The 55195-nt window shown below is 71.4% G+C and carries 55 protein-coding genes and 2 riboswitches (1 of these 57 cut by a window edge); of the genes, 18 read left to right on the top strand and 37 right to left on the bottom strand.

All coding sequences use genetic code 11. From position 1 onward, the window contains the following. The 5 genes from metF to ABT296_RS13815 form a co-directional block, all read right to left on the bottom strand. Window positions 1–745, bottom strand: the 5' portion of a protein-coding gene (gene metF, locus ABT296_RS13835; RefSeq protein WP_351926688.1) for a methylenetetrahydrofolate reductase [NAD(P)H]. The gene continues 179 nt to the left of window position 1, outside the view; the window shows 745 of its 924 coding nt (coding positions 1–745); it begins with the start codon at window positions 743–745; the stop codon falls past the left edge of the window. Between the two features lie 123 nt (window positions 746–868). After that, complete coding sequence (gene thiE, locus ABT296_RS13830) at window positions 869–1516, bottom strand: thiamine phosphate synthase (RefSeq protein ID WP_351926686.1); 648 nt, start codon at window positions 1514–1516, stop codon at window positions 869–871. A gap of 73 nt (window positions 1517–1589) precedes the next feature. Further along, complete coding sequence (locus ABT296_RS13825; RefSeq protein ID WP_351926684.1) at window positions 1590–1955, bottom strand: Rv2175c family DNA-binding protein; 366 nt, start codon at window positions 1953–1955, stop codon at window positions 1590–1592. Between the two features lie 59 nt (window positions 1956–2014). After that, complete coding sequence (locus ABT296_RS13820) at window positions 2015–3238, bottom strand: NAD(P)/FAD-dependent oxidoreductase (RefSeq protein ID WP_351926682.1); 1224 nt, start codon at window positions 3236–3238, stop codon at window positions 2015–2017. 32 nt (window positions 3239–3270) lie between these two features. Continuing rightward, window positions 3271–3621, bottom strand: coding sequence for an avidin-fold protein (locus tag ABT296_RS13815; RefSeq protein ID WP_351926680.1), 351 nt, complete (start codon window positions 3619–3621; stop codon window positions 3271–3273). A 52-nt stretch (window positions 3622–3673) separates the two neighbouring features. Further along, window positions 3674–3785, top strand: a riboswitch (TPP riboswitch). Between ABT296_RS13815 and thiO the strand changes: the two genes are divergently transcribed. The 5 genes from thiO (at window position 3783) to ABT296_RS13790 (ending at window position 8853) form a co-directional block, all read left to right on the top strand. Beyond that, window positions 3783–4940 (top strand): glycine oxidase ThiO, encoded by a 1158-nt coding sequence (gene thiO, locus ABT296_RS13810; RefSeq protein ID WP_351926678.1) that lies wholly within the window; start codon window positions 3783–3785, stop codon window positions 4938–4940. (Overlaps the previous riboswitch by 3 nt.) After that, a complete protein-coding gene (gene thiS / locus ABT296_RS13805) occupies window positions 4937–5137 on the top strand; it encodes a sulfur carrier protein ThiS (RefSeq protein ID WP_351926676.1) in 201 nt (66 codons plus the stop codon). Before thiO ends, thiS begins: the two co-directional genes overlap by 4 nt. Before the next feature lie 3 nt (window positions 5138–5140). Then, complete coding sequence (locus ABT296_RS13800; protein ID WP_351926674.1) at window positions 5141–5935, top strand: thiazole synthase; 795 nt, start codon at window positions 5141–5143, stop codon at window positions 5933–5935. Window positions 5936–6031: 96 nt separating this feature from the next. Continuing rightward, window positions 6032–7972 carry a Stk1 family PASTA domain-containing Ser/Thr kinase gene (pknB, locus tag ABT296_RS13795; protein ID WP_351926672.1) on the top strand — a complete coding sequence of 647 codons (1941 nt, stop codon included), beginning with the start codon at window positions 6032–6034 and terminating at the stop codon, window positions 7970–7972. Then, the gene (locus ABT296_RS13790) at window positions 7969–8853 is read left to right on the top strand and encodes a deoxyribonuclease IV (RefSeq protein WP_351926670.1); all 885 of its coding nucleotides are present in this window, start codon (window positions 7969–7971) and stop codon (window positions 8851–8853) included. Before pknB ends, ABT296_RS13790 begins: the two co-directional genes overlap by 4 nt. An 11-nt stretch (window positions 8854–8864) precedes the next feature. Here ABT296_RS13790 and ABT296_RS13785 read toward each other — a convergent pair whose 3' ends face one another. Then, a complete protein-coding gene (locus ABT296_RS13785; RefSeq protein ID WP_351926668.1) occupies window positions 8865–9497 on the bottom strand; it encodes a sulfite oxidase-like oxidoreductase in 633 nt (210 codons plus the stop codon). A gap of 179 nt (window positions 9498–9676) precedes the next feature. On the opposite strand from ABT296_RS13785, the gene bfr reads away from it, so the two are divergent. Then, a complete protein-coding gene (gene bfr, locus ABT296_RS13780) occupies window positions 9677–10153 on the top strand; it encodes a bacterioferritin (RefSeq protein ID WP_351926666.1) in 477 nt (158 codons plus the stop codon). 19 nt (window positions 10154–10172) lie between these two features. Here the strand turns inward: bfr and ABT296_RS13775 are convergent, their stop codons facing one another. Together ABT296_RS13775 and ABT296_RS13770 are read right to left on the bottom strand one after the other, a co-directional pair. After that, the gene (locus ABT296_RS13775; RefSeq protein ID WP_351926664.1) at window positions 10173–10415 is read right to left on the bottom strand and encodes a (2Fe-2S)-binding protein; all 243 of its coding nucleotides are present in this window, start codon (window positions 10413–10415) and stop codon (window positions 10173–10175) included. Window positions 10416–10566: 151 nt separating this feature from the next. Next, window positions 10567–11919 carry a class II 3-deoxy-7-phosphoheptulonate synthase gene (locus ABT296_RS13770; protein ID WP_351926662.1) on the bottom strand — a complete coding sequence of 451 codons (1353 nt, stop codon included), beginning with the start codon at window positions 11917–11919 and terminating at the stop codon, window positions 10567–10569. Window positions 11920–12021: 102 nt separating this feature from the next. Between ABT296_RS13770 and ABT296_RS13765 the strand changes: the two genes are divergently transcribed. Together ABT296_RS13765 and ABT296_RS13760 are read left to right on the top strand one after the other, a co-directional pair. Beyond that, window positions 12022–12084, top strand: a complete 63-nt coding sequence (locus ABT296_RS13765; protein ID WP_107474434.1) for a trp operon leader peptide — start codon at window positions 12022–12024, stop codon at window positions 12082–12084. 93 nt (window positions 12085–12177) lie between these two features. Then, a complete protein-coding gene (locus tag ABT296_RS13760) occupies window positions 12178–14058 on the top strand; it encodes an anthranilate synthase family protein (protein ID WP_351926660.1) in 1881 nt (626 codons plus the stop codon). Here the strand turns inward: ABT296_RS13760 and ABT296_RS13755 are convergent. The 5 genes from ABT296_RS13755 to ABT296_RS13735 form a co-directional block, all read right to left on the bottom strand. Next, window positions 14010–15005 carry a 2-hydroxyacid dehydrogenase gene (locus ABT296_RS13755; RefSeq protein WP_351926658.1) on the bottom strand — a complete coding sequence of 332 codons (996 nt, stop codon included), beginning with the start codon at window positions 15003–15005 and terminating at the stop codon, window positions 14010–14012. The two genes, ABT296_RS13760 and ABT296_RS13755, sit on opposite strands and share 49 nt — an antisense overlap. Before the next feature lie 61 nt (window positions 15006–15066). Further along, the gene (locus ABT296_RS13750) at window positions 15067–16095 is read right to left on the bottom strand and encodes a 6-phosphofructokinase (RefSeq protein ID WP_351926656.1); all 1029 of its coding nucleotides are present in this window, start codon (window positions 16093–16095) and stop codon (window positions 15067–15069) included. 120 nt (window positions 16096–16215) lie between these two features. Continuing rightward, complete coding sequence (locus ABT296_RS13745) at window positions 16216–16899, bottom strand: response regulator (protein ID WP_351926654.1); 684 nt, start codon at window positions 16897–16899, stop codon at window positions 16216–16218. Beyond that, a complete protein-coding gene (gene macS, locus ABT296_RS13740) occupies window positions 16896–18104 on the bottom strand; it encodes a MacS family sensor histidine kinase (RefSeq protein WP_351926652.1) in 1209 nt (402 codons plus the stop codon). Before macS ends, ABT296_RS13745 begins: the two co-directional genes overlap by 4 nt. 31 nt (window positions 18105–18135) lie before the next feature. Then, window positions 18136–18897: a lysophospholipid acyltransferase family protein gene (locus tag ABT296_RS13735; RefSeq protein ID WP_351927032.1), complete on the bottom strand. Its 762-nt coding sequence runs from the start codon at window positions 18895–18897 to the stop codon at window positions 18136–18138. 149 nt (window positions 18898–19046) lie between these two features. Here ABT296_RS13735 and ABT296_RS13730 point away from each other — a divergent pair, with 149 nt between their 5' ends. Beyond that, on the top strand, window positions 19047–19826 hold the full coding sequence (locus ABT296_RS13730) for an alpha/beta hydrolase (RefSeq protein ID WP_351927030.1): 780 nt from the start codon (window positions 19047–19049) through the stop codon (window positions 19824–19826). Beyond that, window positions 19819–20388: a hypothetical protein gene (locus tag ABT296_RS13725; protein ID WP_351926650.1), complete on the top strand. Its 570-nt coding sequence runs from the start codon at window positions 19819–19821 to the stop codon at window positions 20386–20388. Before ABT296_RS13730 ends, ABT296_RS13725 begins: the two co-directional genes overlap by 8 nt. 21 nt (window positions 20389–20409) lie before the next feature. Here ABT296_RS13725 and ABT296_RS13720 read toward each other — a convergent pair whose 3' ends face one another. The 6 genes from ABT296_RS13720 to ABT296_RS13695 all read right to left on the bottom strand — a co-directional run bounded on the left by ABT296_RS13720 (window position 20410) and on the right by ABT296_RS13695 (window position 25313). Next, window positions 20410–21132: an endonuclease/exonuclease/phosphatase family protein gene (locus tag ABT296_RS13720; protein WP_351926647.1), complete on the bottom strand. Its 723-nt coding sequence runs from the start codon at window positions 21130–21132 to the stop codon at window positions 20410–20412. 66 nt (window positions 21133–21198) lie between these two features. Further along, window positions 21199–22152, bottom strand: a complete 954-nt coding sequence (locus ABT296_RS13715; RefSeq protein ID WP_351926645.1) for an ROK family glucokinase — start codon at window positions 22150–22152, stop codon at window positions 21199–21201. A 53-nt stretch (window positions 22153–22205) separates the two neighbouring features. Then, window positions 22206–22694: a DUF5304 domain-containing protein gene (locus ABT296_RS13710; protein ID WP_351926643.1), complete on the bottom strand. Its 489-nt coding sequence runs from the start codon at window positions 22692–22694 to the stop codon at window positions 22206–22208. A 57-nt stretch (window positions 22695–22751) separates the two neighbouring features. Next, window positions 22752–23930: an ArsA family ATPase gene (locus tag ABT296_RS13705; protein ID WP_351926641.1), complete on the bottom strand. Its 1179-nt coding sequence runs from the start codon at window positions 23928–23930 to the stop codon at window positions 22752–22754. Window positions 23931–23975: 45 nt separating this feature from the next. Beyond that, window positions 23976–24419 carry an SRPBCC family protein gene (locus tag ABT296_RS13700; protein ID WP_351926639.1) on the bottom strand — a complete coding sequence of 148 codons (444 nt, stop codon included), beginning with the start codon at window positions 24417–24419 and terminating at the stop codon, window positions 23976–23978. Between the two features lie 78 nt (window positions 24420–24497). Next, window positions 24498–25313: a metallophosphoesterase family protein gene (locus ABT296_RS13695; protein ID WP_351926637.1), complete on the bottom strand. Its 816-nt coding sequence runs from the start codon at window positions 25311–25313 to the stop codon at window positions 24498–24500. A gap of 312 nt (window positions 25314–25625) precedes the next feature. On the opposite strand from ABT296_RS13695, the gene ABT296_RS13690 reads away from it, so the two are divergent. Continuing rightward, window positions 25626–27422: an AMP-dependent synthetase/ligase gene (locus tag ABT296_RS13690; RefSeq protein ID WP_351926635.1), complete on the top strand. Its 1797-nt coding sequence runs from the start codon at window positions 25626–25628 to the stop codon at window positions 27420–27422. An 18-nt stretch (window positions 27423–27440) separates the two neighbouring features. Here ABT296_RS13690 and ABT296_RS13685 read toward each other — a convergent pair whose 3' ends face one another. Both ABT296_RS13685 and ABT296_RS13680 read right to left on the bottom strand, forming a co-directional pair. Then, a complete protein-coding gene (locus ABT296_RS13685) occupies window positions 27441–29072 on the bottom strand; it encodes a GMC oxidoreductase (protein WP_502977242.1) in 1632 nt (543 codons plus the stop codon). A 50-nt stretch (window positions 29073–29122) separates the two neighbouring features. Continuing rightward, a complete protein-coding gene (locus ABT296_RS13680) occupies window positions 29123–30265 on the bottom strand; it encodes a glycosyltransferase family 4 protein (protein ID WP_351926633.1) in 1143 nt (380 codons plus the stop codon). Window positions 30266–30393: 128 nt separating this feature from the next. Between ABT296_RS13680 and ABT296_RS13675 the strand changes: the two genes are divergently transcribed. Next, on the top strand, window positions 30394–31629 hold the full coding sequence (locus tag ABT296_RS13675; protein ID WP_351926631.1) for a glycosyltransferase 87 family protein: 1236 nt from the start codon (window positions 30394–30396) through the stop codon (window positions 31627–31629). A 29-nt stretch (window positions 31630–31658) separates the two neighbouring features. Here the strand turns inward: ABT296_RS13675 and ABT296_RS13670 are convergent, their stop codons facing one another. The 5 genes from ABT296_RS13670 to ABT296_RS13650 form a co-directional block, all read right to left on the bottom strand. Further along, the gene (locus ABT296_RS13670; protein ID WP_351926629.1) at window positions 31659–32852 is read right to left on the bottom strand and encodes a hypothetical protein; all 1194 of its coding nucleotides are present in this window, start codon (window positions 32850–32852) and stop codon (window positions 31659–31661) included. 43 nt (window positions 32853–32895) lie between these two features. After that, complete coding sequence (locus tag ABT296_RS13665; protein WP_351926627.1) at window positions 32896–33909, bottom strand: C40 family peptidase; 1014 nt, start codon at window positions 33907–33909, stop codon at window positions 32896–32898. 227 nt (window positions 33910–34136) lie between these two features. Next, a complete protein-coding gene (locus tag ABT296_RS13660; RefSeq protein WP_351926625.1) occupies window positions 34137–35171 on the bottom strand; it encodes an NlpC/P60 family protein in 1035 nt (344 codons plus the stop codon). Window positions 35172–35381: 210 nt separating this feature from the next. After that, a complete protein-coding gene (locus ABT296_RS13655) occupies window positions 35382–36725 on the bottom strand; it encodes an NYN domain-containing protein (protein ID WP_351926623.1) in 1344 nt (447 codons plus the stop codon). A gap of 70 nt (window positions 36726–36795) precedes the next feature. After that, window positions 36796–37035, bottom strand: a complete 240-nt coding sequence (locus ABT296_RS13650) for a hypothetical protein (RefSeq protein WP_351926621.1) — start codon at window positions 37033–37035, stop codon at window positions 36796–36798. 155 nt (window positions 37036–37190) lie between these two features. Here ABT296_RS13650 and ABT296_RS13645 point away from each other — a divergent pair, with 155 nt between their 5' ends. Beyond that, window positions 37191–37928: a rhomboid family intramembrane serine protease gene (locus tag ABT296_RS13645; RefSeq protein WP_351926619.1), complete on the top strand. Its 738-nt coding sequence runs from the start codon at window positions 37191–37193 to the stop codon at window positions 37926–37928. Beyond that, window positions 37925–38206, top strand: a complete 282-nt coding sequence (locus ABT296_RS13640; protein WP_186284416.1) for an Lrp/AsnC ligand binding domain-containing protein — start codon at window positions 37925–37927, stop codon at window positions 38204–38206. The genes ABT296_RS13645 and ABT296_RS13640 overlap by 4 nt, the downstream gene beginning before the upstream one ends. A 21-nt stretch (window positions 38207–38227) precedes the next feature. On the opposite strand, the gene ABT296_RS13635 is transcribed toward ABT296_RS13640, so the two are convergent. The 6 genes from ABT296_RS13635 to ctaE all read right to left on the bottom strand — a co-directional run bounded on the left by ABT296_RS13635 (window position 38228) and on the right by ctaE (window position 45309). Continuing rightward, window positions 38228–39589, bottom strand: a complete 1362-nt coding sequence (locus tag ABT296_RS13635) for an aminotransferase class V-fold PLP-dependent enzyme (RefSeq protein WP_351926616.1) — start codon at window positions 39587–39589, stop codon at window positions 38228–38230. Between the two features lie 132 nt (window positions 39590–39721). Further along, window positions 39722–39838, bottom strand: a riboswitch (SAM riboswitch). A 74-nt stretch (window positions 39839–39912) separates the two neighbouring features. Further along, window positions 39913–40977: an anthranilate phosphoribosyltransferase gene (gene trpD / locus ABT296_RS13630; RefSeq protein ID WP_351926614.1), complete on the bottom strand. Its 1065-nt coding sequence runs from the start codon at window positions 40975–40977 to the stop codon at window positions 39913–39915. A gap of 121 nt (window positions 40978–41098) precedes the next feature. Continuing rightward, window positions 41099–42736: a cytochrome bc1 complex cytochrome b subunit gene (gene qcrB, locus ABT296_RS13625; protein WP_351926612.1), complete on the bottom strand. Its 1638-nt coding sequence runs from the start codon at window positions 42734–42736 to the stop codon at window positions 41099–41101. Further along, entirely contained in the window at window positions 42733–43788 is a 1056-nt protein-coding gene (qcrA, locus tag ABT296_RS13620) for a cytochrome bc1 complex Rieske iron-sulfur subunit (RefSeq protein WP_351926610.1), read from the bottom strand. Before qcrA ends, qcrB begins: the two co-directional genes overlap by 4 nt. Continuing rightward, the gene (gene qcrC / locus ABT296_RS13615; RefSeq protein ID WP_351926608.1) at window positions 43785–44597 is read right to left on the bottom strand and encodes a cytochrome bc1 complex diheme cytochrome c subunit; all 813 of its coding nucleotides are present in this window, start codon (window positions 44595–44597) and stop codon (window positions 43785–43787) included. The genes qcrA and qcrC overlap by 4 nt, the downstream gene beginning before the upstream one ends. A gap of 91 nt (window positions 44598–44688) precedes the next feature. Next, window positions 44689–45309 carry an aa3-type cytochrome oxidase subunit III gene (ctaE, locus tag ABT296_RS13610; protein ID WP_269658852.1) on the bottom strand — a complete coding sequence of 207 codons (621 nt, stop codon included), beginning with the start codon at window positions 45307–45309 and terminating at the stop codon, window positions 44689–44691. 146 nt (window positions 45310–45455) lie between these two features. Here ctaE and ABT296_RS13605 point away from each other — a divergent pair, with 146 nt between their 5' ends. Further along, entirely contained in the window at window positions 45456–45857 is a 402-nt protein-coding gene (locus ABT296_RS13605; RefSeq protein ID WP_351926605.1) for a response regulator, read from the top strand. Between the two features lie 12 nt (window positions 45858–45869). Here the strand turns inward: ABT296_RS13605 and ABT296_RS13600 are convergent, their stop codons facing one another. The 4 genes from ABT296_RS13600 to ctaC all read right to left on the bottom strand — a co-directional run bounded on the left by ABT296_RS13600 (window position 45870) and on the right by ctaC (window position 50345). Then, entirely contained in the window at window positions 45870–47132 is a 1263-nt protein-coding gene (locus ABT296_RS13600) for a L,D-transpeptidase (protein WP_351926603.1), read from the bottom strand. Between the two features lie 131 nt (window positions 47133–47263). Further along, entirely contained in the window at window positions 47264–47662 is a 399-nt protein-coding gene (locus ABT296_RS13595) for a cytochrome c oxidase subunit 4 (protein ID WP_351926601.1), read from the bottom strand. Further along, complete coding sequence (gene ctaD, locus ABT296_RS13590) at window positions 47659–49389, bottom strand: aa3-type cytochrome oxidase subunit I (protein ID WP_351926599.1); 1731 nt, start codon at window positions 49387–49389, stop codon at window positions 47659–47661. Before ctaD ends, ABT296_RS13595 begins: the two co-directional genes overlap by 4 nt. Then, a complete protein-coding gene (gene ctaC / locus ABT296_RS13585) occupies window positions 49386–50345 on the bottom strand; it encodes an aa3-type cytochrome oxidase subunit II (protein WP_351926597.1) in 960 nt (319 codons plus the stop codon). Before ctaC ends, ctaD begins: the two co-directional genes overlap by 4 nt. Window positions 50346–50608: 263 nt before the next feature. Between ctaC and ABT296_RS13580 the strand changes: the two genes are divergently transcribed. Beyond that, on the top strand, window positions 50609–51985 hold the full coding sequence (locus tag ABT296_RS13580; protein WP_351926595.1) for a cysteine desulfurase/sulfurtransferase TusA family protein: 1377 nt from the start codon (window positions 50609–50611) through the stop codon (window positions 51983–51985). A gap of 15 nt (window positions 51986–52000) precedes the next feature. Here the strand turns inward: ABT296_RS13580 and ABT296_RS13575 are convergent, their stop codons facing one another. Continuing rightward, window positions 52001–52975 (bottom strand): carbohydrate kinase family protein, encoded by a 975-nt coding sequence (locus tag ABT296_RS13575; protein WP_351926593.1) that lies wholly within the window; start codon window positions 52973–52975, stop codon window positions 52001–52003. A 133-nt stretch (window positions 52976–53108) separates the two neighbouring features. On the opposite strand from ABT296_RS13575, the gene ABT296_RS13570 reads away from it, so the two are divergent. Further along, entirely contained in the window at window positions 53109–53318 is a 210-nt protein-coding gene (locus ABT296_RS13570) for a hypothetical protein (protein ID WP_351926591.1), read from the top strand. Between the two features lie 93 nt (window positions 53319–53411). After that, window positions 53412–55112 (top strand): hypothetical protein, encoded by a 1701-nt coding sequence (locus ABT296_RS13565; RefSeq protein ID WP_351926589.1) that lies wholly within the window; start codon window positions 53412–53414, stop codon window positions 55110–55112. Window positions 55113–55195: the final 83 nt, after the last annotated feature.

Here is a 55195-nt window from a genome sequence, read left to right as displayed (position 1 = left end):
GGATCCGCTCTTTCAGGGCCGCGGGGAAGTCGGCGTTGGTGAGCGACGGGATGCGCTCCAGGGTCCGCACACTGCCGATCGGCATGATCTCGGGGATGATCGGCGTCTCGCAGCCGGCGGCCGCCACCCGGTCGCGCAGCCGCAGGTAGTCCTCGGGCCGGAAGAACATCTGGGTGATGGCGTAGTCCGCGCCGGCCCGGCACTTGTCGACGAAGTGCCGCACGTCGGCGTCCCAGTCGGCGGAGCGCGGGTGCATCGCGGGGAAGGCCGCGACGCCCACGCAGAAGTCGCCGGAGGTCTTGATCAGTTCGACCAGTTCGGCGGCGTAGGCGAGGCCCTGGGGATGCCGCACCCAGTCGCCCATGGGGTCGCCGGGCGGGTCGCCGCGCAGGGCGAGCATGTTGCGGATACCGGCGTCGGCGTACTGGCCGATGATGTTGCGCAGGTCCGCCACCGAGTGGTCGACCGCGGTGAGGTGGGCGATCGGAGTGAGCGTGGTGTCGGAGGCGATGGCCTCGGTCGCCTTGACCGTGCCCGCCCGGGTGGTGCCGCCCGCGCCGTAGGTCACGGAGACGAAGTCGGGCGCCACCGCCTCGACGCGGCGCAGCGCGTTCCACAGGTTCCGCTCGCCCTTCGGGGTCTTCGGGGCGTAGAACTCGAAGGAGTACGTCGTCTTCCCGGTCGCGAGCATCTCGCGCACGGTACGAGCGTGGTCCGACCTGGTGGATGCGGTGCCGAGGGCCATACGGGCAGGTTAGCCACGGGGCGTCGGTCCCCCAACCGGATGGCTGGTATTTGCCCGGATTGTCGGGTTGTTGTCCAGCCCTTGGGACGCCGGGCGCCCCTCGGGCCTCACCGCGGCCGTCGGCTACGCCTGCCGCAGCCGCTTGGCGAACTCCGCGGCGGCGGCACCCGGGTCGTCCGCCTCGGTGATCGCCCGTACGACGACGACCCGGCGGGCGCCCGCGTCGAGCACCTCGTCGAGGTTGCCCAGGTCGATGCCGCCGATGGCGAACCAGGGCCGGTCGGTGCCGAGCCCGGCGGTGTGCCGGACCAGGTCGAGGCCGGGGGCGTGCCGGCCGGGCTTGGTGGGCGTGGGCCAGCAGGGGCCGGTGCAGAAGTAGTCGACGCCCTCCTGGACGGCGGCCGCCTCGGCCTCGGCGGCCGCGTGGGTGGAGCGTCCGATCAGCACGTCGTCGCCGAGGACCGCCCGCGCGGCCGGCACCGGGAGGTCGCCCTGGCCCAGGTGGAGCACCTGGGCTCCGGCGGCGTGGGCGACGTCCGCGCGGTCGTTCACCGCGAGGAGCTTTCCGTGGCGGGCGCAGGCGTCGGCGAGGACCGCCAGGTGCTCCAGCTCCTCGGCGGCCTCCATGCCCTTGTCGCGCAGCTGCACGATGTCGACACCGCCGGCGAGGGCCGCGTCCAGGAAGGCGGGGAGGTCCCCCCGGTCCCTGCGGGCGTCCGTGCAGAGGTAGAGCCGGGCGTCGGCGAGCCGGGCGCGCGCGGTGTCGGACATACGTGTTCCCCCCGGGGTCGGTGGTGCACGGGCCGCGGGTGTCCGCGGCCCGTGCACCGGGACTGCTGTCGGTTCAGACGGCGAGCGCCTGGGCGCGGCGCTTCACCTCCGTGCCGCGATTCTCGCTCAGGGCCTGCGCGGGGGTGCCGGGCAGGCTCTCGTCGGGGGTGAAGAGCCACTCCAGCATCTCTTCGTCGGTGAAGCCGTCGTCCCGCAGGAGCGTCAGGGTGCCGGTGAGGCCCTTGACGACCTTGTCCCCGTCGATGAAGGCGGCGGGGACGTGCAGCGCGCGGTTCTCACCACGGCGTACGGCGATGAGCTGGCCGTCCTTGACCAGCTGCCGCACACGCGTCACCTCGACGTCGAACTGCTCGGCGATGTCGGGGAGGGTGAGCCAGGCGGGGACGAGAGCATCGATCTTTGCGTCAATCTCGGTCACGGGAACAAGCCTGCCATCCCGCACTGACATCAGGAAGCCGGGCCGGGCCGGCCCGGGTGTCACACCCGGGCGGTGGCCGCCTTCAGGGGCCGGGCCGGGTCCACCAGCAGACCGGGGTCCATCCGGGTGCCGGCCTCGATCAGCCGCCGCCCCTGGGCCAGGTCTCGGGGCCGGCCCACCGCCAGCAGCGCGACCAGCCGGCCCTCACGCAGCCAGCAGACCGTCCAGGCCGGGCCGGAGGGGTCGCCCCGCCACACGGTGCTGTCGGCCGAGGCGTGGTGACCGGCGTACTGGACGAACCGGCCGAACTGCTCGGACCAGAAGTAGGGCACCGGGTCGTAGGCGACGGGGGCCTCGCCGATGATGTCGGCGGCGACCGTGCGCGGGCCCTGGAGGGCGTTGTCCCAGTGGTGGACCAGGAGGCGCTCGCCGTAGCGGCCGGAGGGGAAGGAGGCGCAGTCGCCGACCGCCCAGACGTCCGGGAGCGAGGTCCGCAGCCGCTCGTCGGCCACCACCTCGCCGTGTCCGCCCAGCTCGATCCCGGACCCGGCGAGCCAGCCGGTGGCGGGGCGGGCGCCGATGCCGACCACGACGGCGCCCGCGGGCACCCGGGATCCGTCGTCGAGGACGACCTCGCCGGGCTCGACGTGCGCCACGCGCGCGCCGGTGCGCAGTTCGGCGCCGCTGTCGGCGTACCAGGCGGTCATCGGCGCGGCCACCTCGGCGGGCAGCGCGCCCGCCAGCGGCCGGTCCGCGGCCTCCACGACCGTGACCGAACAGCCCGCCTCGCGCGCGGCGGTGGCGAACTCGGCGCCGATCCAGCCCGCGCCGACGACCACGATGTCGTGCTGCCGGGCGAGCACCGGCCGCAGCCGCTCGGCGTCGTCCAGGGTGCGCAGCAGATGCACGCCCGGGACGCCCTCGGCACCCGGCAGGCGAATCGGTTCGGCGCCGGTGGCGAGGACCAGTACGTCGTAGCCGACGGGCCCCTGTCCGGTGTCGAGTTCGTGGTCGTCGGGGCGCAGGCCCAGCACCTCGTGGCCGAGGCTCAGCGTGATGCCGAGCGCCTCGAAGTCCACGTCGAAGGCGGAGCCCTCGGCCTTGCCGAGCAGCACGGCCTTGGACAGGGGCGGCCGGTCGTAGGGCTGGTGCGGTTCGGCGCCGATCAGGGTCACCGTGCCCGTGAAGCCCTGTTCGCGCAGCGCGACCGCGGTCTGCACCCCGGCCATGCCCGCGCCGGCCACCACCACCCGCCGCTGCGACGTCGTCGTCTGCTCGCTCACTCGATCACCTTAGACAACTGACAATCCGTCAGTCAGCCGTCGTGCCGCGTGACCTGCTCCACAACGCTGGTCCCGCTGCCCGCCCGCGACTCCCACTCCCAGCTCTCCTCCAGCCGCACCCGCCCGTCAGGCAGCTCCACCACCGTCGACACGCAGTGCCCGGACGCGGTGGACCCGTCCCGCCGCAGCTGCACGTACCGGAAGTCCAGCCGGTCACCCTCCCGGGTACCCACCAGATGCCCGCGTACGACATCCCCGCCCGCGTATTCGGCCCAGATCTCGCCGTCCTTCTCGTGGTACGCGAAGCGGGTCAGCGTGCCCACCTGACCTGGGGCCTGGTCGGCGACGGGGGCGAGGACGAGGCCGTCGAGCGAGCGGGGCATGGCGGAAGGCTCCCTTACAGCGGATCACTACCAGCGGTTAGGGTGGCCAACGTAAAGCACACGCGGGAGCCCGGACGCACCGGGCTGAGAGGGAGGCTGGCGGCCTCCGACCGTACGAACCTGATCCGGGTCATGCCGGCGAAGGGAGGGGCTGGACACCCATGTCGCCCACGCGTACGTCCGACGTCCTCGTCCTGGGGGGCGGAATCATCGGCCTGGTCACGGCGTGGCGGGCCGCCCAACGCGGCTTCGCCACGGCCGTGGTGGACCCCGAGCCGGGCGGCGGCGCCGCCCAGGTGGCGGCCGGCATGCTGGCCGCCGTCACCGAACTGCACTACGGCGAGCAGACGCTGCTCGGCCTGAACCTCGCCTCGGCGCGCCGGTACCCCGAGTTCAGGGCCGAACTGACCGACCTCACCGGCCAGGACCTCGGGTACCGCCGGTGCGGCACGCTCGCCGTCGCGCTGGACGCCGACGACCGCGCGCATCTGCGCGAACTGCACGCGCTGCAAAGGGAGTCGGGGCTCGACTCCGAGTGGCTGTCCGGGCGGGACTGCCGGCGTCTGGAGCCGATGCTCGCGCCGGGCGTGCGCGGCGGGCTCCGGGTGGACGGCGACCACCAGATCGACCCGCGCCGCCTCGCGCGGGCGCTGGTGACCGCCTGCGAGCGGGCGGGCGTGGTCTTCCACCGGGCGTGGGCGGCCGGCCTGACCGTCACCGGCGGCCGGGCCGCCGGCTGCACGACCGAGGACGGCACCCCGCTCCCCGCCGGCCAGGTGGTCCTCGCCACCGGCAGCCTCAGCGGGCGCCTGGCGGGCGTGCCCGAGGACGTGCTCCCTCCCGTACGGCCCGTGAAGGGGCAGGTGCTGCGGCTGACCGTGCCCCGGCGGCACGCGCCGTTCCTGAGCCGGACCGTACGCGCGGTGGTGCGCGGCAGCCAGGTCTACCTGGTGCCCCGCGAGAACGGCGAACTGGTCGTCGGCGCGACCAGCGAGGAGCTCGGCTGGGACACCACGGTGACCGCGGGCGGCGTGTACGAGCTGCTGCGCGACGCGCACGAACTGGTGCCCGGCATCACCGAGCTGCCGCTCACCGAGACCCGGGCCGGCCTGCGCCCCGGCACCCCCGACAACGCGCCGCTGCTCGGCCCGACCGCCCTCGACGGCCTGCACCTGGCCACCGGGCACTACCGCAACGGCGTCCTGCTCACCCCGGTCACCGGCGACGCGCTCGCACACGCCCTGACCACCGGCGAGCTGCCGGACGAGGCCCGTCCGTTCAGCCCCCGGCGGTTCGCACTCCAGGAGCAGCCCGTATGAACATCTCGGTCAACGGCGAGCGGCGGCGGATCGAGCCGGGCACCGCGCTCGACACGCTGGTGCGCTCGCTCACCGCGGCGCCCACCGGGGTGGCCGCCGCGCTCAACGAGACCGTCGTCCCGCGCGACCGCTGGTCCTCGACGTCCCTGTGCGAGGGGGACCGCGTCGAGGTCCTCACCGCCGTCCAAGGAGGCTGACCCATGGCCGACGATCCCTTCGTCCTCGGCGGTACGGCGTTCTCGTCCCGGCTGATCATGGGCACCGGCGGGGCGCCCAGCCTGGACGTGCTGGAGCGGGCGCTGACGGCGTCCGGCACCGAGCTGACCACGGTCGCGATGCGCCGGGTGGACGCCTCGGTGCGCGGTTCGGTGCTGTCGGTGCTGGAGCGGCTCGGCATCCGCGTGCTGCCGAACACGGCGGGCTGCTACACCGCCGGCGAGGCCGTGCTCACCGCCCGACTGGCCCGCGAGGCCCTCGGCACCTCCCTGGTCAAGCTGGAGGTCATCGCCGACGAGCGGACCCTGCTGCCGGACCCGATCGAGCTGCTGGACGCGGCGGAGACCCTGGTGGACGACGGCTTCACGGTGCTGCCGTACACCAACGACGACCCGGTGCTGGCGCGGAAGCTGGAGGACGTCGGCTGCGCGGCGATCATGCCGCTGGGCTCGCCGATCGGCTCCGGGCTCGGCATCCGCAACCCGCACAACTTCCAGCTGATCGTGGAGCACGCGCGCGTGCCGGTGATCCTGGACGCGGGGGCCGGTACGGCCTCGGACGCGGCGCTGGCGATGGAGCTGGGGTGCGCGGGTGTGATGCTCGCCTCGGCCGTCACCCGAGCCAAGGAGCCGGTGCTGATGGCCGACGCGATGCGGCACGCGGTGGAGGCGGGGCGGCTGGCGCACCGCGCGGGCCGCATCCCGCGCCGCCACTTCGCCGAGGCGTCCTCCCCCGTGGCCGGGACGGCCGTGTTCGACCCGGAGCGTCCCGCATTCTGAACGTGCGCGTGCGTTGCGTCACAGGACGGCTTCAGTACCGCCCCTGTTCCGGCCTGAGCGGCGGGCCTGTCGGTCCCGGCTCGTAGACTCGCCTGCGTGGATACGACCCTTCAGGACCCGCTGGTCGGGCAGGTGCTCGACGGCCGCTACCGCGTCGAGGCGCGGATCGCCGTCGGTGGGATGGCCACGGTCTACCGGGCCGTGGACACCCGGCTCGACCGTGTCCTCGCGCTGAAGGTGATGCACCCCGGGCTCGCGGCCGACGCCACGTTCGTCGACCGGTTCATCCGGGAGGCCAAGTCCGTCGCCCGCCTCGCGCACCCGAACGTGGTGCAGGTCTTCGACCAGGGCACCGACGGGTCGTACGTGTACCTCGCGATGGAGTACATCGCCGGCTGCACCCTGCGGGACGTGCTGCGCGAGCGCGGGGCGCTCCAGCCGCGGGCCGCCCTGGACATCCTGGAGCCGGTGCTCGCCGCGCTCGGCGCCGCGCACCGGGCCGGGTTCATCCACCGGGACATGAAGCCGGAGAACGTGCTCATAGGGGACGACGGCCGGGTCAAGGTCGCCGACTTCGGGCTGGTCCGCTCGGTGGACTCGGTCACCAGCACCACCGGTGCCGTCCTCGGCACGGTCTCCTACCTGGCACCCGAGCAGATCGAGCAGCCCGGCATCGCCGACGCCCGGGTCGACGTGTACGCGTGCGGTGTCGTCCTGTACGAGATGCTCACCGGGGAGAAGCCGCACGACGGGGACTCCCCCGCGATAGTGCTCTACAAGCACCTGCACGAAAACGTCCCGCCGCCCTCCGCGGCCGTGCCCGGACTGGCGTACGAGCTGGACGCGCTGGTCGCCTCGGCCACCGCCCGCACCCCGGAGGTCCGCCCGCACGACGCGGTCGCCCTGCTCGCCGAGGCCCGCCGCACGCGGGCCGCGCTCACCGAGGAGCAGCTGGACGCGCTGCCCCCGCAGGCGCTGTCCGACGAGCACGACAACGCCGACGACCGCACCAGCGTCATCCCGCGTTCGCTGACCGTGCCGCGCCCACTGCCGGTCGACGAGGAGGCCGGGCAGGACCCCTTCAACCGGACCAGCCGCCTGGCGAGCCCGCCCCCGCCGCCGCGCGCGCCCCGTACGGGCTCGGCGGCCCGGCGGCGCGGCCCGCTGGCGCTGGTGGCCGCCGTGCTGCTCGTCCTCGGGGTCGGCGCGGGCGTGTGGTACATCAACTCCGGGCAGTTCACCCGGGTCCCGGCGCTGCTGACGCAGACGGAGGCGAAGGCCGAGGACCGGCTGGAGCAGGCCGGTCTGGAGGTCGGCAAGGTGGAGCGCGCCTACAGCGACACCGTCGAGCGGGGGAAGGTCATCAGCACCGACCCGGAGGCCGGCAGCCGCATCCGGGACAACGACGCCGTGAACCTGGTGGTCTCCAAGGGTCCCGAGGTGGTGGCCGTCCCGGAGCTGGAGGGCTACCGCCTGGACAAGGCGAAGGAGCTGCTGTCGAAGGCGGGTCTGGAGCCGGGCATGGTGACCCGGGAGTTCAGCGACTCCGTGGCCCGGGGCTCGGTGGTCTCCACGACCCCCGAGGCCGGCACCGAGCGACGCTCGGGCTCCGCCGTCGCCCTGATCGTCAGCAAGGGCCGCCCGGTCGACGTCCCCGACGTCACGGGCGAGAGCCTCGAGGACGCCAGGGCCGAGCTGACGGAGGCCGGGCTGAAGGTGCGGGTCGCCGAGGAGCAGGTCACCTCCGCCGACTTCGACAAGGGCGCGGTCGCCCTGCAGAGCCCGGAGGCCGACAGCGAGGTCGTCGTCGGTGACACGGTGACGCTGACGCTGTCCAAGGGCCCGGAGATGGTCGAGGTCCCGGACGTGGTCGGCGACTCGGTCGGCGACGCCACGGCCGCGCTGGAGGCGGCGGGCTTCGAGGTCGACGAGGACCGCGGGCTGCTCGGGCTGTTCGGCGACACCGTGCGCGACCAGTCCGTGGCGGGCGGCGACACCGCGCCCAAGGGCTCCACGATCACCATCGAGATCCGGTGACCGGGGCACCCGAGGCCGCCGGACGGCTGCGCAACCCCGTCGGCGGCCATGTCCCGGTGGCCGGCGGACTGAACTCGGTGGGTCTGTCCTACGCCCGCGAGCTGAAGGCGGAGACCGTGCAGGTCTTCGTCGCCAACCCGCGCGGCTGGGCCACCCCGGGCGGCAACCCGCGCCAGGACGAGGAGTTCCGCGCGGCCTGCGCGGAGGGCTCGATACCGGCGTACGTGCACGCCCCCTATCTGATCAACTTCGGTTCGCACACCGAGGCGACCGCGGAGAGGTCGGTGGAGTCGCTGCGCCACTCGCTGCGGCGCGGCCGGGAGATCGGCGCGCTGGGCGTGGTCGTGCACACGGGCAGCGCGACCGGCGGCCGGGCCCGCTCGGTGGCGCTGAAGCAGGTGCGGGAGTACCTGCTGCCGCTGCTGGACGAGCTGACCCACGACGAGGACCCGTTCCTGCTGCTGGAGTCCACCGCGGGCCAGGGCTCCTCGCTCTGCTCGCGCACCTGGGACTTCGGGCCGTACTTCGAGGCCCTGGACGCCCACCCGAAGCTGGGCGTCTGCCTCGACACCTGCCACATCTTCGCCGCCGGCCACGACCTGACCGGCCCGGACGGCATGCACCAGACCCTGGACCTGCTGGTGGACACGGTGGGTGAGGGGCGGCTGAAGCTGATCCACGCCAACGACTCCAAGGACGTGGTCGGCGCCCACAAGGACCGGCACGAGAACATCGGCTCCGGCCACATCGGCGAGGACCCGTTCCGGGCGCTGATGACGCACCCCGCCACCGAGGGCGTACCGCTGATCATCGAGACGCCCGGCGGCAGGGAGGGGCATGCCGCGGACGTGGAGCGGCTGAAGAAGCTCAGGGACGGCTGAGCGCCGGCGGGTCAGAGTTCGGGGCCGTCGCCCGGGAGTTCCTGGTAGGAGTAGCGCTGTTCCTTCCAGGGGTCGCCGATGTTGTGGTACCCGCGCTCCTCCCAGAAGCCGCGCCGGTCGGCGGTCATGTACTCCACGCCCCGGACCCACTTGGGGCCCTTCCAGGCGTAGAGGTGGGGCACGACCAGGCGGAGCGGGAAGCCGTGCTCCGCGGTGAGCAGCTCGCCGTCCTTGTGGGTGGCGAAGATGGTGCGCTCGGCGGCGAAGTCGGCGAGCCGGAGGTTGGAGCTGAAGCCGTACTCGGCCCACACCATCACATGGGTGACGGTCTCGGCGGGCGGGGCGAGTTCCAGGACGGTCCGGGCGGGAATCCCGCCCCACTCGGCACCGAGCATGCTGAACTTCGTGACGCAGTGCAGATCGGCCACCACGCTGGTGTACGGCAGGGCCGCGAACTCCTCGTGGTTCCAGCAGTGCTTCTCACCGTCGGCGGTGGCGCCGAAGACCCTGAACTCCCAGCGCTCGGGGCGGAACTTGGGGACCGGTCCGTAGTGGGTGACCGGCCAGCCGCGCTGGAGTCGCTGACCCGGCGGAAGCTCCGTCTGTTCCGCTCCTCCTGATGCGCTCTCCACCGGCTGACCCATGTCTCCATCCTGACAGACCCGAGGCAGTGCACTTGACCAGCGTTATCCCATATCCGAACGAATTGGACTAAGCATGTACTAACTTACTAAGTGGAGACTTACTGGACGATCTTCGAGACCGGTGCAAGGATGCGGCCGAACCCGCCTGTTCCCCCGTATCCCTGGAAGGAGCCTCTGCGATGCAGGGCGACCCCGAGGTCATCGAATTCCTCAACGAGCAGCTCACCGGCGAGCTGACGGCGATCAACCAGTACTGGCTGCACTACCGGATCCAGGACAACAAGGGCTGGACCAAGCTCGCCAAGTACACGCGTGAAGAATCCATCGACGAGATGAAGCACGCGGACAAGCTCACCGAGCGCATCCTGATGCTGGACGGTCTGCCCAACTACCAGCGGCTCTTCCACGTCCGGGTCGGCCAGACCGTCACCGAGATGTTCCAGGCGGACCGGCAGGTGGAGGTGGAGGCGATCGACCGCCTCAAGCGCGGTATCGAGGTGATGCGGAACAAGGGCGACATCACGTCCGCGAACATCTTCGAGGAGATCCTGGAGGACGAGGAGCACCACATCGACTACCTCGACACCCAGCTGGAACTCATCGAGTCGCTCGGCGAGGCGCTCTACCTCGCGCAGCAGATCGAGCAGCCGAGCTAGCGCCCGTCACGTCCGGCACTCAGGCGGCTTCTTCGAGCTTCTCCAGCTCGGTGAGGACCGGGCGGCCCTGGTCGGCCAGCTCGCGGCGGGGGCACGCGCCCCGGCCCAGCAGCGCCTGGATCTTGCGCACACACGAACCGCAGTCGGTGCCCGCCTTGCTGGCCGAGGCTATCTGGCGAGGGGTGCAGGCGCCGTCCTCGGCGTGCTTCCTCACCTGCTGCTCGGTGATGCCGAAGCAACTGCAGACGTACACGCGGTTCACCTCCCGCCGGGATCGATTGGTGGTGCCCGTCCCGATTGATCGGTGAGGCTAACCTAACCTTACCCGGCACACAGGAGTCATAAAAGTGGCGTGGGGCGCGGATCGTATGTGATCCGCGCCCCACGCCGCTGCCGTGCGAGAACCGAAGCGGCTACTGGTCCCGGTACATCTCGGCGACCAGGAAGGCCAGGTCAAGGGACTGGCTGCGGTTCAGGCGGGGGTCGCAGGCCGTCTCGTAGCGCTGGTGCAGGTCGTCGACGAAGATCTCGTCGCCGCCGCCCACGCACTCGGTGACATCGTCACCGGTGAGCTCGACATGGATGCCGCCCGGGTGCGTGCCGAGGGACTTGTGGACCTCGAAGAAGCCCTTGACCTCGTCGAGCACGTCGTCGAAGCGCCGGGTCTTGTGACCGGAGGCCGCCTCGAAGGTGTTGCCGTGCATCGGGTCGGTCACCCAGGCCACGGTGGCGCCGGAGGCGGTGACCTTCTCGATCAGCTCGGGCAGCTTGTCGCGGACCTTGTCGGCGCCCATGCGGACGATGAAGGTCAGCCGGCCCGGCTCGCGGTCCGGGTCCAGGCGCTCGATGTACTGCAGCGCCTCCTCGGCCGTCGTGGTCGGGCCGAGCTTGATGCCGATCGGGTTGCGGATCTTCGAGGCGAACTCGATGTGCGCGCCGTCCAGCTGCCGGGTGCGCTCACCGATCCACACCATGTGGCCGGAGACGTCGTAGAGCCGGCCCGTGCGGGAGTCGACGCGGGTGAGCGCGGACTCGTAGTCGAGCAGCAGCGCCTCGTGCGAGGCGAAGAACTCGACGGTCTTGAACTCCTCCGGGTCGGCCCCGCAGGCGTGCATGAAGTTCAGCGCGTTGTCGATCTCGCGGGCGAGCTGCTCGTAGCGCTGGCCGGACGGCGAGGACTTCACGAAGTCCTGGTTCCAGGCGTGCACCTGGCGCAGGTCGGCGTAGCCGCCGGTGGTGAAGGCGCGCACCAGGTTGAGCGTGGAGGCGGAGGCGTTGTACATCCGCTTCAGCCGCTCGGGGTCCGGGACGCGGGACTCCTCGGTGAAGTCGAAGCCGTTGACGGAGTCGCCCCGGTAGGTGGGCAGCGTCACGCCGTCGCGGGTCTCGGTCGGCTTGGAGCGCGGCTTGGAGTACTGGCCGGCGATCCGGCCGACCTTCACGACCGGCACCGAGGCGGCGTACGTCAGCACGGCGCCCATCTGCAGGAGGGTCTTGAGCTTGTTGCGGATGTGGTCGGCGGACACGGCGTCGAAGGCCTCGGCGCAGTCGCCGCCCTGGAGGAGGAACGCCTCTCCCTTGGCGACGGCCGCCATCCGGGCGCGCAGCTGGTCGCACTCGCCCGCGAAGACGAGCGGCGGATACGACTCGAGGTCCGCGATCACTGCGCGCAGAGCCTCGGTGTCGGGGTACTCGGGCTGCTGCGCCGCGGGCAGGTCTCGCCAGGTGTTGCCAGCGCTCGCGCTGGTCTTAGCGTTCACGGTCACGCCTCAACATTACGGGGTCGTGTCGGACGTCCAGCCCCATGACCACCAATTGAGACACGAGATACGCGACTCGGACACGGTTCCTGGGGTAGGGTGCTCGGCATGTTCGCGCACTCGACCCAGATCCAGAACTGGTGGTGGACCGCTTCTCCGGCGGCCCGCTGACTGCGCGTACTCAAGACTTCGCGAAGGCCGCCCGAGGGCGGCCTTCGGTGTGTCCGGGGTCCGTTCCTCCCAGCTGAGAAGGAAGACGGACCCATGCAGTTGCTGGACCTGCTCGACGACCCCCGCCCGTTCGCCCTGCTGCGCCGCCGTACCCCGGGGCACGACCACGACCTGATCGAGGTCCTGGTCGGCCCGGTCGCCGACCACGACCGCCTCGCCGACCTGCCCGACGAGTGCCTCGCGCTGGTCCCCTTCCGGCAGATCCGCGAGCGCGGCTTCGACGTCCGCGACGACGGCACCCCGCTGACCGCGCTCGTCCCGGAGGAGTCCTTCGGCGTCCCGCTCGCCGAGGCCCTGCGCCTGCTCCCGTCGCACGACGTGCGCGTCGAGGGCGGCGCCTTCGACGTGGCGGACGAGGAGTACGCCGAGACCGTCGGGCGGGTGCTGCGCGAGGAGATCGGCCGGGGCGAGGGCGCGAACTTCGTGATCCGGCGGACCTACGAGGGGCACATCCCGGGCTTCTCCCGCGCCGACGCGCTCGCGCTGTTCCGGCGGCTGCTGGAGGGCGAGCGGGGGGCGTACTGGACGTTCGTCGTGCACACCGGGGAGCGCACGCTGGTCGGGGCGAGCCCCGAGGTGCATGTGCGGATGTCCGGCGGCACGGTCGTGATGAACCCGATCAGCGGGACCTACCGCTACCCGGCCGAGGGTCCGACACCGGAGCGTCTGCTGGACTTCCTCGCCGACGGCAAGGAGATCGAGGAGCTGTCGATGGTCGTCGACGAGGAGCTCAAGATGATGTGCACCGTCGGCGACATGGGCGGGGTCGTGGTGGGGCCGCGGCTGAAGGAGATGGCCCACCTCGCGCACACCGAGTACGAGCTGCGCGGCAGATCCTCGCTGGACGTGCGGGAGGTGCTGCGGGAGACCATGTTCGCGGCCACCGTCACCGGCTCGCCCGTGCAGAACGCCTGCCGGGTCATCGAGCGGTACGAGAGCGGGGGGCGCGGCTACTACGCCGGCGCGCTGGCCCTGGTGGGCCGGGACTCCGGTGGCGCGCAGACCCTGGACTCCCCCATCCTCATCCGCACCGCCGACGTCTCCCGGGACGGGCGTCTGCGGGTCCCGGTCGGCGCGACGCTCGTGCGCGGCTCGGACCCGGCGGGCGAGGTCGCCGAGACCCACGCGAAGGCGGCGGGGGTGCTGGCCGCGCTGGGGGTGCGGGAGGGCCGCCCGGACGCGGACGCCGTACGGCCGCGGCTGGCGGACGATCCGCGGGTGCGGGCCGCGCTGGACGGGCGGCGGGCCTCCCTCGCGCCGTTCTGGCTGCGGATGCAGGAGCGGAGCGGGGAACTGTCCGGGCACGCGCTGGTGGTCGACGGGGAGGACACCTTCACCGCGATGCTCGCGCACGTCCTGCGGGCGGCCGGTCTGGAGGTGACCGTCCGGCGCTACGACGAGCCGGGGCTGCGGGGGGCGGTCCTCGCCCACCCGGGCCCGCTGGTCCTCGGCCCGGGCCCGGGCGACCCCGGGGACCGGGCCGACGCGAAGATGCGGTTCCTGCGGGAGCTGACCGCGACCGTGCTGCGCGAGCACCGGCACGGTGTGCTCGGGGTCTGCCTCGGGCACGAGCTGATCGCGGCCGAGCTGGGTCTGGAGATCGTCCGCAAGGAGGTGCCGTACCAGGGGGCGCAGACGACGGTGGACCTGTTCGGGCGCCCGGAGACCGTGGGCTTCTACAACAGCTTCGTGGCGCGCTGCGACGAGGAGGCGGCCCGGGAGCTGGCCGCGCACGGCGTGGAGGTCAGCCGCAGCGCCACGCACGAGGTGCACGCGCTGCGCGGGCGCGGATTCGCCGGGGTGCAGTTCCACCCCGAGTCGGTGCTGACGCTGGACGGCGCGGCGATCGTCCGTGAGCTGATGGCTCAGTTGCGCGGCACCAGCACGTTCTCCGAGAGGCGGCCGGCCACGTAGTCCCGGACGTTCTTCACCGTGGCGTCGACGATCTGGCCGACGGCGTCCTCGGTGTAGTACGCCTGGTGGGAGGTGACCAGGACGTTCGGAAAGGTGACCAGGCGGGCCAGGGTGTCGTCCTCGATCGCCTCCAGCGACTTGTCGAGGAAGAACAGGCCCGCCTCCGCCTCGTAGACGTCGAGGCCGACGCCGGTGAAGCGGCCGGCGCGCAGTTCGGTGACCAGGGCCGCGGTGTCGATCAGGCCGCCGCGGCTGGAGTTGACCAGGATCGCGTCGTCCCGCATCTCCTTCAGGGCGCCCGCGTCGATCAGCCGGTACGTCTCGGGCATCAGCGGGACGTGCAGGCTGACCAGGTCGGACTCGGCGAGGAGCTGGTCCTTGGGGACGTACCTCATGCCGAGTTCCATGCAGGCGGGGTTCTCGGCGATGTCCCAGCCGAGCAGCTTCATGCCGAAGCCGTGGGCGATGCGGGCGAACGACTCGCCGATCTTCCCGGTGCCGAGGACGCCCGCGGTGCGGCCGTGCATGTCGCGGCCCATCAGCCCGTCCAGCCGGAAGTCGAAGTCCCGGGTGCGGGTGGAGGCGCGGACGACACGGCGGTTGACCGCCATGGCGAGGGTCCAGGCGAACTCGGCGACGGAGTACGGCGAGTAGTAGGAGACCCGGGCGACCGTCATGCCGAGCCGTTCGGCGACGGCGAGGTCGATGTTGTTGAAGCCGGTGGAGCGCTGGGCGACCAGCCGGGTGCCGCCGGCCGCGAGGATCTCCAGGACGCGGCCGCCGAGGTCGGCGTTGACGCTGGTGGAGACGGCCTCGTAGCCGGCCGCGATGGGTGCGGTGTCCTCGCTCAGGAAGACGTCCAGGCAGCGGACGTCGTGATGGCCGGCGAAACCCCGCTCGATCAGGGGCTTCTCCTCCGCCTGGACCCCAAAGGCGAGAATCTCCACGACTGCTCCCGTTCTGATCGGCTACGGGCCACATTACGGCCCTGGGCCGGGTGCCGCCGGGTCAGCCGAAGAAGACCCCGACCTCGTCGTACAGCGCCGGATCGACCGTTTTCAGCCGTGCCGTGGCCTCCGCGATGGGGACCCGGACGATGTCCGTCCCGCGCAGCGCGACCATCTTGCCGAAGTCGCCGTCCCGGACCGCCTCGATGGCGTGCAGCCCGAAGCGGGTGGCGAGCCAGCGGTCGAAGGCACTCGGGGTGCCGCCGCGCTGGACGTGCCCGAGGACGGTCGTGCGGGCCTCCTTGCCGGTGCGCTTCTCGATCTCCTTGGCCAGCCACTCGCCGACCCCGGAGAGCCGGACGTGCCCGAAGGCGTCCAGGGACTCGTCCTTGAGCACCATGTCGCCGTCCCGGGGCATCGCGCCCTCGGAGACGACCACGATGGGCGCGTACGACGCCTTGAAGCGGGAGGTCACCCAGGCGCACACCTTCTCGATGTCGAAGCGCTGTTCGGGGATGAGGATGACGTTGGCGCCCCCCGCGAGGCCGGAGTGGATGGCGATCCAGCCGGCGTGACGGCCCATCACCTCCACGACGAGGACCCGCATATGGGACTCGGCGGTGGTGTGCAGCCGGTCGATGGCCTCGGTGGCGATGCCGACGGCCGTGTCGAAGCCGAAGGTGTAGTCGGTGGCGGAGAGGTCGTTGTCGATGGTCTTGGGGACGCCGACGCAGGGCACGCCGTACTCGTCGGACAGCCGGGCGGCGACCCCGAGGGTGTCCTCGCCGCCGATCGTGATGAGCGCGTCCACCTCCTGCTTGGCCAGGTTCTCCTTGATCCGCCGGATACCGTCCTCCTGCTGGAGGGGGTTGGTGCGCGAGGAGCCGAGGATGGTGCCGCCCCGGGGCAGGATGCCGCGTACGGCGGGGATGTCGAGACGCACGGTGTCGCCCTCGAGCGGACCGCGCCAGCCGTCCCGGTAGCCGGTGAAGTCGTAGCCGAACTCCTGAACGCCCTTGCGGACGACGGCCCGGATGACGGCGTTGAGCCCGGGGCAGTCACCGCCTCCGGTCAGTACTCCGACCCGCATGGAATTGTCCCTTCGCCGCGGTTTCCTGGTGAGGCCACGCTAATAGTGATCCAGGTCACAGCGGGATGGGTCGGTGCGGCAATTCCGGTGAATCGTGGGGCGTTTGGCCTACGAGTGCCTCTAGACGTCGTCGAGCCCGCGCTCTATGGCGTAGCGGACGAGTTCGACGCGGTTGTGGAGCTGGAGCTTGCCGAGGGTGTTCTGGACGTGGTTCTGCACCGTGCGGTGGGAGATGACGAGGCGTTCGGCGATCTGCTTGTAGCTCAGGCCCTTGGCGACCAGCCGCAGCACCTCGGTCTCCCGCTCGGTGAGCTGCGGGGCGCCCGGCTGGTCGGTGTCCCGGTCGGCCGGGGCGGGCTCGGAGGCCAGGCGGCGGTACTCGCCGAGGACGAGACCGGCCAGGCCCGGGGTGAAGACCGGGTCGCCGACGGCGGTACGGCGGACCGCGTCCAGCAGTTCCTCGGTGGACGCCGACTTCAGCAGGTAGCCGGTGGCGCCCGACTTCACGGCCTCCAGCACGTCGGCGTGCTCCCCGCTCGCGGAGAGCACCAGGACGCGCAGCGCAGGGTTGTGGGCGACGAGTTCCTTGCAGACCTGGACGCCGGGCTTGGCGGGCAGGTTGAGGTCGAGGACCAGGACGTCGGGCGCCGCCGCCTTGGCGCGGCGCACCGCCTGCTCGCCGTCGCCCGCGGTGGCGACCACGTCGAACCCGGACTCGGCGAGGTCCCTCGCGACGGCGTCCCGCCACATCGGGTGGTCGTCGACCACCATGACCTTGATCTGGACGCTTGACTGCTCACTCATCGGATCCCCCGGGACCTCTGCTTCGGTACCTTCAGTTCGACTTCGGTGCCCTGCCCGGGCACCGAGATCAGTTCGGCGCTGCCCCCGATGTCCCGCAGCCGGCCCCGGATGGACTGGGCGACCCCGAGCCGCCCCTCGCCCTCGGCCTGCGCGAGCCGGCCCTCGGGGATGCCCGGTCCGTCGTCCCGGACGGTCACGACGACCGAGTCCGGCTCGTCCTCCACCAGGATCCATGCCCGCGCCTGCTCGCCCGCGTGCCTGCGGACGTTGTCCAGCGCCGCCCCCACGGCCGCGGCCAGCTCCCGCGCGGAGGCCGGCGGCAGTTCCACGGGCGCGCCGGGCTCGGCGAGGCTGACCCGGGAGGCGGCGTAGGGGGCGAGGAGTGCGCGCAGGTCCAGCGGGCCGTCGTCGTCCGCCTCCTCCACGGCCCGTACGAGCGCGCCCTCGGCGGCGTCCTCCGACACCCGGGACACGGGGGTGAGGCCGCCGGAGACCAGGGTGCGCAGCGCGATCTCCTGCTCGCCGGCGAGCCGGCCCAGCTCCGCGGCCTCGCCGCCGATGACGGCGCCGCGCCGCTGCACCATGGCGAGCACCTGGAGCACGCTGTCGTGGATGTCCCGGGCGAGCCGCTCGCGCTCCCTGGTGGCCGCCTCGATCTCCAGGGCCCGGGCGAGGGTGCGCTCGGAGGCGCGGGCGACCTCGACGACGTAGCCGATGGCGATGGAGGCGACCCAGACCAGGATCACCGCGTGGACGGTGTCCCGGGTCGGGGAGCCGCGGTGCACCAGGTTGGCGACGGCGACCAGGGTGGAGGCGAAGGCCGCCCACCGCCAGCCGCCCTTGATCGCGAAGGCCAGCACCGACCCTGCGGTCCAGATCGACGGCAGCGTCGGGCTGCCCGCCTCGATGTGCGCGGCCGAGTCGGCGACCCGGGTCAGCAGGATGCCGGCCAGCGCGATCGTGAGGTCGGCGGCGAGGAACCGCCGGCCGCAGGCGGCGGCGCTCGCGACCCTGGGCAGGGTGGCGAACGTCCACACGGTCAGTACGGCGAAGTAGCCGATGGCGATCCAGGGGCGGGCGAACTCGTCGTAGGCGCTGACGAACAGGCCGACCGCGTACACCAGGGTGAGGACCCGGTAGCCCATGAGCGCACGCCACAGCGGCTGCTCGACCGACATCCTCAGAACCCGCTCGCGCGTGGTCAACTCCCCGCCCCTCGTTCGCGACCCGCCGTCCCTAGGACTCGGACCGTTCCTTGTCGGCCCGGTCCTGGTCGGCCTGGGCGGCGGCGGCCCGGGCCGCCTTCTCCGCCTCCTTCTCGGCCTTCGCCGCCTCCGCGATCTGCCGCTTGGCGGCGGTGGCGTAGATGTCGACGTACTCCTGGCCGGAGAGCTGCATGATCTCGTACATGACCTCGTCGGTCACCGCGCGCAGCACGAAGCGGTCGTGCTCCATGCCCTGGTAGCGGCTGAAGTCCAGCGGCTCGCCGATCCGGATGCCCGGACGCATCAGCTTGGGGACGACCTTCCCCGGTGGCTGGATCTTCTCGGTGTCGATCATGGCGACGGGGATGACCGGCGCCCCGGTGGCGAGCGCCACGCGCGCCAGGCCGCCGGGCTTGCCCCGGTAGAGCCGGCCGTCGGGCGAGCGGGTGCCCTCGGGGTAGATCCCGAAGAGCTCACCGCGCTCCAGCACGTCTATGCCGCTCTTGATCGCCGCCTCGCCCGCGCCGCGGGCGCCCGAGCGGTCCACGGGGAGCTGGCCGACACCCTTGAAGAACGCGGCCGTCAGCCGGCCCTTGACTCCGGGGGTGGTGAAGTACTCGGCCTTCGCGATGAACGTGACCTTGCGGTCCAGGACAGCGGGCAGGAAGAACGAGTCCGAGAAGGAGAGGTGGTTGCTCGCCAGGATCGCGGGACCTTCGGCGGGAATGTTCTCCAGGCCCTCCACCCATGGTCTGAAAGCAACCTTGAGCGGTCCCCCAACAGCGACCTTCATCGCGCCGTACAACAACCGAGTGCCTCCTGTGTCTGTCGATCAGACCTTAACCCGGAGCACCGTCAAAGACCCCGACGACCCTGGTCGGTGTCAGTGCGGTCGCGTACGGTGAAGTACCTGTAACCGACCTCATGAACAGGAGACCGAAGGTGCCGGTCCTTCCTGGAGCCGAGCCGTACCGCCACGAGGGCGGCGAGGTCTCGGTGCTCCTCTGCCACGGCTTCACCGGTTCCCCGCAGTCGCTGCGCCCGTGGGCGGAGTACCTCGCCGCGCGCGGACTGACCGTCTCGCTCCCGCTGCTGCCCGGGCACGGCACCCGCTGGGAGGACCTCCGCCTGACCGGCTGGCAGGACTGGTACGCGGAGGTGGACCGCGAGCTGGCCGCCCTGCGCGAGCGCTCCTCGCACCTCTTCGTGGTGGGGCTGTCGATGGGCGGCGCCCTGGCGCTGAGGCTGGCGGCGAAGCACGGCGACGCGATCGACGGCGTGGTCGTGGTCAACCCCGCCAACAAGGTGCACGGCGCGGCCGCGCGCGCCCTCCCGGTGGTCCGGCACCTCGTCCCCTCCACGAAGGGCATCGCCAGCGACATCGCCAAGGAGGGCAGCGAGGAGGTCGGCTACGACCGGGTGCCGCTGCACGCGGCGCACTCCCTGCGGAACTTCCTGCGGCGGGTCGACGGCGAGCTTCCGCAGGTCACGCAGCCGCTGCTGCTCCTGCACAGCCTCCACGACCATGTGGTGCCGCCGGCCGACTCGGCGCGGGTGCTCGGCCGGGTCTCCTCGACGGACGTGACCGAGATCGTGCTGGAACAGAGCTACCACGTAGCGACGTTGGACCATGACGCGGACCGGATCTTCGCGGAGAGCCACGCGTTCATGACCCGGCTCGCACCCAGTCTCGGCAAGGAAGGGACGGCCGTAGGTGGCTGAGCACGACTCCGACCGCGAGGATCGCGAGCCGGACGACCAGGGTGCCCGTTTCGACGAGGACGCCGCGTGGGCGGCCATCGTCGCCGGGTACGGCGACGAGCCGCCGGACCCGCCCGGCTCCAAGCCGTTCAAGTCGGTGGAGGACCTGGCCCTCCTGGAGGTCGAGACCAACGACGAGGAACAGCCCGAGGAGAAGCCGGAGGAGAAGCAGCCGGCCGCTCCCCTGGGCGCCTCCGTGACCTTCGCGCCGGGCGTCGGCCCGCGCGACTACACCGCGCCCGAGCCGTCCGAGGAGGACCTGGACGAGGACGACGAGGGGCACTTCGTCCCGCCGGAGCCGGAGCCGCTGCCCGCCGCGGACACCACGGCGAAGTTCGCGTGGCTGGCCGTGCTCGGCGGTCCGGTACTGCTGCTGCTCTCGGTGCTGCTCAGCTGGGACATGACGTGGTGGCTGACGACGCTCGGCATCGGCGGCTTCCTGGGCGGCTTCGCCACGCTGGTGATGCGGATGCGCCCGCACGACGAGGACGACGACGATCCGGGGCGGGGAGCGGTCGTCTAGCGCAGCCGGCGAAAGAGGGCCCTAACCTGCCGGGACTCTGAGGGTGGCGAGGACCGGCAGGTGGTCGGTGGCCGCCCTCAGATCCGGGTCCGTGACGCCGGGCAGGTCCAGCGGCACCCCGCAGCCGAGGACCTCGACACCCCGGGTGGCGAAGATCGCGTCGATCCGGCTGTGCGGCCCGCTCCGGGTCCAGGTGTGCTCGCCGCCGCTGGGGGCGGTGGCCCAGCAGTCCTGGAGGGTGCCGGTGAGTCGGCCGAAGGTGCGCCCGCCGGGGCGTTCGTTGAGGTCTCCGCCCGCGACGGCGTGCTCCACGCCCAGCCCGGCCAGGCGGTCCAGGAGCATCCCGGCCTGCTCGTAGCGCTCCTGCTGGTGGAGGCTGAGGTGGCAGCTGAGGACCCCGAGCCGGGCGCCGCCGAAGCGGACGACGGCGGTGGCGAAGCCGCGCCGGTGCTGCCCCGGGGTGAGCGGGAGGAGGACGTCCTCGGTGCGCTCGACGGTGGCGCGCAGACCGCACAGGACGGCCGGTCCGGCCGCGGTGGCGCCCCCGGTGAGGATGACCAGGTCGGCCGCGCGGGCCAGCCGGGCCAGTTTCTTGCGCCAGCGGAAGAACCGGGGGGCCTCCTGCACCAGCACGAGATCCGGTGCGCACGCCCGGATGACCCTGGCCAGGGCGTGGGGGTCGTCCCGCAGGGAGCGGACGTTGTAGCTCAGGACTCGGACGAGGGCTGAACCGTCGGACGCCATGTCGATCAATGTACGCCGTCCTGCTCGGGGCGCGAGGACCGTCGGCCTCGCGCCCCGTCAAGCGCGTCACATGACCGGGTCGGGCTCCCGCGCCAGGTCCGCGGCGCCCACCAGGCCCGCCTCGTTGCCCAGCTGGGCGGCGATCACGTCGGCCACCGGCCGCCAGTTGCCGCCGACCAGCCAGCGCTTGTACGACTTGCGGATCGGGTCGAGGACGAGGTCGCCCTCGTCGGAGAGTCCGCCGCCGACGATGAACGCCGAGGGGTCGAAGAGCGAGGCGAGGTCGGCGAGACCGGCGCCGGCCCAGCGGGCCAGCTCACGGTAGGAGTCGACCGCCACCGGGTCGCCCTGGCGGGCGGCCATGGAGATGTGCTTGCCCTCGATGCCGTCGGGGGTGCCGTCGCCGAGCCCGAGGAGGGCCTCGGCCCGCTCCGGGGTGGCGTTGGCGCGCTGCTTGGCGTACCGCACGAGGGCGCGGCCGGAGGCGTACTGCTCCCAGCAGCCCTGCGAGCCGCAGCCGCACAGCAGACCGTCCGGGACCATGCGGATGTGGCCGAACTCGGCGGCCACGCCGAAGTGACCGCGGCGCAGCTTGTTGCCGATGATGATGCCGCCGCCGAGGCCGGTGCCGAGCGTGATGCAGATGACGTTGCGGTGGCCCTTGCCCGCGCCGAACTTGTACTCGCCCCAGGCGGCGGCGTTGGCGTCGTTCTCCACGACGACCGGCAGGCCCACGCGGGCCTCGACCTTCTCCTTGAGCGGCTCCTGGCGCCAGTCGATGTTGGGTGCGAAGTAGACCGTCGAGCGCTGGCGGTTGACGTACCCGGCGGCCCCGATGCCCACGCCGACGATCTCGTGCCCGGCGCGCGCACCTTCCACGGCGGAGGCGATGGCGTCCACGATGCCCTCGGGCGTGCCCGGGGTCGGCACCTTGTGGGTCGAGAGGATGTTGCCTTCCTCGTCGACCACACCGGCCGCGATCTTGGTACCGCCGATGTCGACGCCGATGGTGAGTCCCATGAATCCCTCAGTTCGGTCGAGCCCCGCTATGGCCAACCGTACCCGAGGGGGCTTTAATCCAAGTCGATGCGTTCCCCTGGACCGGATTCGTCCCCCCGGTCACGGCGTCCGTCGGGGCCCCGGTCGTCCCCCGCGGTCCAGTTCCGCTCCTGGGCCTGCACGGCCGAGCGGTAGGCGGCGAGGAGTTCGTTCCCGGCCGCCGCGAGGTGGTCGAAGACGTCCGGGTTGCGCTCGATGACGGGTTCCACGGCGGCCTTCGCCTGCTGCACGACCTGCCGGACGACCTGCTGGGCGGCGGGTCCGGCGACCGCGCCGAGCAGCGGGGACTGCAGGGTGGACAGCTTGTCGCTGACGGCGTCGACGAGCTTGCGCAGCTCCTCGGCGGCGGAGCCGGGGGGCGGCCCGTGCCGGTCGCGGTGGCGGGCCCGCTCCGAGGCGAGATCCTCGGCGCACGCCGTCGCCCACGCGTCGGCGTCGGTGGCCCGTACCTCGTCGACCGCCTCCTGGCCGGCGGCCTCGGGCTGCGGGAGCTCTTCGCTCATGACGGACTCCTGACTACGGTTCGTCCCTCCGACGTTACCCGAACGGGCGTACCGGGTTCACCGGGTCCCGGGCCACAGCCCGGGGTCGGGGGCGAACCGGATGCGCAGCTCGCCGTCGCGCAGGGCGGCTCCGGCGACGGTGCACCGGCGCAGGGCGGACGGCAGGGGCACGATGCGGCGGAAGGGGCCGACGGTGACGACGAGTTCGTCGCCGCGGCGGACGAGGTCGAGGTCGTCGCGTATGGCGCCGGGCAGGGGGATGTGCCAGACGAGGACGCCGTCCTCGGCGCGGTGGTCGGTGACGGGCCACTCGACCGTGGCGGGACGGCCGTTGACGGCGGCCCGCTCGGGGGCGGCGGGCGGGACGGCGAGCGCGGTGAGGTCCTCGGCGCCCCGGGGGTCGTGGCCGAGGTGCGGGACGACGGCCAGCTCGTGGGCGTCCCGCCACTCCTCCAGCGTCTTGCGCTGCTGGGCGACGAGTCCGGCGGGCCAGTCCTCGGGGGCGGTGCGGTTGGCGACCAGGAGGTCGGGGCGCAGTCCGCGCAGGGCCAGGGCGAGGGTGGCGTCCCGGACGGCGTCGGCGCCGGCCGGTCCCGGCTCGGCGACGAGGCGGACGGTGGTGCGCCGGTCGGCGACGACGGCCTCCACCGCGGCCAGCTCCAGGTCCCAGCGGGCCGCGGTCTCGTACAGCCACTCGGCGGGCATGGGGACGCCGGCCAGCCGTCCGAGCATGGGGCGCAGGGCGCGGGCCGCCTGCCGCTCGGGCGGGAGCAGCCGGCGCAGGTAGCGGCGGAGTTCCTCGGGGAGGGAGAGCAGGGCGAGGGCGTGCGGGGTGGCGGGGAGGTCGACGACGAGGAGGTCGTGCTTCTCCGAGAGGGCGGCGTCGCGCAGGGCGCGCAGCAGGGTCAGTTCGTCGGCGCCCGGCAGGGGGGTGACCTCCTCGGGGTCGAGCCGGGAGGCTCCGAGGAGGTCGAGGGCGGTGGTGGCGCGTTCCTGGAAGGCCGCGAGGTCGTCGCGGAACCCGGCGGCGGCGTCCGGCCGCCAGGCGGTGAGCCGCTCCTCGACCGGGACCGGTTCGGGTCCGGTGGCCGTGCCGAGGACCGCGCCGAGGGTGTCGGCGCGGTCGGCGCCCAGCAGGAGGGTGCGCCGGCCGGCGCGGGCGGCGGCGAGCGCGGTGGCGGCGGCGACGGTCGTCCGGCCGCTGCCGCCCGGCCCGGTGATCAGGATGGTGCGCATGAGGGTGAACGGTAGACCGTCGGGGCGCGGCCGCGGTGCGCTTGGCTACCGGGCGGCCGTCTCCACGCGCTTCTTCAGGCCGGCCAGGGCCCGGTCGATGATGACCTTCTCGGCCTTGCGCTTGATCATCCCGAGCATGGGGATCTTGACGTCGACGGTCAGTACGTAGGTGACCTCGGTGGTGCCGGCACCGGCCGGCTTGAGGATGTACGAGCCGTCCAGCGAGCGCAGCATCTGGGACTTCACCAGCGTCCAGGACACCTCGTGCTCGCCGGTCCAGGTGTAGGCGAGCACCTGGTCGTCCTTGATGGCGCCGGCGTCCATCACCAGGCGCACCTGCTCGGCGCGGCCCTGGCCGTCGCTGGCCAGCACCTCCGCCTCCTTCACCTCGCCGGTCCAGTCCGGGTAGCGGGCGAAGTCGGCGATCACCCCCATCACATCGGCCGGTGCCGCCTCGATCGTGATGCTCGAGCTGGTGTGTTCCGCCATCGCCGTGGCTCCTCCAGATGCGGGCCGGTAGGTCGTACTCGTGCGCACGCGGTCATGCGCACGTGTGCAGCGTGAAGGCTACCGCGCACCCGACCCGCCGAACTCCAGCGCCCAGGGCTTCCCGCTCCCGGCGAAGTGCCCCACGTTCACGCACTCGGTCGACCCGATCCGCATCCGGCGCACCAGGGGCTGATGGACGTGGCCGAAGAGGGAGTAGCGGGGGCGGGTGCGCCGGATCGCCTCCAGCAGGGCCCTGCTGCCGCGTTCGAAGCGCCGGGCGACGGTGTCGTATACGAGTTCGGGCACCTCCGGCGGGATGTGGGTGCAGAGCACGTCCACCTCGCCGACGGCCTCGATCTTCGCCGCGTACTCCTCGTCGCTGATCTCGTACGGGGTGCGCATGGGGGTGCGCAGGCCGCCGCCGACGAAACCGAAGGTCCAGCCGCCGATCTCGGCCCGCTGTCCGTCGAGGACGGTCGTGCCGGGGCCGGCGTACTCGGGCCACAGGGGAGGCATGTCGACATTGCCGTAGGTGGCGTACGTCGGTGTCGGGAAGGCCGAGAACAGCTCGGCGTACTGCTTGCGCACCGCCTTCTCGATGACCGCGCCGCGGTCCGCGCCGATGCCGGCCCACAGCCGGGCGCCGAACTCGCGGGCCTCGTCGTAGCGGCGGGCGGTGCGCAGTTCGACGATGCGGTCGGCGGCCCGCTCGCCGAAGAGGTCGGGGAAGATGCCGCGGGAGTGGTCCGCGTAGTCGAGGAAGAGGACCAGGTCACCCAGGCAGATCAGGGCGTCCGCGCCGTCGCCGGCCCGGGCCAGGTCACGGGCGTTGCCGTGCACGTCGCTGACCACATGAACGCGCGTCCTGCCGCTGCCGGCTGGTGTGGATGCCATGGCGATCAAGCGTAAGCGTGTGCGGCATGCGTGAACAGTGGCGGCCGGACCTGCGGTTACTGGCTAGTCCTCGGAGCGGTCGACTACTGTGCGCGCAGAACCACCCATTCATGCGGTACCGATCCGTGTGACGCAGCGAACATCTCGTCGGGACCCCCTGTCGAAGAAGCCATACCGACGGGTAACGTCCGGGCAGTCCAGTCGTGCTCAGGTTTTCAGCCACTGAAACGCCCGAGCACCTGCCCGAGCCTTGGACCCCACCGTCGCATCACACAATGTCGTGGCGCCGGCGCCCTATGAGGAGCAGCACTCTTGCGCGAGTTCAGCCTTCCGGCTTTGTACGAGGTCCCCGCGGACGGCAATCTGACCGACATCGTCCGCCGAAACGCCGCGCAGCATCCCGATGTCGCCGTCATCGCGCGCAAGGTCGGCGGCAGCTGGCAGGACGTCACGGCCACGGCCTTCCTCGCCGATGTGCGCACCGCCGCGAAGGGCCTCATCGCCTCGGGCATCCAGCCGGGCGACCGGGTGGCCCTGATGTCCCGCACCCGCTACGAGTGGACCCTGCTGGACTTCGCGATCTGGTCCGCGGGCGCGATCACCGTGCCGGTGTACGAGACCAGCTCGCCGGAGCAGGTGCAGTGGATCCTCGACGACTCGGGCGCGACCGCGATCCTGACGGAGCTGGACAACCACACCGCGGCCGTGGAGTCGGTGCGCGACCGGCTGCCCGCCCTGAAGCACCTGTGGCAGATCGAGGGCGGCGGCATCGAGGAGCTGGCCCGGCTCGGCCAGGACGTCGGTGACCAGGCGGTCGACGAGCGCAGCGCGCTGGCGAAGGCCGACGACCCGGCGACGATCGTCTACACCTCCGGCACCACCGGCCGCCCCAAGGGCTGTGTGCTGACCCACCGCTCCTTCTTCGCCGAGTGCGGCAACGTCGTCGAGCGGCTGCGTCCGCTGTTCCGCACCGGTGAGTGCTCGGTGCTGCTGTTCCTGCCGCTCGCCCATGTCTTCGGCCGGCTGGTGCAGATCGCCCCGATGATCGCGCCGATCAAGCTGGGCTGTCTGCCCGACATCAAGAACCTCACCGACGAGCTGGCCGAGTTCCGGCCGACGCTGATCCTCGGCGTGCCGCGGGTCTTCGAGAAGGTCTACAACTCGGCGCGGGCCAAGGCGCAGGCGGACGGCAAGGGCAAGATCTTCGACAAGGCCGCCGACACGGCCATCGCCTACAGCCGCGCGCTGGACACGCCCTCGGGTCCGTCGATCGGCCTGCGGATCAAGCACAAGGTCTTCGACCGGCTGGTCTACGGCAAGCTGCGCGCGGTCCTCGGCGGCCGGGGCGAGTACGCCATCTCCGGCGGCGCCCCGCTGGGCGAGCGCCTCGGGCACTTCTTCCGCGGCATGGGCTTCACGGTCCTGGAGGGCTACGGCCTGACCGAGACCTGTGCCGCCACCGCCTTCAACCCGTGGGACCGCCAGAAGATCGGCACGGTCGGCCAGCCGCTGCCGGGCTCGGTGGTGCGCATCGCCGACGACGGCGAGGTGCTGCTGCACGGCGAGCACATCTTCAAGGAGTACTGGAACAACCCGGCGGCCACCGCCGAGGCGCTCGCCGACGGCTGGTTCCACTCCGGTGACATCGGCACCCTCGACGAGGACGGCTATCTGCGGATCACCGGCCGCAAGAAGGAGATCATCGTCACCGCGGGCGGCAAGAACGTCGCCCCGGCCGTGATCGAGGACCGGATCCGGGCGCACGCGCTGGTCGCGGAGTGCATGGTGGTGGGCGACGGGCGGCCGTTCGTGGCCGCGCTGGTCACCATCGACGAGGAGTTCCTGGGCCGCTGGGCCGCCGAGCACGGCAAGCCCGCGGATGCCACCGCGGCGTCGCTGCTTCAGGACGCCGACCTTCAGGCCGCGATCCAGTCGGCGATCGACGACGGCAACGCCGCGGTGTCCAAAGCGGAATCGGTGCGGAAGTTCCGCATTCTGTCCTCCCAGTTCACGGAGGAGTCGGGCCACCTGACGCCGTCGCTGAAACTGAAGCGGAACGTGGTGGCGAAGGACTTCACGCAGGAGATCGAGTCGATCTACGCGAAGTGAGCCGACCTGCGGGTTCGCCTATGGCGCGGTGTCCTCGACGAGGACCCGCGCCATCGTGCGTTCGGCGAGCGCGGTGATCGTCACGAACGGGTTCACCCCGAGCGAGCCGGGCACCAGTGAGCCGTCGGTGACGTACAGCTTGGAGTATCCCTTCACTCGGCCGTAGGGGTCGGTGGCCCGGCCCAGCACGCAGCCGCCCAGCGGGTGGTACGTGAAGTCGTCGGCGAAGGCCCGGCTGGGCGAGCCGAACAGGTCGTACCGGTAGATCGTGGCGTTGGCCCGGTTGACGCGGTCGAAGAGCTTCTTGGCCATGGCGGACGAGACGGCGCTCTGTGCCGGGGTCCAGTCGAGCGCCAGTGAGCCGCCCGAGAGGGAGAACGACGCCCGTTCCCGGTTCTTGGTGATCGCCAGATAGAGGCTCACCCAGTTCTCCAGGCCCATGGGCAGCGGGGCGATCTCGGCGAAGACCGGGTTGTCGGTGTTCGCCCAGTCGTCGATGCCCATCATCGGGATCGTCGACTGGTTCACGCCGACCGTGTCCCACAGGTGGTTGGCCCGCCCGAGCATCACGTTGCCGTTGGTGCCCCAGCCGGTGCCGACGCTCGCGTCGAGGTCGGGCAGGGTGCCCGTCTCCCGTGCGCGCAGCAGGAGTTCGGTGGTGCCGACGCTGCCGCCGCCGAGGAAGAGGTACGTGCAGTTGTACTCCTTGGTCTCGACGACCGCGCCGGTCTCGTCGATGCGCTGGGCGGTGAGCAGGTACGTGCCGTCCGCGGCCCGGCGGATCGAGGTCGCCCGCTCCAGGGTGTGGATGGTGACGTTCCCCGTGCCGAGCGCGGCGGCCAGATAGGACTTGTCCAGGCTGCGTTTGCCGTGGTTGTTGCCGTACATCACCTCTCCGGCGAGCGCGGAGCGGGGCGCGGTGCCGGCCGCCTCGCGCTGCATGTGGCCGAAGTCGTAGACGTTCGGCACGAAGGTGGTCCTCAGCCCGGCGTTGGTGGCGTGCTTGCGGGAGATCCGGGTGTAGCGGTACCACTCGCTGGACTCGAACCACGCCGGGTCGATGCTGTTGACGCCGAGCATGGAGCGGGCCCGGGGGAAGTAGGTGCCGTACATCTCGTCCGAGTCGACGGAGGGGAACTGCTCCTCGAAGTACGACTTGAGCGGGGTGACCGCCATGCCCCCGTTGACCAGGGAGCCGCCGCCGACCCCGCGGCCCACGAACACCGAGATGTTCGCGAAGTGCACGCGGTCCAGGACGCCGGGGTAGGGGCTGATGTCCTTGTTGACGAGGTCCAGCCACAGGAAGGTGGCCAGCGGGGCCTCGGTGCGGGTGCGGAACCACATCGAGCGCCGGTCGGGGGTGGTGGTGGGGCAGAAGACCTTGCCGTCGGGGCCGGGTGTGTTCCACAGCCGGCCCATCTCGATGACGATCGTACGGATTCCCGCCCGGCCGAGGCGGAGGGCGGCGACGGAGCTGCCGTAGCCCGAACCGACCACGATCGCGGGGGCGTTGTCCACGGCGGCCGGCTCGACTGCCGACGCCGACTGGAGACCGATGCGGGTGAGACCGGACGCGGCGGCCGTCTGCAGGGCCACCATGCCCAATATGTGACGTCTCGTCAGCTGACGCTGCATCAGTTTTGCTGTCATGTCCGGAGCATGGGCGGATTATTTCCTTCCGCCTACCCCGGCGGCAGGCATTACAGCAGCGTCTTCAACTTCTCCGCCAGCAGGTCCCAGCGCCACTTCTCCTCGACCCACGCGCGGCCCCGCTCGCCCATCCGCCGGCGCAGCTCCGCGTCGCCGAGCAGGGCGATGATCGGGTCCGCCGCCTGTTCCGGGGAGCCGCCGCGGACCACCCAGCCGGTCTCGCCGTCGAGCACCGCGTCCGGCGCGCCGCCGGAGTCGCCCGCCACCACCGGAAGTCCGGTCGCCGAGGCCTCCAGGTAGACGATGCCCAGGCCCTCCACGTCCAGCCCGCGCCGGCGGGTGCGGCAGGGCATCGCGAAGACGTCCCCGGCGCCGTAGTGGGCGGGCAGCTCGGACCAGGGGACGGAGCCGGTGAAGCGGACCGAGCCGGCCACCCCGGTCTCCCGGGCCAGCCTGCGCAGCTCCTTGTCGTACGGGCCGCCGCCCACGATCAGCAGCACCGCGTCCGGTTCCTTCGCCAGGATCCGGGGCATCGCGAGGATCAGGGTGTCCTGGCCCTTGCGCGGGACCAGCCGGGAGACGCACACCACGACCGGGCGGTCGGTCAGACCGAGGCGGGCGCGCACCTCGGCACCGCCGGACCCCGGGTGGAAGGTCTTCTCGTCGACGCCCGGGGGCAGCTGGACCATCCGCTCGGCCGCCGCCGGACTCAGCGCGTCCGCGATCCGCGAGCGGGTGTACTCGCCGAGGTAGGTGACCGTGTCCGTGGCGTCCCCGATCCGCCTCAGCAGCTGACGCGAGGCGGGCAGCTGGGCCCAGCCGGCCTCGTGGCCGTGGGTCGTGGCGACCAGCCGCCGGGCACCCGCCCTGCGCAGCGCCGGGGCCATCAGCCCGAGGGGGGCCGCGGCACCGAACCACACGGAGGCGCAGTCGTGCTCGCGCAGCAGCCCGACCGCCCGCCGGGTCGCGCCCGGCGTCGGAAGCAGCATGGTGGTGGAGTCGCGTACGACGGTGAAGGGCTGCTCGGCGTCGAAGGCGGCGGTCGCCTCGGCGCCCTCACGGCCGCGCTTCCAGGTGGAGGCGTAGACGACGAGCCGCTCCGGGTCCAGCCGCAGGGCCATGTTGTGCAGGAAGGCCTGGATGCCGCCGGGGCGGGGCGGGAAGTCGTTCGTCACGATGAGCGTCTTGTGCATCGGGCCCGACCCTATCGGAGGCGGCCTCGCGCCCCGTACCGCGCGTCACAGCCGCGCCGGTGGCCGACCCACAGCTTCCCGGGACATCATGTTCCCCTCAACGCGAACGCGGACGTCAGGGGACCTGGGTGAAGACGGCGGGCACACGGTGGTCCCTGGCGGGCCTGCTCGGGATCTGGGCCCTGACCAGGGTGGCCCTGCTGCTCCTCGTGTTCAAGGTGCACGTCTTCCCGGGCCCGGACGTCACCAGTGACGTGTCGGTGATCTACCGGGGCTGGTACGAGGTGCTGCGCACCGGAACGTTCCCGCAGGACGACGTCACCTGGCAGTACCCGCCCGCCGCGGCCCTGGCGATCCTCTCCCCCGCGCTGCTGTTCTACCTGGACTACGCCTCCGCCTTCTTCGTCCTGGCCTTCACCGCCGACCTGGCCGTCCTCGCCATGCTGCTGTACGCGGGCCCGCGCCCGGGCCGCACCCTGCGCGGCGCCTGGGTCTGGACGGTGGGCGTCGCACTGCTGGGCCCCACGGTGTACGCACGCTACGACGTGATGGTGACCGCGGTGGCGGTGGCCGCGCTCTTCGCGGGCGCCCGGCGCCCGAGGACGATGGGCGCGCTGACGGCGTTCGCGGCGCTGCTGAAGGTGTGGCCGGTGCTGCTGCTGGTGGCCGCCCGCAGGCGCTCGGCGTGGCTGTCGGCCGTGGTCACCGCGGGTGTGCTGGCGGGGGTGTTCGCGCTGGCGATGCCGGGCGCCTTCGCGTTCCTGACCTTCCAGCGGGACCGCGGCACCGAGGTGGAGTCGCTGGGCGCGCTGGTCTTCCATGTGGCCCGGCACTTCGGCTGGGAGGGGCAGGTGCTGCTGAACTACGGCTCGGTGGAGTTCCTCGGCCCGTGGGTGGACGTCGTCTCCACGGTCGCGTTGGTCCTGAGCGCGCTGGCCTTCGGCTGGCTGCTGCTGTGGCGGCTGCGGGCGAACCGGTTCCTGCCGCACACCCTGGCCGACGCGGCCTTCGTGGCGGTGCTGATGTTCACCACGACCAGCCGGGTCATCAGCCCGCAGTACATGGTGTGGCTGGTCGGCCTGGCGGCGGTGTGCTGGTGCTTCCGGGGCAGCCGGATGGGCCTGCCGGTCTGTCTGGTGCTGGCGGCCTGTCTGGCGACGGTGCTGGAGTTCCCGGTCTGGTTCGCGCACGTCGTCGCGAGCGACGGCCTCGGGATCACCCTCCTCCTCGTCCGCAACGGCCTGCTGGTGCTGGCCACGGTGCTGGCCGCCCGGGTCCTGTGGCGTTCCACGGTCACCCGGCCCGCCCGCCCCCGGCTGCCGGCCCAGGCGAGCCGCGGCAAGGAGACCCCCCTCGCCTCCTGAACCGGGCCCCGAGTGCTCGGGGTGCCGGGTCAGGCGAACTGTGTGCGCAGGTACTCCCGCCACTGCCCGGTGAACTCCTCCACGGAGAGTCCGAGCACCTCCGCCATGGCCCCCTCGACCGCGCCCGCCCGCTTCCCGTGCGCGCCGACGGCCCGGTAGAACTCCCGCAGCGCGGCCTCGCCCCAGCGGTCCGCGATCATCCGGCAGGCCGTCCAGCCGCTCTCGTAGGCCCGTGCCAGCCCGGCCGAGTCCCCGCTGAAGGCGAAGTCGTCGTCGGTCGGCAGCCCCGCCGGCACCTGTCCCCCGGTGACCGCCTGCCACAGCTCCGGAGCGGCCTCCGTGGGGGTGCGCCCGGTCTCCCGGTAGCCGACCCAGTCGGCGAACCCCTCGGAGAGCCACAGCGGGGTGGCGGGTCCGGTGTGGGCGCGGGTGGCGACATGGGTGGTCTCGTGGGTGAGCACGACCTGCTTGCCGCTCCGGCCCAGGACGCCGTACGCGACCGGGTTGAGGATGATCCGGTCGGCGGGCGCGTCCTCGGGGGTGCCGGTCTCGCCGGTGGTCACGGCGGCGATCCCGCGGTACGAGGAGGCCGGCGAGCCGAGCAGCCCCGCCATCCCCTCCAGCGACTCCGGCACGAGCACCACGGTCCGGCGCGGCCACCCGGTGCCCCAGGCGCGGGTCACCGCGGGGACGGCCCGGTCGACGAGGTCGGCGTAGGCGGTCATCCGCCCGGCGGACTGGCCGACCCCGAGCACGATCCCCCACCTGCCCCGGACCAGCTCCACCCGGCCCTGGTCCCACAGCTGTTCCGCGGTCCGGTCGGCGGGCCGCTCGGCCTCGACGTACCAGTCGCCGGACGCGTCCAGGCTGAGGTCCAGCGTGCGGGCCACGGTGACCGGGGCGCGGTCCAGGCCCCGGATGCGGTAGAGCAGCTCCGCCTCGGCGGTGGCCTCGTCGCCCTCCCGTCTGAGGCCGGTCACCCGGTAGGACCACTGGGCGAACGGCACCTCGCGCAGCTGGTCGAACCAGCTCTGCGCGCCGGTGCGGACGAAGGCCGACTCGTCGTGCCCGACGATCGCCTCCGCCCGCCGGTCCAGCACCCGCTGCACGGACTCACGGGCGGGATCGGCGCCGGTCCGGCCGCCGCAGGCCACGAGCGCGACGAGGAGCAGGCAGAGCGCCACCACCCCACCGGACCCGGGCACCCGCCGTCGACCAGCCATGCCGCGATCGTACGGGGCTCGGCCCGCGAGGGTCAGACCTCCGTCACACCCTGGTCACCGTCGCGCCCGGCATCATCCCCACCGGGTCGTAGCGCACCGGCGCCCCCGGGTAGGGCGCGTGGATCACCTGGCCGTTGCCCACGTACATGCCCACATGGCTGGCGTCCGAGCGGTAGGTGACCAGGTCGCCGGGCTGCGCCTGGGAGAGCGGCACCTGGGGGCCGGCGAAGCGCTGTGCCTGGGAGGTGCGCGGCAGGGCCACGCCGGCCTGGGCGTAGGACCACTGCATCAGGCCCGAACAGTCGAAGCCGCTGGGCCCGTTGGCGCCCCAGACGTAGGGCTTGCCGAGGGCGGAGGTGGCGGCGGCGATGGCACTGGCGGCGCGGCCGGAGGCGGGCACCGCGCTCCCGAGTTCCGGCATGCCCTCGCGGCCGGAGCGGGACGCCCGGTCGTAGGCGGCGCGTTCGGCGGAGGGCAGGGAGTTCAGCAGGGCGCGGGCCTTGGCGAGTTTGCCCTCGACGGTCCGCTTGTGGGCCGCGACGGTCTTGCGGCTGCGCTCCAGCTCCCCGAGCTTGCGGGAGGTCTCGGCGCGGTCCTGGGCGATCTCGCGCATCGCGTCCTGAAGGTCCTTCAGCTCGCCCGCCTGACGGACCGTGATCCGGTCCAGGACGGCCGCCTTGTCGAGGTAGTCGTCCGGGTCGTCGGAGAACAGCAGGGCCAGCGAGGGGTCGAGGCCGCCGGAGCGGTACTGCGCCCCGGCCAGCGAACCGAGCGACTCCCGCATGGAGTTGATGCGTTCCTGCTGGCGGGCGATCCGGTCCCGGGCGAGGCCGACCTCCTCGCGCAGCGAGTCCGCGCGCTCGTCGGCCTTGTTGTACGCCTCGGTGGCCCGCTCGGCCTCCTCGTAGAGGCGGTCCACCTCGCCCCGCGGGTCGTCGTGCGGCGCGGCCAGGGCCGGGACGGCCCCCAGGGCCGCGGCGGTGGCGGACAGGACGCAGAGCGCGGTGGACGCGCCCCGGTCGAACCCGGACGGTACAAGGCGACGATGGGACCCCACGGGAAGCCGCGCTCCTTCCGCTGGCGGACAGGGACGTTCCCCGGCGAGGGGGAAACGCGGCAGACCATAGCCCCGCGACGGGGCACCGACCAACGACCGCCGTGCGCACGCACAGTGACGCCCCGCCTATGACGCAGGTCATGGGCGGGGCGTGCGGTCAGTTCACGTCGTGGGGATTCGCCCGTTCGGGCGGCACGGTGTCGTGATCTTGAGGGGGTCCGGGGGGATCAGATCCGGACGCCGAACTGGTACGGCATGTTGTTGATCGACTCGTAGCGGACGACCGTGCCGGAGCGCGGGGCGTGCAGCACCTGGCCGTTGCCCGCGTAGAAGCCGACGTGGTGCAGGTCGCCGTAGAAGATGACCAGGTCGCCGACCTTCAGGTCGGACTGGCTGTAGATGCGGGTGCCGTAGTTGGCCTGGGCCTGCGAGGTGCGCGGGATGCCGACGCCGGCCTGGGCGAAGGCCCAGGAGGTCAGGCCCGAGCAGTCGAAGGAGGACGGGCCGGAGGCGCCGTAGACGTACGGCGAGCCGATCTTGCTCTGCGCGGCCTGGAAGGCGGCCATCGCGCGGCCGGAGCCGGTGGCGGCGTTGCCGAGGTCGACGCGGTCGGCGGAGGAGCGGCTGGCGCGGGCCTCCTCCTGGGCGAGGGCGGCCTTCTCGGCGGCGGTCAGCGAGTTGAGGAGCTTCTGCGCCTCGCCGAGCTTGTCCTGGACTTCCTGCTTCTTCTTGCCCAGTTCGGTGCGGGTGGCGGCGAGGTCCTTGAGCTTCTCGGTGGCCTCGGCGCGGTCCTGGGCGAGTTCGCGCTGCTTGTCCTGGATCTTCTTCAGCGACTCGACCTGCTGGCCGCTCAACTGGTCGAGCGTGGAGGCCTTGTCGAGGTAGTCGTCCGGGTCCGCGGAGAGGAACAGCTGGACCGAGGAGTCGATGGAGCCGGTGCGGTACTGGGCGGCGGCCGCCAGGCCTATGCCCTCGCGCAGCTCGTTGAGGTCCTCCTGGCCGCGCGCCACGTTGTCCTGGATCGTGGAGATCTCCTTCTGGAGCTTCTCCTGCTTCTCCTTGGCGCCGTTGAACTTCTCGGTGGCCTGCTCGGCCTCCTCGTAGAGCTTGTCGACCTTGGCCTTGACCTCGTCCTTGCTCGGCTTCTCACTGGGAGCGGCGTTGGCCGCCTGCGAGCTGATGGCCACGGCTGCTGCGGCGGCGGTGGTCAGCACGGTCACACGAGCGCGGCTCGGCTGCTTGGGTCGACGGTGGGACGCCACGGAGGCGAGCTCCTTCTTCTCAGTGATCTTCCGATCGAAGGTTCGAAGGCAGACCCTAGTGACCCCGCTGTGATCAGATCAAATCCCTGGGCGATTTATCCCGGTTACCGTCCGCATTCTTTACCATCAACCCACATGCAGTGATGTCCACTTGACACTACGTTGCGTGACATTCTCGCCAATTCGGGCATTGCCGACGCAGGTTGACCTTCAGGACAGTCGCTTGAGAAGCACCGCAGAAGCCACGGGGCGCGCGCCGGCGCGTGCGACCCCGTCGGCCACCTCGCGGTCGGTCGAGACGACGATGACCGGACGGCCCGGCGGCTCGGCGCGCACCAGCTGACGGATCAACTCGTCCGCCGTGACACCGGGCTTGGAGAACAGCACCCGCACCCCGCGCGGCGGCGCCAGCAGCACCGGGGCGGCCAGCTCGGCCCCGTCGAAGACACACGTCACCTCGGCGCCGGTCTGCGCGGCGAGCTGGGAGAGCTGCCCGAGCAGCCGCAGCCGCTGCTTCTCCAGCGGCATCTGCGGATAGCCGGTCTTGGTCACGTTGTAGCCGTCGACGACCAGATGCGCCTGCGGCAGCGCCAGCAACTGGTCGAGGATGGCCGGGTCGTGCTCGGACAGCGCCCGGGTGGCGATGTCCTTCGGGGTCATCCGGCCCGGCTCGACCGCGTCCACGGTCTCCGCCGGGCGCACCGAGACCGGCGGCAACGCCAGCTCCCTGCGCAGTCCTTGGGCCGCGTCCAGCAGGGTGTCCAGCAGCAGCCGCACCCGCATGTCCTCGACGCTGCGGCCCTCGCGCGCCGCCTTGCGGGTGGCCTCCAGGGCGGCCTCCGCCTCGCCGAGCCGCGCCTTCAGCCGCCGTGTCTCGCTCTCCGCCGCGGACACCTGCCCGTGCGCCTCGGCCCGTACGGCCTCCATCTCGCCGTGCGCCTTGCGCAGCGCGGCCTCGCCCCGCTTGACGTCGCTGAGGGCGGCCCGCAGCTTGCGGTGCAGGGACTCGGCCTCCTTCTTGGAGGCGTCCAGCTCGGCGCGCAGCCGGTCGGCCTCGGCCCGGGTCTGCTCCCTGGCCTGGGCCAGCTCACCGCGGACCCGCTCCAGTTCGGCCCGGCTCTCCTCGTCGGCGCGCTCGGCGTCGGCCCGCTGGGCCTCCTCGCCGGCCGCGGTCACCAGCTTCACCCAGCCGGTGGGCCTGAGCACATAGGCCGCGGCCGCCACGTCGAGCGGATCCGCGGCCGGGGGCGGCGAGCCGGAGTCGAGGGCGCCGGTGATCTCCGGCTGCGCCTCTCTGAGCTTCTCCCCGATCCGCTGGCGGAAGAGCGGATCGGTCTCCAGCGCGGCCGCCATGGCGTTGCCGGCGAACTTGGCCCGCCGGTTGGGGGCGAACCGGGCGTACTGCCTCAGCTGGGCGGGCAGTTCGCCGACGGTCAGCCCGCCGAATCCGTCGGAGACGATCTGCACGACACGTCTGCGCACCCCGTCGGGCAGCGGACGGTCGAGTACCTCGGCGGCACCGTCGTCCGGCCCCCCGCCTGTGGTCTCCACCATCCGTCTTCACCCCATCGCCGATGCGGGATCCCCCTGAGTGAGGGGATCGTCCTGGCGGCTCCCGCTCCGCTCAGGAGCCGGCGCCCGGCCTGTCCACGAGTTCCACCTGGTCCACGGCGTTGCACCAGCGGCAGCGCACCGACTCGATGGTCTCACTGACCACCTCGCGCTCCTCGACCTTGGGCTCACCGGCGAGGTCGAGGTGGACGTACTCGACCACCTTCGACGAGCGGGTCACATCGAAACGGGTGAGGTTGCCGCAGAGCGTGCAGCGCCACCGTGTGGTGGTCGTCGGCAGGGGAACCGTCATCGCGACCGTTCTTTCCTTCCAGTGTCGGTGACTCACCGGTCTCCCCGGTGCGTGTGGCTCGTAACCCTACGGCCTGGCGGGTACTCGCCGCTCGGCCGTCCACGGCGGCGAGGCGGCCTGTCCGTGTACGCCCCGTTACGTCATGCTCTGTAGTCATGATCAGCAAGTGGAGCTCCAGGACCGCGTACCCCGTCCGGCTGCCGTCCGCGCCGGTCACCTACGGGCTCATCGCCCTGTGCACGCTGATCTTCCTGATCGGACCGGCCTCGGGACTGAACCCCGCCTACGGCACCGGCGAGGAGCTGCACGCCGCGCAGCGCGCCTACTTCCGGCGCTGGGGCGTGGTCCCTGCCGAGCTGTTCGAGGGCTCGGCGCGCGCCGCGCTCACCCCGGCCACCGCGCTCTTCGTGCACGGCAGCTGGGTGCACCTGCTGGGCAACATGCTCTTCCTCTACGTCTTCGGCGTGCTCACCGAGGAGCGCATGGGCCGCGTCCAGTACACCCTGTTCTACCTGGGCTGCGGCTATCTCGCCCTGCTGGGCTACGCGGCCGCCAACGCGGACTCCGAGCAGTCCCTGGTCGGCGCCTCGGGCGCGATCTCGGCGGTGCTCGGCGCCTTCCTGGTGCTGCTCCCCGGGGCCCGGGTGACCAGCCTGCTGCCCTTCCTGTTCTTCCTGCCGCTGCGCTTCCCCGCCTGGGTGGTGCTGCCCTTCTGGGCGGCCCTGCAGTGGCTGGCCGCCGGGCGGGCCTCCAGCGGCCCCGGGGTCGCCTATCTGGCCCATCTGATCGGCTTCGGCCTGGGGTGCTGCTTCGCCTGGGTGCGGTTCGGCCGTGCGACTAGAGTGAGGACCACCCCAGCGACGCCGGCCCCCGAGGGAGAGAACCAACCGTGATCACCGCGATCGTCCTCATCAAGACCAGTGTGGACCGGATCCCCGAGATCGCGGAGCAGATCGCTTCGCTGGACAGCGTCAGCGAGGTCTTCTCGGTCACCGGCACCTACGACCTGATCGCCATGGTCCGGGTCAAGGAGCACGAGGACCTCGCCGAGGTCATCCCCGGCCGGATCAGCAAGATCCCCGGCGTGGAGGGCACCGACACCCACGTCGCGTTCCGGACGTACTCCCAGCACGACCTGGAGGCCGCGTTCGCGCTGGGGCTGGACAACTAGCCCAGCCCCCCGTGCGCCGGGTCAGACCGCGGGCACGCAGCGCCCGTCCTCGGTGCGGTAGTTCCACTTCGCGCCGTCGGTGACCAGTTCCCGGACCGCGGCCACGAAACGTTCGACGTGCTCGTCGGGGGTGCCCGCGCCGAAGCTGACGCGGATCGCGTTGAGGGACTTCTCCCCGGGCGCCGCCTCGGGGGCCCCGCACTCGCCCTGCGAGCGGGGGTCGCTGCCGAGCAGGGTGCGCAGCAGGGGGTGGGCGCAGAACAGTCCGTCGCGGACGCCGATGCCGTACTCGGCGGAGAGGGCGGCGGCGAAGTGGGAGCTGTTCCAGCCGTCGACGACGAAGGAGATCACGCCCACCCGCGGGGCGTCGTCACCGAAGAGCGACAGGATCCGCACCTCGGGGACCTCGGCGAGGCCGGTGCGGACCTTCTCGATCAGGTGGTTCTCCCGTGCGATCAGGCCGTCGAAGCCGGCCTCCGTCAGGGCCTTGCAGGCCGAGGCGACGGCGTAGGCGCCGATCACGTTCGGCGAGCCGGCCTCGTGCCGGGCCGCGCTCTCGTGCCACTGCACCTCCACTCCCCCGTCCTCGCGGCGGCTGACCTTGCGGCTGGCGCCGCCGCCCGCGAGGTACGGCTCGGCCGCCCGGAGCCAGTCGGCGCGGCCGGCCAGGACGCCGGTGCCGAAGGGCGCGTACAGCTTGTGGCCGGAGAAGGCGACCCAGTCCACGTCGAGGTCGCGCACGGACACCGGGTGGTGCGGGGCGAGCTGGGCGGCGTCCAGGACGATCCGGGCGCCGTGCGCGTGGGCGGCGGCGGCCAGCTCCCGCACCGGCCACAGCTCGCCGGTGACGTTGGAGGCGCCGGTGACGCAGACCAGGGCGGGGCCGTGGGGGTCCCGGTCGGCGAGGGCTCGCTCCAGGGTCCGTACCGCCGCCTGCGGGGTGCGCGGGGCGTCGAGGTAGGTGACCCGGGCGTCCTGCCAGGGCAGCAGCGAGGCGTGGTGCTCGGTCTCGAAGACGAAGACCTGGCAGTCGGCGGGCAGGGCCGCGGCGAGCAGGTTCAGGGAGTCCGTGGTGGACCGGGTGAAGACCAGCTGGTCGTCGGGGCGGCAGTCGAGGAACTCGGCGACGGTGCGGCGGGCGTTCTCGAAGAGGTCGGTGGAGAGCTGGGAGAGGTACCCGGCGCCCCGGTGGACGCTGCCGTAGTACGGGGCGTAGGCGGCGACGTCGTCCCAGACCCGCTGGAGCGCCGGGGCGCTGGCGGCGTAGTCCAGCGCGGCGTAGGTGACCTCGCCACCGGTGACGAGCGGCACGGTGACATCCCGGCCCAGAACGGGCAGCGGGGCACAAATGGTCCGGGCGGAGGCAGCGGTGGGGACGGACATGGCGAAGCTCCCGTGAGAGACGGAGGAGAAGAGCGGAAGGAAGGTGCGCGGAGGCGGGGCTCGGCGGCCCTAGCGCATTCGCTTGCTCACGGGAGACTCCCTCGAATGACCAGGACCCCTGGTTTCGAGAGGGGTCCGCGCTTGCCGTAGACCTCGCTGCCTACGGCCTGGTCTTCACCCGGGGCACCCCGCCACGGACGGAGGGTTGCCGGACAGTCGGCCGGGGCCTCATGACTGTCACTCATGACCTGGTACAGGAACGTACGTGAAGTGATCGCGGTCCCGCAACCCGTGTCCGGATCGCGGGACCGGCGAACGAATCCCTAGGCGTTGCTCGCCGCGACCCAGCGCTCCAGCGTCCGCCTGGCCTCGCCCGAGTCGATCGACTCGGCCGCCTTCGCCATGCCGGCGCCGATCTGTTCCGCGAGGGGGGCGCCGGTGGGGTGCAGGGCGACCAGGGCGGCCGCCGAGTTGAGCAGCACCGCGTCCCGCACCGGGCCGGTCTCGCCGCCCAGCAGGCGCCGGGCCACGTCGGCGTTGTACGAGGCGTCCGCGCCGCGCAGCGCCTCGACGGGGACCAGGTCCAGGCCGACGTCCCGCGGGTCGAAGGACTCCTCGGTCACCTTGCCGTCGCGGACGATCCACACCCGGGAGGTGGAGGTGGTCGTCAGCTCGTCCAGGCCGTCGTCGCCGCGGAACACCAGCGAGGAGTTGCCGCGCTCGGCGAAGACGCCCGCGACGATCGGCGCCATCCGGGGATCGGCGACCCCGACGGCCTGCGCCCGCACCCGGGCGGGGTTGGTGAGCGGGCCGAGGACGTTGAAGACCGTGCGGATGCCCAACTGGCCGCGGGCCGCGCCCGCGTGACGCATCGCCGGGTGGAACTTCGCCGCGAAGCAGAAGGTGATCCCGGCCTCCTCGACCACCCGCGGCACCCGGGAGACGGGCAGCTCCAGGTTGACGCCAAGCTTCTCCAGCACGTCGGAGGAGCCGGAGGCGGAGGACGCGGCCCGGTTGCCGTGCTTGACGACCTTGGCGCCCGCGCCGGCCACCACGATCGCGGACATCGTGGAGATGTTGACGGTCTTGGCGCCGTCCCCGCCGGTGCCGACGATGTCGACGGTGTCGCCCGACACCTCGATCACGTTGGCGTGCTCGTACATGGTGCGGACGAACCCGGTGATCTCCTCGACCGTCTCGCCCTTGGCGCGCAGGGCCACCACGAACCCGGCGATCTGCGCGTCGGTCGCCTCCCCGCGCATGATCAGGTCCATCGCCCAGGCCGTGTCGTCGGCGCTCAGGTCGCGCCCCTCCAGCAGGCCGTTCAGCAGCGGGGGCCAGGAACGGCCCGCCGCGATGTCGCCTCCAGCGGGGGTCACAGCGCTCATAAGGCCGCTCCTGAGTGTCGTAGAAGAGTGTGCTCCCACCCTATCCAGCCCGGGGCACGGCGAAGGGCCCCGTCCGTACACCGGACGGGGCCCTTCGGCCGTGGCGTGGCGTGCGCAGCGATCAGTGGTGGCCGTGGCCGCTCGTGATCTCCTTGTACTCCTCTACGGTCGGCTTCGGAATCTGGGACTCCTCGCCGTAGTAGGCCTTGCTGAGCTTGACGCGCAGCTTCTCGGTGCCCTTCACCTTGCGCTCGACACCGTTCTCGTCGACCGTCGGGCCGAGCTCGGCCGGCTTGTACTGCTCGTGCGCGGTGAGCGTGTGCAGCGCGTCCTGGCTGAGCGGCTCGTGCACCTCGATGAACTCACCGTGCGGCAGGCGCTTGATGATGCCCGACTCGCGGCCGTGCAGCACCTTGTCCCTGTCGCGGCGCTGGAGTCCGAGGCAGATCCGCTTGGTGATGACGAAGGCCAGGACCGGGGCCACGAAGAACCCGATGCGGACGAACCAGGTGATGGAGTTGATCGACAGGTGGAAGTGGGTGGCCCAGAGGTCGTTTCCACCACCGATCAGCAGCACCATGTACCAGGTGATCCACGCGACACCGAAGGCCGTACGGGTCGGGGCGTTGCGCGGGCGGTCCAGGATGTGGTGCTCGCGCTTGTCGCCGGTGACCCAGGACTCGATGAACGGGTAGACCGCGATCGCGACCAGGACCAGCGGGAAGATGATCAGCGGGATGAACACACCCAGGACGAGCGTGTGACCCCAGAAGTTGATCTCCCAGCCCGGCATGACACGGATCAGGCCCTCGGAGAAGCCCATGTACCAGTCGGGCTGCGCGCCGGTGGACACCTGGTCCGGACGGTAGGGGCCGAGCGCCCAGATCGGGTTGATCGTGGCGATCGCCGAGATGGCCGCGATGACACCGAAGACCAGGAAGAAGAAGCCTCCGGCCTTGGCCATGTAGACCGGCAGCAGCGGCATGCCGACGACGTTCTTGTTGGTCTTGCCGGGGCCCGCGTACTGGGTGTGCTTGTGGTAGACGACCAGGATGAGGTGGCCGACCACCAGACCGAGCATGATGCCCGGCAGCAGCAGGATGTGGACCGAGTAGAAGCGGGCCACGAAGTCGCCGCCCGGGAACTCCCCGCCGAAGAGGAAAAACGACAGGTACGTGCCGACGATCGGCACGGACAGGATCGCGCCCTCCATGAAGCGGACACCGGTGCCGGAGAGCAGGTCGTCCGGGAGCGAGTAACCGGTGAAGCCGGTGAACATGCCGAGGACGAACAGCAGGAATCCGAAGACCCAGTTGATCTCGCGGGGCTTGCGGAAGGCACCCGTGAAGAAGACGCGCATCATGTGCACGAACATGCCGGCGAGGAAGATCAGCGCCGCCCAGTGGTGGATCTGCCGGATGAGCAGACCACCGCGGACGTCGAAGGAGATGTGCAGCGTGGAGCTGAACGCCTCCGACATCAGCTGACCCTGCAGCGGGACGTAACTGCCGTGGTACTCCACCTCGTTCATCGACGGGTGGAAGAACAGCGTCAGGTACACACCCGTGAGGATGATGATGATGAAGCTGTAGAGGCAGACCTCGCCCAGCATGAACGACCAGTGGTCGGGGAAGATCTTGCGCATGTTGGCCTTGGCCAGGCCGTAGATGCCCAGCCGGCCGTCCGCCCAGTCGGCGACGCGCTCACCGGCGGGCGCTTTCCCGCGTGAGCGGGACTGCGTGGTCTCTGTAGTGCTCATCCGCGCTCCCAGAATGCAGGACCGACGGGCTCATCGAAGTCGCCGAGCGCCTCGAGGTAGCCCTCGTCGTTCACGCCGATGCGCAGCTGCGGCAGGGCGTGACCGGCGGGACCGAAGATCACTCGGGCACCGTCGGAGAGGTCGAAGGTGGACTGGTGGCACGGGCACAGCGCGTGGTGCGTCTGCTGCTCGTACAGGGAGATCGGGCAACCGACGTGGGTGCAGATCTTCGAGTACGCCACGATGCCCTGGTAGGACCAGTCGAGCTCGCGCTTGTCCTTGATGTTGTCCGGCTGGATGCGGACGATCATCAGGGCGGCCTTGGCGATCTCCTTCTGGAAGTCGTGGTCGTGCTCCTCCAGTCCCTCCGGCTTGCAGAAGGTGAGGGAGCCGACCGCGACGTCCGAGGGACGCAGCGGCTCGTTGGTGTTCATGTTGACGAGCAGCTTGCCCTTGGACCACAGGGTGTGGCGGAGCTTGGTCCCGGGCAGCGGGCCGAGGTCGCGCAGCAGGACGACACCGGAGAGCGGGAACAGCGCCAGCGCTCCGAACATCGTGTTGCGGATCAGCTTGCGACGGCCGATCGCGGACTCCTTGGCGCCGTCCGCGAAGTCGGCCAGGACCTTGGCCTTGACCTCCGGCGGCGAGGCGACGGCGTGCCGCTCCTCGGCGACCTCCTCGTCCGACATCAGCGTGCGGGCCCAGTGGACCGCGCCCGCGCCGATGCAGAACAGGGAGACGCCCAGGGTCATGCCCAGCGCGAAGTTCAGCGCGCTGATGTGACCCAGCGGGAAGATGAAGACCGACCTGTCGGCGGGGATCGTCACGTAGGAGGCGATGAACCCGACGGTGGCCAGCATCGACACCGTGAACAGCAGGGCGACCGCGCGCTCGGACCGCCGGGCGGCCCGCTCGTCGATGTCCTGGATCCGGTGCTCGTGGGGCGGCAGACCGGGGTCCGCGAACGGGTTCTTGTCGTCCGCGACGCTCACCGCGCCGTGTGCGTCCTGCGCAGCGGGCAGGTTCTCTTCTGGAATGTCTTGGCTACTCATGACTTCTTGGCCTTTGCGGTCCGAGCGGCGACCCAGACGGCGACCGCGATCAGCGAGCCGAGTCCGAAGACCCACGCGAACAGACCCTCACTGACCGGACCGAGTCCGCCCAGTTCGAGGCCACCGGGGCTCTCGGTCTCGTCGCCGTTGACCGCGTCGAGGTACGCGATGATGTCCTGCTTGTTCTGCACCGACAGGGTCGTGTCGGGGAACGAGGGCATGTTCTGCGGGCCGGTCTGCATGGCCTCGAAGATGTGCTTCGGGGTCACGCCCTCGAGCGACGGCGCGTACTTGCCGTGGGTCAGCGCACCGCCCTTGCCGGTGAAGTTGTGGCACTGCGCGCAGTTGGTGCGGAACAGCTCGCCACCCTTGGCGATGTCGGCGCCCTCGGGGCCGTACTCGGCCTCGGTGGGGATGGTCGGACCGGCGCCCAGGGAGGCGATGAACGCGGCGAGCTGGTCGATCTCGGCCTGCGAGTAGATGACCTTCTTCTTCGGCGCCTGGGCCATCTGCGAGGTCGCGGCCGGCATACGGCCGGTGCCGACCTGGAAGTCCACGGCCGCGGCGCCGACGCCCACGAGGCTCGGACCGTCGGTGGTGCCCTGACCGCCGGTTCCGTGGCAGCTGGCGCAGCCGACGGCGTAGAGCTTCTTACCCTCGTCGATGGCGAGGGACTGGGCGGTTTCGTCTGCCTGCGCCTTGCCCGTGGGCGCGACAAAGGCGTACAGCCCCCCAGTGGCCGCCAGCGCGAGGAGTAGGACGACGACCGCCGCCAGCGGATGGCGTCGTCGTGCGGAGAGCTTTTTCACGGATTACCCCGGTGTCAGGATCTTCTGCGTCGATGCTTCTGGGATGTGCGCTTGCTTGCGGGTCGCGTGCAGCGCGCGGGAACGGGCCCGGCTACTTGATCATGTAGATCGTGGCGAAGAGGCCGATCCAGACGACATCGACGAAGTGCCAGTAGTAGGACACGACGATGGCGGCGGTCGCCTGCTCATGAGTGAACCTCTTGGCCGCGTAGGTGCGGCCGAGGACCAGCAGGAAGGCGATGAGGCCACCCGTCACGTGCAGGCCGTGGAAGCCGGTGGTCAGGTAGAACACCGAGCCGTACGGGTCGGAGGAGAGCGAGAGCCCGTCCTTCTTCACCAGCTCGGTGTACTCGTAGACCTGGCCGCCGATGAAGATCGCGCCCATCACGAAGGTGATCTGGAACCACATCCGGAGCTTCTTCACGTCACCGCGCTCGGCGGCGAACACGCCGAGCTGGCAGGTGAGGGAGGAGAGCACCAGGATCGTGGTGTTGGTCGCCGAGAAGGGGAAGTTCAGGAAGTCTGCCTTCTCCTTCCAGAACTCGGGACCCGTCACCGATCGCAGGGTGAAGTACATCGCGAAGAGGGCCGCGAAGAACATCAGCTCGGAACTCAACCAGATGATGGTTCCGACGCTGGTGAGGTTCGGCCGGTTGACCGACGGGTGCGCGTGCCCGGTTTCTACTGTCGTTGCTGTCGCCACGACCGACATTATGTCGGTCGCTTATCCCGCCCTCACTCCGGGGGGTGCCGTTCGGAGTGTCTCCCTGCTCCATACCGGTGTTGACGTGGTGTTCAAGGGAGTAGCATCCGCCCCAACGGGCCTGCCCTTAACGACGCCGACGTCACGGAGGAACAATGCAGCCGACCGCCACGGTGCTGGTCTACAGCGACGACTCCAACACCCGCGAACAGGTGCGGCTGGCCACCGGCAGACGGCCGGCACCGGACGCCCCGCTGGTGGAGTTCGTGGAGTGCGCGACGCCGGCCGCCGTCGTCATGGAGCTCGACAAGGGCGGCATCGACGTCTGTGTGCTGGACGGCGAGTCGGTGCCGATGGGCGGCATGGGGCTGTGCCGCCAGATCAAGGACGAGGTCTTCAACTGCCCGCCGGTGCTGCTGCTGATGGGGCGCCCGCAGGACGCGTGGCTGGCCACCTGGAGCCGTGCCGAGGCGGCGGTGACGCTGCCGGTGGAGCCGGTGGAGTTCGCGGCGGCGCTGGCCTCGCTGCTGCGTGAGCGGAAGGCCCTGAACGCCTGACGGCGGCGCGGCTCAGACGCTCTGCGGGCGCAGCCGGGCGCGTTCCTCGGGCCGGGGGGCGTCCGGTGTGCCGTCCGCCAGGGCGCTTCCGGTGCGCCACTTCGCCCAGGCGACGTTCCAGTCCCCGAAGCCGTTGCCGAAGGATTCCATGGTGTGGCCGTCCGAGTTGACGACCTCCACCAGGTCTCCCTCGCTGAACGTCTTGAAGAACCAGGCCGCGTTCGCGGTGCTCATGCCGGTGCAGCCGTGGCTGACGTTGGCCGCGCCGTGGGAGCCGGCGGACCAGGGGGCGGCGTGCACGTACTCGCCGCTCCAGGTGACCCGGGTGGCGTAGTACACGGGCAGGTCGTACGACTCCGCCGAGCCCTCCGCGATGCCGATGCTGGTACCGCGCATCCGTACGAAGTACTCCTTGCCCAGCACCACCTTGACGCCGTTGCGGGTCTCGAAGCCGGGCTTGCCGGTGGTGACCGGGATGGACTTGATCTTCTCGCCGTTGCGGTAGACCGTCATCCGGTGCGTGGAGGCGTCCGTGACGGCCACGAGGCGGTCCCCGGTGCCGATCCGCAGCGGCTTGCCGGTGCCGCCCCGCAGCCGGTCGCTGATCCGGACGCCCTCCAGTTCGCTGCGGACCTTGACGGTGGCGTTGGCGGGCCAGTAGTCCTTGGGCCGGTAGTGCAGCTCGGTGTCGCTCACCCAGTGCCAGGTGCCGTGCGCGGCGGGCACCGACTCGACCCTCAGCGCGCGCTCGACGACGGCCCGCTGGGCCTTGTCCTTGACCGGCTTGCTCAGCTCGGCCGTGACGGGCTGGCCGACGCCGTACGTGCCCGCCTCGGGGCCGAAGGTGACGTTCAGGCGCTTCTTGGTCTCGGGCCTGCCGGTGTCGAAGGCGATGACCCGGCGGCCGGGGGCGCCGTCCTCGTCCTCGGTGGACACACGGACCGTGTAGCGGGCGTCGGCGGCCAGCGGGGAGGTGCTGTGCCATCTGCTGCCGTCGGCGGAGAGTTCGCCGCTGACGTGGCGTCCTGTGGCGTCCATGGCGGTGACGTCCGTGATGCGCCCGTCGGAGCCCTCGGCGGTGATCTCCAGGGGCTTGTCGGGGTCGGCCTTGCGGCCCTGTTCGGTGGGGGCGCTGAAGGCGATCTGGTCCGCCGCGTCGTACGGCGCGGCCGACAGGGGGTTGTCGTCCCCGCCGCACGCCGAGGCGCTCGCGCCGAGCGCGATCACCAGCAGCGTGCAACCGACGACGGTGCGGGTGCGCGGAGTTGGGTTCATGTCCGACACGCTAGGGAGCCACGTCAAGCGCGGCGCGCCGGGTAACTCGTACGAGGGACCATTTGCGCGGCAAAAGGAGGAGCCCGGACTCTCCTGACGGAGTGTCCGGGCTCCAGAGCGCTCGGCGCGTGCTACTGGGTGCGGTTCTCACCGCGGTAGTACTCGAAGACCCAGCCGTAGATACCGACCAGGATCAGCGGGGCCGAGAAGTACATCAGCCACCAGCCGATGGCGACCGAGAGGAAGGCGAGCGCGCCGCCCACGGCCAGCGAGAGCGGCTGCCAGCTGTGCGGGCTGAAGAACCCGACCTCGCCGGCGTCGTCGGCGACGTCCGCGTTCTTGTCGTCCTGCGCTCCGACGTCCACCCGGCGGGCCGTGAAGCCCAGGTAGAAGCCGATCATGATGCACAGGCCGAAGGCCAGGAAGAGGGCCGTCGTACCGGCCGGCTCCTTCGACCACACGCCGTAGACGACCGCGATGACGAGTACGAAGACGCTCAGCCAGATGAACATCCTGCCTTGGATCTTCACTTGCCGGCCTCCTTGCCGCCAGCCAGGGCACCGTGAGGGGCGTTCTCGAGCTGGTCGAGAGCGGCGATCTCAGGGTGGTGCAGGTCGAACGCCGGGGATTCACTGCGGATCCGCGGCAGGGTGAGGAAGTTGTGCCGCGGCGGCGGGCAGGACGTCGCCCACTCCAGCGAGCGGCCGTAGCCCCACGGGTCGTCGACCTCGACCTTCTTGCCGTACTTGGCCGTCTTCCACACGTTGTAGAGGAACGGCAGGATCGACAGACCGAGGACGAAGGAGCTGATCGTCGAGACCGTGTTCAGGGCGGTGAAGCCGTCGGCCGCGAGGTAGTCCGCGTACCGGCGGGGCATGCCCTCGGCGCCCAGCCAGTGCTGGACCAGGAAGGTGCCGTGGAAGCCGACGAACAGCGTCCAGAAGGTGATCTTGCCGAGGCGCTCGTCGAGGAGCTTGCCGGTGAACTTCGGCCACCAGAAGTGGAAGCCGGAGAACATCGCGAACACCACGGTGCCGAAGACGACGTAGTGGAAGTGCGCCACCACGAAGTACGAGTCGGAGACGTGGAAGTCCATCGGCGGCGAGGCCAGGATGACACCGGTCAGACCACCGAAGGTGAAGGTGATCAGGAAGCCGGTCGCCCAGAGCATCGGTGTCTCGAAGCTCAGCGAGCCCTTCCACATGGTGCCGATCCAGTTGAAGAACTTCACACCGGTCGGTACCGCGATCAGGAAGGTCATGAAGGAGAAGAACGGCAGCAGCACACCGCCGGTGACGTACATGTGGTGCGCCCACACCGTCACGGACAGACCCGCGATCGAGATCGTCGCCGCGATCAGGCCCATGTAACCGAACATCGGCTTGCGCGAGAAGACCGGGATGACCTCGGAGATGATGCCGAAGAACGGCAGGGCGATGATGTACACCTCTGGGTGGCCGAAGAACCAGAAGAGGTGTTGCCACAGCAGCGCGCCGCCGTTGGCCGAGTCGAAGACGTGCGCACCGAACTTGCGGTCCGCCTCCAGCGCGAACAGCGCCGCGGCCAGGACGGGGAAGGCGAGCAGGACCAGTACACCGGTCAGCAGCACGTTCCAGGTGAAGATCGGCATGCGGAACATCGTCATGCCCGGAGCGCGCATGCAGATGATCGTGGTGATGAAGTTGACCGAGCCGAGGATGGTGCCGAAGCCGGAGAAGGCCAGACCCATGATCCACATGTCGGCGCCGATGCCCGGGCTGCGGACCGCGTCCGACAGCGGGCTGTAGGCGAACCAGCCGAAGTCGGCGGCGCCGTCGGGGGTGAGGAAGCCACCCACCGCGATGAGCGAGCCGAAGAGGTACAGCCAGTAGGCGAACATGTTCAGCCGCGGGAACGCCACGTCGGGCGCGCCGATCTGCAGCGGCATGATCCAGTTCGCGAAGCCGGCGAACAGCGGCGTCGCGAACATCAGCAGCATGATCGTGCCGTGCATCGTGAACGCCTGGTTGAACTGCTCGTTCGACACGATCTGCAGGCCCGGGCGGGCCAGCTCGGCGCGCATGACCAGCGCCAGGACGCCGCCGATGCAGAAGAACACGAACGACGTGACGAGGTAGAGCGTGCCGATCGTCTTGTGGTCAGTGGTGGTCAGCCACTTGATCACGACGTTGCCGGGCTGCTTGCGCCTGACCGGCAACTCGTCCGCGTAGTGGGACTCCGCCGCCGCGGCACCCTGGGGTTCGTTGAGGATGCTCACAGGTTGTTCGTCTCCCGGTTCTTCTCGTGGCTCGTCTGCGCGATGCCGGCGGGAACGTAACCGGTCTGCCCCTTCTTGACGAGGTCCTTGAGGTGCTGCTCGTACCGCTCCTCGGAGACGACCTTCACGTTGAAGAGCATCCGGGAGTGGTCGACGCCGCAGAGCTCGGCGCACTTGCCCAGGAAGGTGCCCTCCTGGTTGGGGGTCACCTCGAAGGCGTTGGTGTGGCCCGGGATGACGTCCTGCTTCATCAGGAAGGGGACGACCCAGAAGGAGTGGATGACGTCACGCGAGGTGAGGACGAAGCGGACCCGCTTGCCCTCCGGCAGCCACAGGGTCGGGCCCGGGTTGCCGGTCTGGGGGTTGCGCGTCGAGGGGGTGCCGCAGTCGTAGACGCCGCCGGCGTCGGCCGGGAAGTCGTTCTTGAAGCGGTTCGGGATCGCGTCGAGGTCCTTGTTCTTGGTGGCGTCACCAGTGGAACCCTCGACGTTCTCGATGTAGTTGAAGCACCAGCTCCACTGGAAGCCGACGACGTTGACGGTGACGTCAGGGTCGTCCTTCAGTTCGAGGAGCTTCGACTCGTCACGGGCCGTGAAGTAGAACAGCACCGAGACGATGATCAGCGGGACGACCGTGTACAGCGCCTCGATCGGCATGTTGTACCGGGTCTGCGGAGGAACCTCGACCTTGGTCCGGCTGCGCCGGTGGAAGATCGTGCTCCACAGAATCAGGCCCCACACCAGCACGCCGGTGGCCAGCGCGGCGGCCCACGATCCCTGCCACAGGGAGAGGATCCGCGGAGCCTCTTCCGTGGTCGGGGTGGGCATACCAAGGCGGGGGAAGTCCTTGTATGTGCAACCGGTGGCGGTCGCCAGGACCAGGCCCGCGGTCATTGCCTGCAGCAGCTTCCGCCGCATCGGGCGCCGCGGCGAGCGGTCGGAGCCGTTGGGACTCACGTAGCGCCTTCCCGAGAGTCTCGCCCGCGCGGTTGGCTGCGGCCTTCTCGCTGGTCGGTCGCCGCCCTGCGTCGGGCAGGGGTTTGGATGTTTATGCGGACCAAACCCTAGCCGACGCTCTCCGGGGGTTCGCGGGGAGGGGTGCCTAGTCGCCGCTCGGGTTAGCTGAATTGGCGGGTGCGGGTTGTTTGTGGCTGATCGCACCCGCGGCCGAGCCGCCCAGCAGCACGGTCCCGCGCCCCCGAGGGGGTTAGCGTTGCCGCGTGTCCTACTTCGACGCCGCCTCCGGTGTGCCCCTCCATCCCGTCGCCCGCCAGGCGCTGTTGGCCTCCCTCGACGAGGGGTGGGCCGATCCCGGGCGGTTGTACCGGGAGGGGCGCAGGGCCCGGATGCTGCTGGACGCCGCCCGGGAGGCGGCCGCCGAAGCCGTGGGATGCCGGCCCGACGAGCTGAGCTTCACCGCCTCGGGCACGCAGGCCGTGCATGCCGGAACGGCGGGGGCGTTGGCCGGGCGGCGGCGCGTGGGACGTCACCTCATCGTGTCAGCCGTTGAACATTCTTCCGTGCTCCATTCGGCCGACATCCACGAGCGGGAGGGCGGCTCGGCCACCCGGGTGACGGTCGGTCGGACGGGCGCCGTGGACCCCTCGGTGTTCGCGGCGGCGCTGCGGCCGGACACCGCGCTGGCCTGTCTGCAGTCCGCCAACCACGAGGTGGGCACCGAGCAGCCGGTGGGCGAGGTGGCCGGGATGTGCCGGGAGGCTGGGGTGCCGCTGCTGGTGGACGCGGCGCAGTCGCTGGGGTGGGGGCCGGTCGAGGGGGGCTGGTCGCTGCTGGCGGCCAGTGCCCACAAGTGGGGCGGGCCGCCCGGGGTCGGACTGCTCGCCGTCCGCAAGGGGGTGCGGTTCGCTCCCCAAGGGCCGGTGGACGAGCGGGAGTCCGGGCGGGTGCCCGGCTTCCAGAACCTGCCGGCGGTGGTGGCGGCGGTGGCCTCACTGCGGGCGGTGCGGGCCGAGGCGGCCCAGGAGGCGGCCCGGCTGCGGGAGCTGACGGAGCGGATCCGGGCGCGGGTGAAGGAACTGGTGCCGGATGTGGAGGTCGTGGGCGATCCGGTGCGCCGGCTGCCCGGGATCGTCACCTTCTCCTGTCTCTACGTCGACGGGGAGAGTCTGCTGCACGAGCTGGACCGGGCCGGTTTCTCCGTGTCGTCCGGATCGTCCTGTACGAGCAGCACGCTGACGCCCAGCCATGTGCTGAGGGCGATGGGGGTGCTGAGCGAGGGGAACGTCCGGGTGTCGCTGCCGCCGGGGACGCCGGAGGACGACGTGACGCGGTTCCTGGAGGTGCTGCCGGGCACGGTGGCGGCGGTGCGGGAGAAGCTGGGGGCACCCGCGCCGCGGACCGTCGTACGGGAGGACGCGCTGGTCGTCGACGCGCTCGGCAAGCGCTGCCCGATCCCGGTCATCGAGCTGGCGAAGGTCATCGGGGAGGTGCCGGTGGGTGGCACGGTCCGGGTCCTGTCCGACGACGAGGCGGCGCGGCTGGACATCCCGGCGTGGTGCGAGATGCGGGGCCAGGAGTACGTCGGAGAGCAGCCGGCGGACCGAGGTACCGCGTACCTGGTCCGCCGGGTGAGCTAGGTCCTGCTGAGGGCGTCAGCCCAGGTGGCCCTGGACCTCGGCGGCGGCCTCGTCGCCGTACGCCTTGGTGAAGCGCTCCATGAAGTGGGCGCGGCGCAGCTGGTACTCCTGGGTGCCCACGGTCTCGATGACGAGCGTGGCGAGCATGCAGCCGACCTGTGCGGCGCGCTCCAGGGAGACGCCCCAGGCCAGGCCGGAGAGGAAGCCGGCGCGGAAGGCGTCGCCGACACCGGTGGGGTCGGCCTTGCGCTCCTCGTCCGGGCAGCCGACCTCGATCGGGGGCTCGCCGGCCCGCTCGATCCGGACGCCGCGCGAGCCGAGGGTGGTGACGCGGTGGCCGACCTTGGTCAGGATCTCCTCGTCGGAGAGCCCGGTCTTGGTCTCGATGAGCCCCTTCTCGTACTCGTTGGAGAAGAGGTAGGTCGCCCCGTCCAGCAGTATCCGGATCTCGTCGCCGTTCATCCGGGCGATCTGCTGGGAGAAGTCGGCGGCGAAGGGGATGGAGCGCGAGCGGCACTCCTCGGTGTGGCGGAGCATCCCCTCGGGGTCGTCGGCGCCGATGAGGACGAGGTCGAGACCGCCCACCCGGTCCGCGACGGTCTTCAGCTCGATGAGGCGGGCCTCGCTCATCGCCCCGGTGTAGAAGGAGCCGATCTGGTTGTGGTCGGAGTCGGTGGTGCACACGAAGCGCGCGGTGTGCAGCGTCTCGGAGATGCGCACCGACTCGGTGTCGACGCCGTGGCGGTCCAGCCAGGCCCGGTACTCGTCGAAGTCGAAGCCCGCGGCGCCGACGAGGACCGGCCGGGTGCCCAGCTGTCCCATGCCGAAGGCGATGTTCGCGCCGACGCCGCCCCGGCGGACGTCCAGGTTGTCGACCAGGAACGACAGCGAGACCGTGTGCAGCTGGTCCGCGACGAGCTGGTCGGCGAAGCGGCCGGGGAAGGTCATGAGGTGGTCGGTGGCGATGGAGCCGGTGACTGCGATGCGCACGGCTGGGATTCTCCTGCGGATGCGGAGGCGATTGACAGTTAACGCTACCGGGTCCCGGGTGGACTCAGAAGCAGCCAAAACTACCCGATAGTAGATCTTTCTTCGCGGGCCGTGCCGTGCATACGGTGCCGCTATGACGAAACTCAAGGCTCCGCTTGCCGTCCCGGCGGACACGGACGGCGACCTGGCGTCGCTGCGCGGCGACTGCGCCCGGATGGCTCCCCACTGGCACGTCCCCGCGGGGACGGCGGCCCGGCCGGTCTCCCCCTCGCTGATCCACGGGGTGAAGGTGCCGCACACGTCGGCCCGCCTGCTGGACGCGATGTCCGACTACGGCGACTGACCCGGCGCACTCCGGGAACCGCACGCTCCTCCGCCGCGTCCCATCGGCGTCCCCCGGAAAGGGGATGCGGGATACGACTCAAGGAGCGATGCGGTGAACACCGAGCGACCCGACAACGGCGACGCGGCCGAGCCCGGCCCCGTCGAGCCCACCGGCGCCCCGCGGGACGCCGCTGACACCGTCGGGGCAGGGGAGAACGCCTCGGACAACGCCGACGTGGAGGCCGCGGAGAACTCCGAGAGCACCGAGGAGCCCTCCGCGGAGAACTCCGAGAGCACCGAGGAACCCTCCGCAGAGGTCCGCCCGGACGGCCTCACCCCACAACAGGACCCCGACTCCGGGTCCTCCCGGCGCCGCTCCCCCGCGATCATCGCCTCCGTCGCCGCCGCCGTACTGCTCGTCGGCGGTGGCGGGGCCTATCTCGCCGCCACCGCCTCCGACGGTTCGGGCGGCTCGAACGGGGCGGGCGGCGACACGTCCTCGGGGGCGTCCGGCACCGGCACCCCGCCGCCCCTCGCGCTCGACGGGCACGCCGGGGGTTCCGGCGGCGGGATCGCGCCCGGGGAGCCCAATCCGTACGGCGCCACCTTCGAGGCGGACGGCGCGCTGCCCGACGGCCCCGGGTCGGCCGCGGTGTACCGGACGGCCGGTGAGGTCGGTGCGGACGAGGTGGCCCGGCTCGCCGGGGCGCTGGGCGTCGAGGGCAAGCCGGTGCTCCAGGGTGAGTCCTGGCGGATCGGCGCGAAGGACGGGTACGGGCCGGTGCTCCAGGTGAACCGGCAGGCGCCGGGCACCTGGACCTTCCAGCGGTACGCCCAGGGCCCCGACGCCTGCGAGTCCGCCACCGTCTGCACGCAGAAGCCGGGCGGGCCGGACGTGGACCCGGTCGGCGAGGCGGCCGCGAAGAAGGCGGCGGCGCCCGTGCTGAAGGCGGTCGGCCAGGACGGCGCCAAGCTGGATGCGAGCCAGGTCATGGGCTCCCAGCGGGTGGTGAACGCCGATCCGGTGGTCGGCGGCCTGCCCACCTACGGCTGGACGACCGGGGTGACGGTCGGCGCCGAGGGCGAAGTGATCGGCGGCAGCGGCCAGTTGAAGGCGCCGGCCAAGAGCGACACGTATCCCGTGCTGAGCGCGGAGAAGACCCTGGAGCTGATGAACACGGCGCCCGGCGGCGCACCGCGGGCGGGCGTCGGCGGCTGCGCCAGCCCGGTGCCGCTGGAGGAGCAGGACCCCTGCGGGGAGCCGGGCAAGCCCGTGCAGCCGGAGACCGTCGAGGTCGAGAAGGCCGTGTTCGGGCTGGCCGCGCACCAGGTGGACGGGCGGCAGGCGCTGGTGCCGTCCTGGCTGTTCCAGGTGCGGGCGGCGGGCGCGCAGGACCCCTTCACGGTGACGCATCCGGCGGTCGAGCCGGAGTTCCTGACCTCCACCGCGCCGTCCGCCGGCCCCGCCGATCCGGCCTCCCCGCGACCGAGCGGGCCGGGTGCCGAGCCGTCCGACCAGGAGGTGACCGTGGAGGGCTACACCGCCGAGGGCCGGGAGCTGACCGTCGCCTTCACCGGCGGGGTCTGCGCCGACTACGAGGTCAGCGCGCGCGAGAGCGGGGACGAGGTGACGGTCACGGTGACCGAGACGCCCTGGCCCGACAAGGTGTGCATCATGATCGCCAAGAACTACCACCGGACCGTGCGGCTCGACGAGCCGCTCGGCGACCGGAAGGTTGTGGGCACCGACGGTGGCGCGGTCCCGCTGGAGAAGCCGGGCGCCCGCCTGCCGGACACCTCCGGGGCCCGCTAGGCCCCTTCCCGCTCCCCTTGCGCCTGTGTCACTGAGGCGTGTCCAGCCGGTAGCCGACACCACGGACCGTACGGATCAGCGTC

Origin of the sequence: Streptomyces sp. NPDC000983 (assembly GCF_040299205.1) — a bacterium.
Taxonomy (GTDB): domain Bacteria; phylum Actinomycetota; class Actinomycetes; order Streptomycetales; family Streptomycetaceae; genus Streptomyces.
The sequence above is the reverse complement of the archived record's forward strand: the minus strand, read 5'-3'. Positions and strand labels throughout refer to the sequence as shown.

What these genes read in the sequence shown, in the direction of transcription:
- thiE (WP_351926686.1), bottom strand. Translation starts at nt 1,516, where the DNA reads ATGTCCGACACCGCGCGCGCCCGGCTCGCCGACGCCCGGCTCTACCTC.
- ABT296_RS13815 (WP_351926680.1), bottom strand. Translation starts at nt 3,621, where the DNA reads ATGCCCCGCTCGCTCGACGGCCTCGTCCTCGCCCCCGTCGCCGACCAG.
- thiO (WP_351926678.1), top strand. Translation starts at nt 3,783, where the DNA reads ATGTCGCCCACGCGTACGTCCGACGTCCTCGTCCTGGGGGGCGGAATC.
- thiS (WP_351926676.1), top strand. Translation starts at nt 4,937, where the DNA reads ATGAACATCTCGGTCAACGGCGAGCGGCGGCGGATCGAGCCGGGCACC.
- ABT296_RS13800 (WP_351926674.1), top strand. Translation starts at nt 5,141, where the DNA reads ATGGCCGACGATCCCTTCGTCCTCGGCGGTACGGCGTTCTCGTCCCGG.
- ABT296_RS13785 (WP_351926668.1), bottom strand. Translation starts at nt 9,497, where the DNA reads ATGGGTCAGCCGGTGGAGAGCGCATCAGGAGGAGCGGAACAGACGGAG.
- bfr (WP_351926666.1), top strand. Translation starts at nt 9,677, where the DNA reads ATGCAGGGCGACCCCGAGGTCATCGAATTCCTCAACGAGCAGCTCACC.
- ABT296_RS13760 (WP_351926660.1), top strand. Translation starts at nt 12,178, where the DNA reads ATGCAGTTGCTGGACCTGCTCGACGACCCCCGCCCGTTCGCCCTGCTG.
- ABT296_RS13750 (WP_351926656.1), bottom strand. Translation starts at nt 16,095, where the DNA reads ATGCGGGTCGGAGTACTGACCGGAGGCGGTGACTGCCCCGGGCTCAAC.
- ABT296_RS13745 (WP_351926654.1), bottom strand. Translation starts at nt 16,899, where the DNA reads ATGAGTGAGCAGTCAAGCGTCCAGATCAAGGTCATGGTGGTCGACGAC.
- ABT296_RS13735 (WP_351927032.1), bottom strand. Translation starts at nt 18,897, where the DNA reads ATGAAGGTCGCTGTTGGGGGACCGCTCAAGGTTGCTTTCAGACCATGG.
- ABT296_RS13720 (WP_351926647.1), bottom strand. Translation starts at nt 21,132, where the DNA reads ATGGCGTCCGACGGTTCAGCCCTCGTCCGAGTCCTGAGCTACAACGTC.
- ABT296_RS13715 (WP_351926645.1), bottom strand. Translation starts at nt 22,152, where the DNA reads ATGGGACTCACCATCGGCGTCGACATCGGCGGTACCAAGATCGCGGCC.
- ABT296_RS13710 (WP_351926643.1), bottom strand. Translation starts at nt 22,694, where the DNA reads ATGAGCGAAGAGCTCCCGCAGCCCGAGGCCGCCGGCCAGGAGGCGGTC.
- ABT296_RS13705 (WP_351926641.1), bottom strand. Translation starts at nt 23,930, where the DNA reads ATGCGCACCATCCTGATCACCGGGCCGGGCGGCAGCGGCCGGACGACC.
- ABT296_RS13700 (WP_351926639.1), bottom strand. Translation starts at nt 24,419, where the DNA reads ATGGCGGAACACACCAGCTCGAGCATCACGATCGAGGCGGCACCGGCC.
- ABT296_RS13695 (WP_351926637.1), bottom strand. Translation starts at nt 25,313, where the DNA reads ATGGCATCCACACCAGCCGGCAGCGGCAGGACGCGCGTTCATGTGGTC.
- ABT296_RS13685 (WP_502977242.1), bottom strand. Translation starts at nt 29,072, where the DNA reads ATGACAGCAAAACTGATGCAGCGTCAGCTGACGAGACGTCACATATTG.
- ABT296_RS13680 (WP_351926633.1), bottom strand. Translation starts at nt 30,265, where the DNA reads ATGCACAAGACGCTCATCGTGACGAACGACTTCCCGCCCCGCCCCGGC.
- ABT296_RS13670 (WP_351926629.1), bottom strand. Translation starts at nt 32,852, where the DNA reads ATGGCTGGTCGACGGCGGGTGCCCGGGTCCGGTGGGGTGGTGGCGCTC.
- ABT296_RS13655 (WP_351926623.1), bottom strand. Translation starts at nt 36,725, where the DNA reads ATGGTGGAGACCACAGGCGGGGGGCCGGACGACGGTGCCGCCGAGGTA.
- ABT296_RS13650 (WP_351926621.1), bottom strand. Translation starts at nt 37,035, where the DNA reads ATGACGGTTCCCCTGCCGACGACCACCACACGGTGGCGCTGCACGCTC.
- ABT296_RS13645 (WP_351926619.1), top strand. Translation starts at nt 37,191, where the DNA reads ATGATCAGCAAGTGGAGCTCCAGGACCGCGTACCCCGTCCGGCTGCCG.
- ABT296_RS13635 (WP_351926616.1), bottom strand. Translation starts at nt 39,589, where the DNA reads ATGTCCGTCCCCACCGCTGCCTCCGCCCGGACCATTTGTGCCCCGCTG.
- trpD (WP_351926614.1), bottom strand. Translation starts at nt 40,977, where the DNA reads ATGAGCGCTGTGACCCCCGCTGGAGGCGACATCGCGGCGGGCCGTTCC.
- qcrB (WP_351926612.1), bottom strand. Translation starts at nt 42,736, where the DNA reads ATGAGCACTACAGAGACCACGCAGTCCCGCTCACGCGGGAAAGCGCCC.
- qcrA (WP_351926610.1), bottom strand. Translation starts at nt 43,788, where the DNA reads ATGAGTAGCCAAGACATTCCAGAAGAGAACCTGCCCGCTGCGCAGGAC.
- ctaE (WP_269658852.1), bottom strand. Translation starts at nt 45,309, where the DNA reads ATGTCGGTCGTGGCGACAGCAACGACAGTAGAAACCGGGCACGCGCAC.
- ABT296_RS13605 (WP_351926605.1), top strand. Translation starts at nt 45,456, where the DNA reads ATGCAGCCGACCGCCACGGTGCTGGTCTACAGCGACGACTCCAACACC.
- ABT296_RS13600 (WP_351926603.1), bottom strand. Translation starts at nt 47,132, where the DNA reads ATGAACCCAACTCCGCGCACCCGCACCGTCGTCGGTTGCACGCTGCTG.
- ABT296_RS13570 (WP_351926591.1), top strand. Translation starts at nt 53,109, where the DNA reads ATGACGAAACTCAAGGCTCCGCTTGCCGTCCCGGCGGACACGGACGGC.